The sequence below is a fragment of the Streptomyces sp. NPDC012794 genome (assembly GCF_042901085.1).
In the GTDB taxonomy this organism is placed as follows: domain Bacteria; phylum Actinomycetota; class Actinomycetes; order Streptomycetales; family Streptomycetaceae; genus Streptomyces.
Genome location: NZ_JBIBCI010000015.1, coordinates 1 through 57,671 on the forward strand (window position 1 = coordinate 1; position 57,671 = coordinate 57,671).

A 57,671-nucleotide genomic window follows, 5' to 3' on the forward strand; every position below is an offset into this window, starting at 1 on the left:
GAAAGAGCGGGTCAGCCACGGTCGGAATAAGACCGACTGACCACAACGTCCTCGCTGTGTTTTGTTGCCTGCAAGCATCACCCGAAGGCGACCCCACAGGTCTTTTTCAAAGGAACCTCATCCACCGGAGTGGACGGGGTATCAACTTCTGGCGTTGATTTTTGGCACGCTGTTGAGTTCTCAAGGAACGGACGCTTCCTTTGTACTCACCCTCTCGGGCTTTCCTCCGGACTTTCGTTCTGTTCTTCGTTCTTGCGTTTCCGACTCTATCAGACTCTTTCGTGTCCGATTTCCTCGGCGCCTTCGAGGTTCTGCGCTTTCGCGCTTTCCCTTTCCGGCGGCTCCGACTCTATCAGATTCTTTTCCGTGTCGTTTCCGACCTGGTTTCGAATTCCGATGGCCTTCGGGGGGCCTTTCCCATTCGGGCGGATCAGACTTTATCAGGTCTCCCTGAGTGCTGATTGCCACCCTCTCGCGTGCGGCAACGGGCACACGTGTGAGCCCGGTCCTTGCGAGGTGGAGCCGTAAACGTACTGGAGCGGGGCCCCCGGATGCAAATCCGGTTGCCCCGCTCCCGTGGGGTCGCTACGTATGCCGAGGTCAGACCTCGACCACGACCGGGAGGATCATCGGGCGGCGGCGGTAGCTGTCCGACACCCACTTGCCCATGGTCCGGCGGATGAGCTGCTGGATCTGGTGCGGCTCCGCGACGCCGTCGGCCGCGGCGCGGGCGATGGCTTCCTCGATCTTCGCGCTGACCGGCCCGAAGGCCGAGTCCTCGATACCGGAACCGCGGGCCTGGATGTTCGGGCCGCTGACGACCTTGCCCGTGGTGCTGTCGACCACGACGTAGACCGAGACGATGCCCTCGTCGCCGAGGATGCGACGGTCCTTGAGGGAGGCCTCGGTGACGTCGCCGACCGAGAGGCCGTCCACGTACACGTAGCCGGCCTGGACCTTGCCGGAGATCCGGGCCTTGCCGTCGATCAGGTCGACGACCACGCCGTCCTCGGCGATGACGATGCGGTCCTTCGGGACGCCCGTCATGGCGCCGAGCTCGGCGTTGGCGCGCAGGTGGCGCCACTCGCCGTGGACCGGCATCAGGTTCCGCGGCTTGCAGATGTTGTAGAAGTACAGCAGCTCGCCGGCGGAGGCGTGGCCGGAGACGTGGACCTTGGCGTTGCCCTTGTGCACGACGTTGGCGCCCCAGCGGGTCAGGCCGTTGATCACACGGTAGACCGCGTTCTCGTTGCCCGGGATCAGGGACGACGCCAGGATCACGGTGTCGCCGGGGACGATCCGGATCTGGTGGTCGCGGTTCGCCATCCGGGACAGGGCCGCCATGGGCTCGCCCTGGGAGCCCGTGCAGACGAGCACGACCTCGTCGTCCGGCAGGTCGTCGAGGGTCTTGACGTCGACGACGAGGCCGGCCGGCACGCGCAGGTAGCCCAGGTCACGGGCGATGCCCATGTTGCGCACCATGGAGCGGCCGACGAAGGCGACGCGACGGCCGTACTCGTGGGCGGCGTCCAGGATCTGCTGGATGCGGTGCACGTGGCTCGCGAAGGAGGCCACGATGATCCGCTTCTGCGCGCCCGCGAACACTCCGCGGATCACGTTGGAGATGTCGCGCTCCGGCGGGACGAAGCCCGGGACCTCGGCGTTCGTCGAGTCCGAGAGGAGGAGGTCGATGCCCTCTTCGCTCAGACGCGCGAAGGCGTGCAGGTCGGTGAGGCGGTTGTCCATCGGGAGCTGGTCCATCTTGAAGTCGCCGGTGGCGACGACGAGACCCGCACCGGTGCGGATGGCGACGGCCAGGGCGTCCGGGATGGAGTGGTTGACGGCGATGAACTCGCAGTCGAAGGGGCCCAGGTTCTCGCGCTCGCCCTCCTTCACCTCGAGGGTGTAGGGGCGGATGCGGTGCTCCTGCAGCTTGGCCTCGATGAGCGCCAGCGTCAGCTTGGAGCCGATCAGCGGGATGTCCGGCTTCTCCCGGAGGAGGTACGGAACGGCGCCGATGTGGTCCTCGTGACCGTGGGTGAGGACGATGCCCTCGATGTCGTCGAGACGGTCCCGGATCGACGTGAAGTCCGGCAGGATCAGGTCGATGCCCGGCTGCTCCTCCTCGGGGAAGAGCACGCCGCAGTCGACGATCAGCAGGCGGCCGTCGAACTCGAAGACGGTCATGTTGCGGCCGATCTCGCCGAGGCCGCCCAGCGGGGTGACCCGGAGGCCGCCCTTGGGAAGCTTGGGCGGCGGGCCGAGTTCAGGGTGCGGATGGCTCAAAGGTTCTCCTTCACCACGCGCGCCACGTACCCCTCAGGCACGTGGCGCGCATGTCATTCGTGCACTTGCTCTTGTCTGTTTCGGTCTTGCTTATTCAGTTGTGAAGTCTGTTGTCAGAGCTGTACCCCGCCCGCGGCAAGATCGATCTTGAGCTGGGCCGTCTCTTCGTCGGTCAGGCCGATGAGGGGCAGGCGCAGCGGGCCCGCGGGCAGGCCCTGGAGGGACAGGGCGGCCTTGGTGGTCATGACGCCCTGGGTGCGGAACATACCCGTGAAGACCGGGAGCAGCTTCTGGTGGATCTCCGTGGCCTTCTGGACGTCGCCGCCGAGGTGGGCCTCGAGCATCGCGCGCAGCTCGGGGCTGACCACGTGGCTGACGACGGAGACGAAGCCGACGGCGCCGACCGACAGGAGCGGCAGGTTCAGCATGTCGTCGCCGGAGTACCAGGCCAGGCCGCTCTGGGCGATGGCCCAGCTGGCGCGCCCGAGGTCGCCCTTGGCGTCCTTGTTGGCCACGATCCGGGGGTGCTCGGCCAGCCTGACCAGCGTTTCCGTGTTGATCGGGACACCGCTGCGGCCGGGGATGTCGTAGAGCATGACCGGCAGGCCGGTGGCGTCGGCGATGGCCGTGAAGTGCTGGAAGAGGCCTTCCTGCGGTGGCTTGCTGTAGTACGGCGTCACGGCGAGGAGACCGTGGGCCCCGGTGCGCTCGGCCTGGCGGGCCAGCTCGAGGGTGTGGCGGGTGTCGTTGGTGCCGATGCCGGCCACGACGTGGGCGCGGTCGCCGACCGCCTCCAGTACGGCTCGTACGAGGTCGTTTTTCTCCGCGTCGGTGGTGGTGGGCGACTCACCGGTGGTGCCGTTGACGATCAGGCCGTCGTTGCCTGCGTCCACCAGGTGGACGGCGAGACGCTGCGCGCCGTCGAGGTCAAGTGCGCCATCAGCCGTGAACGGCGTGATCATGGCGGTGAGGACCCGCCCGAAGGGGGTCTGCGGAGTCGAGATCGGAGCCATGGGTAACACGCTACTCGCTGCCATGCTCGCGATGTCCCCTCGGGGGACGTCAACAGGCGGTGCCGCCCGGCGGGAGCCGGGTGGGTGTGGGATCCCGGCACTGCCTGCTCGGGGGTTCAAGCAGTGCCGGGTCCGTTTGATCAGCCTAGATGAACTTTACGAAACGCCGCAATACGGACACTTGGGACTTGTCCCAGCACATGTGTACGCCAGCCGTGCATCAGCCCTTACGGGGCAACGCGACCGTTGGCGTTGAAGGCCGCGTAGGTCAGCGGCATGAGCTTCGCCCAGTGCTGCTCCATCTTCTCGCCGACCATCTCGATCTCCCGCTGCGGGAAGGACGGGACCTTCGCCAGCTCGTGCTGGGTGCGCAGACCGAGGAAGTGCATGAGCGAGCGGGCGTTGCAGGTGGCGTACATCGAGGAGAAGAGTCCGACCGGCAGGACCGAACGGGCCACCTCGCGGGCCACGCCGGCCGCGAGCATCTCCTGGTACGCCTCGTAGGCCTGACGGTAGGAGTCCTCCATGACGCGGCCCGTGAGCTCCAGCTGCGCCTCGGTGCCCTCGACGAAGACGTACTTGCCCGGGCGGCCCTCCTGGACGAGCTTGCGCTCGGCGTCGGGGACGTAGAAGACCGGCTCCAGCTCCCTGTAGCGGCCGGACTCCTCGTTGTAGGACCAGCCCACGCGGTGGCGCATGAACTCCCGGAACACGAAGATCGGCGCGCTGATGAAGAAGGTCATCGAGTTGTGCTCGAAGGGGCTGCCGTGGCGGTCGCGCATCAGGTAGTTGATGAGGCCCTTGGAACGCTCCGGGTCCTTCTGGAGCTCCTCCAGGGACTGCTCGCCGGCCGTGGAGACGCGGGCGGCCCACAACACGTCGCTGTCGGTGGCGGCGTGCTTCACCAGCTCCACCGTCACGTCACTGCGGAAGCTAAGTTTCGGGTCTGAGGCGGCGGTGTCGCTCACACGGGGTCCTTCCGAACGGGTCTTTCGAGGGGCGCGCCCACTCTACGGCGGATCGGGCGGACGCCCCGACCGGCCACCGCCCGGGCCGCCAGGCGGGCGGTGAGCTGCGCGGGGCTGACGGGCAGCCACGAATTCTGCTCGATGTCCCGAAATCGGGCACCCATCGGGCCGTTCGTTCGTCTGACCGGGAGAAAGCACACCATCCGTCAAGACCGGGCCAAGAGCCCTCGACCCCGAGGAGAGCCGCCACCGTGTTCCGCCGGCGCGAACCCGTTCCCTTCGCCTTCGTCGCCGAGGCCGAGCGTTTCCGAAGCAATGTCACTCCGCCGCCGCGCGAGAGTCCGAGCGTCACCCAGATCACCGCCCGTAGTCTGGTCGGACTGACCGTGGTGGCGGGGCTCGTGGGCTCGCTGCTCTTCGGCATGCCCGCGCTGCGGCCGTACCAGGCGTCCGACCGGCCCGCGGGGACGGCGCAGCAATCCGAGGTGTCCGGAGGGCGGTAGCCTCTCGGGCACAGCCCAACCGAACGTGCATGTGAGTGAGGTCCTGCCGTGCCCCTGCCCTTCTTGACGGCCGACGGCGTCTTCGACGCACACGAGGACGAAGCCCTCCCCCATGTGGATCCCGAGCGCTGGCGCCGCCCCTACCGGCCCGGCCCCTGGCGGGTCGCCGGTGCGGCGGTGATGCTGCTGCTCTCGGCCTTCATGCTGCTGGCCACGGTGATCATCGCCTTCGCGGGCACCTGGACGGGTGCCGGCATCGCCGGGGCCGCCTCGCTGGCCGTGGTCGGCTCCGCGCTGCGGCTCCTGCGCGCGGGCGTGTGGGTGAGCCCCGCCGGGCTGCGCCGGGTCGGGTTCTTCGGGACCCGGTCCATCGCCTGGAGCGAGATCGAGAAGGTCCGCACGGTGCAGCAGCCGGTGCGCTGGCTGGGGCTGCCTCGGACCGTGCAGGGGCAGGCGCTGACGGTGGACGCGCGCGGCCGGGAGCTGACGGTGCTGCTGACCGACCACAGCGCCGACTTCCTGGCGCGGGGCGAGGCCTTCGACCGGGCCGCCGCACAGCTGGAGGCGTGGGCCGACGCGTACCGGGCGGTGCCCGCCTGACGGTCGGGAACGGCACGAGGGCCCGTACGGGGATCGTCCTGTACGGGCCCTTCCGTGTTCCGCGTCCGTGCGGCTACGCGCGCGCCTGGTGCAGGGCGATGGCCCGCTGCATGGCCTTGCGGGCCCGCGGGGTGTCGCGGGCGTCGTGGTAGGCGACGGCGAGGCGGAACCAGGTGCGCCAGTCCCCCGGGGCGTCCTCGGTCTCCGCCTTGCGGCGCGCGAAGACCTCGTCGGCGGAATCGCGCAGGATCCGGCCGTACTCGTCCCGTTCCAGTTCGTCGGCGGGCAGACCGCCCTCGGCTTCCAGCTCGGAGGCGAGCTGGTTGGCCCGGGTGACGAAGCGGGTGTTCATCCAGAGGAACCAGATGCCGATGACCGGCAGGACCAGCACGGCCGCACCGAACGTGACGGTGAGCCAGGTGCCCTGCTGGATCAGCAGCAGGCCCCGGCTGCCGACCAGGACGAAGTAGACGACCAGGACGGCGGCCGTGACGAGGTAGGTGATCTTCGCGCGCATGGGTGTCACTGCCTCATCAGCCGAGGTCGAGGAAGTTTTCCAGGCCGAAGGTGAGGCCCGGGGTCTGCGTCACGCGGCGGGCGCCGAGCAGGATGCCCGGCATGAAGCTGCTGTGGTGCAGGGAGTCGTGACGGATGGTCAGGGTCTCGCCCTCGCCGCCGAGCAGCACCTCCTGGTGGGCCAGCAGGCCGCGCAGGCGGATGGCGTGGACCGGGACGCCGTCGACGTCGGCGCCGCGGGCGCCGTCGAGGGCCGTGGCGGTGGCGTCGGGCTGGGCGCCGAGGCCGGCCTCGGCGCGCGCGGCCGCGATGAGCTGGGCCGTACGGGTCGCCGTGCCGGACGGAGCGTCGGCCTTCTTGGGATGGTGGAGCTCGACGACCTCGACGGACTCGAAGTAGCGGGCGGCCTGGGCGGCGAACTTCATGGTGAGCACGGCGCCGATGGAGAAGTTCGGGGCGATGAGCACACCGGTCTCCGGGGAGGCGGCCAGCCAGGTGTTCAGCCGGGCGAGGCGGTCCTCGTTCCAGCCGGTGGTGCCGACCACGGCGTGGATGCCGTGGCTGACGAGGAAGTCCAGGTTCCCCATCACCGAGTCGGGGGTGGTCAGCTCGACCGCGACCTGGGCTCCCGCCTCGGCCACCGTCTCCAGCTTGTCGCCCCGCCCCAGGGCCGCCACCAGCTCCATGTCCTCGGCGGCCTCCACGGCCCTGACCGCCTCGGAGCCGATGCGGCCCCGGGCGCCGAGGACTGCCACGCGCAGCTTGCTCATTGTTGCTTCCTTAGGGTGCGTGCGTACGGTTCTAGGCGACCGCTTCGTCGAGGCGGGCGGCCTGCTTCTCCTTGAGCGGGCCGATCACCGCCAGCGAGGGCCGCTGGGCCAGTACATCCCGGGCGACCGCGCGGACGTCGTCCGGGGTCACCTCGGAGATGCGGGCCAGCATGTCGTCGACGGACATCTGGTCGCCCCAGCACAGCTCGCTCTTGCCGATGCGGTTCATGATCGCGCCGGTGTCCTCCAGGCCGAGGACGGTGGAGCCGGAGAGCTGGCCGACGGCCCGCCGGATCTCCTCGTCGGTGAGGCCTTCGGAGGCGACGGTGTCGAGCTCCTGGCGGCAGATCCTCAGCACGTCGTGGACCTGGCTGGGCCGGCAGCCGGCGTAGACGCCGAAGAGGCCGGTGTCGGCGAAGCCCGAGGTGTACGAGTACACGCTGTAGGCCAGGCCGCGCTTCTCGCGGACCTCCTGGAAGAGCCGGGAGGACATGCCGCCGCCCAGGGCGGTGTTCAGTACGCCCATCGCCCAGCGGCGGTCGTCGGTGCGGGCGAGGCCGGGCATGCCGAGGACCACGTGGGCCTGCTCGGTCTTGCGGTTGACCAGGTCGACGCGGCCGGCGGTGCGGATCCGCTTGGTGCCGGTGCGCGGGCCTACGGGCCGGGCGTCGGTGTGCTTGAGGGCGCCGGCCTTCTCGAATGCCGCGCGGACCTGGCGTACGACCTTGTTGTGGTCGACGTTGCCGGCGGCGGCCACGACGAGGCGGGTCGGGTCGTAGTGCTTCTTCCAGAAGCGGCGGATCCGGTCGGCGCCGAGGGCGTTGATGGTGTCGACGGTGCCGAGGACGGGGCGGCCGAGCGGCGAGTCCCCGTACATGGTCTGGGCGAACAGGTCGTGGACCACGTCACCCGGGTCGTCCTCGGTCATCGCGATCTCTTCGAGGATGACGCCGCGCTCGGCGTCGACGTCCTCCTCGCGGATCAGCGAGCCGGTCAGCATGTCGCAGACCACGTCGATGGCGAGCGGCAGGTCCGTGTCGAGGACCCGGGCGTAGTAGCAGGTGTACTCCTTCGCCGTGAAGGCGTTCATCTCGCCGCCGACCGCGTCGATCGCGGAGGAGATGTCGAGGGCGCTGCGCTTGGCGGTGCCCTTGAAGAGGAGGTGCTCCAGGTAGTGGGTGGCGCCGTTGAGACTGGGCGTCTCGTCGCGCGAGCCCACGTTGGCCCAGATGCCGAAGGTGGCGGAGCGGACGGAGGGCAGCGTCTCGGTGACGACGCGCAGTCCGCCGGGCAGGACCGTGCGCCGGACGGTGCCGATGCCGCTGCGGCCCTTGAGGAGTGTTTGGGTACGGGCGACGGCCCGCCCCTCCGAAGAGGGGCGGGCCGTCACACGGGAACTACGCGACGTCACTTGTCGGAGTCGTCCTTGTCGGCCTCGGCGGTGTCGGCCTCGCCCTCGATCACGGGGACCAGGGAGAGCTTGCCGCGCTGGTCGATCTCGGCGATCTCGACCTGGACCTTGGTGCCGACCGCGAGCACGTCCTCGACGTTCTCCACGCGCTTGCCGCCGGCGAGCTTGCGGATCTGCGAGATGTGCAGCAGGCCGTCCTTGCCGGGCATGAGGGAGACGAAGGCACCGAAGGTGGTGGTCTTGACGACCGTACCCAGGTAGCGCTCGCCGACCTCCGGCATGGTCGGGTTGGCGATCGCGTTGATCGTGGCGCGGGCGGCCTCGGCGGCCGGGCCGTCGGAGGCACCGATGTAGATGGTGCCGTCGTCCTCGATCGTGATCTCGGCGCCGGTGTCCTCCTGGATCTGGTTGATCATCTTGCCCTTGGGGCCGATGACCTCGCCGATCTTGTCCACGGGGATCTTGACGGTGATGATCCGCGGGGCGTTCGGGGACATCTCGTCCGGCGTGTCGATCGCTTCCATCATCACGTCGAGGATGTGGAGGCGGGCGTCGCGGGCCTGGGTCAGGGCCGCGGCCAGGACGGAGGCCGGGATGCCGTCCAGCTTGGTGTCGAGCTGGAGGGCGGTGACGAACTCCTTGGTGCCGGCGACCTTGAAGTCCATGTCACCGAAGGCGTCCTCCGCACCGAGGATGTCGGTGAGGGCGACGTAGTGGGTCTTGCCGTCGATCTCCTGGGAGATCAGGCCCATGGCGATACCGGCGACGGGGGCCTTGAGGGGCACACCGGCGTTCAGCAGCGACATGGTCGAGGCGCAGACCGAGCCCATGGACGTCGAACCGTTGGAGCCGAGGGCCTCGGACACCTGGCGGATCGCGTAGGGGAACTCCTCGCGGGTCGGCAGGACCGGCACGATCGCGCGCTCGGCGAGCGCGCCGTGGCCGATCTCGCGGCGCTTGGGGGAGCCCACGCGGCCGGTCTCGCCGACGGAGTACGGCGGGAAGTTGTAGTTGTGCATGTAGCGCTTGCGGGTCACCGGGGAGAGGGTGTCCAGCTGCTGCTCCATGCGGAGCATGTTGAGGGTGGTGACGCCCAGGATCTGGGTCTCGCCACGCTCGAACAGCGCCGAACCGTGCACGCGCGGGATGGCCTCGACCTCGGCGGCGAGGGTGCGGATGTCCGTCAGGCCACGGCCGTCGATGCGGACCTTGTCCTTGATGACGCGCTCGCGCACCAGGGCCTTGGTCAGGCTGCGGTAGGCGGCGGAGATCTCCTTCTCGCGGCCCTCGAAGGCCGGGAGGAGCTTCTCGGCGGCGATCTCCTTGACGCGGTCCAGCTCGGCCTCGCGGTCCTGCTTGCCCGCGATGGTCAGCGCCTGGGAGAGCTCGCCCTTGACGGCGGCCGCGAGGGCCTCGTACACGTCGTCCTGGTAGTCCAGGAAGACCGGGAACTCGCCCTCGGGCTTGGCGGCCTTGGAGGCCAGGTCGGCCTGGGCCTTGCACAGGACCTTGATGAAGGGCTTCGAGGCGTCGAGGCCGGCGGCCACGACCTCCTCGGTGGGCGCCTCGGCGCCGCCCTTGACCAGGGCGATGGTCCGCTCGGTGGCCTCGGCCTCGACCATCATGATCGCGACGTCGCCGTCCTCCAGGACGCGGCCCGCGACGACCATGTCGAAGACGGCGTCCTCGAGCTCGGTGTGCGTCGGGAAGGCCACCCACTGGCCGCGGATCAGCGCGACGCGGACGCCGCCGATCGGGCCGGAGAAGGGCAGGCCGGCCAGCTGGGTGGACGCGGACGCGGCGTTGATCGCGATGACGTCGTACAGGTGGTCCGGGTTGAGCGCCATGATGGTGGCGACGACCTGGATCTCGTTGCGCAGGCCCTTCTTGAAGGAGGGGCGCAGCGGGCGGTCGATCAGGCGGCAGGTGAGGATCGCGTCCTCGGAGGGGCGGCCCTCGCGGCGGAAGAACGAGCCGGGGATCTTGCCGGCCGCGTACTGGCGCTCCTCGACGTCCACCGTCAGGGGGAAGAAGTCGAGCTGGTCCTTGGGCTTCTTCGACGCGGTGGTCGCGGACAGCACCATCGTGTCGTCGTCCAGGTAGGCAACGGCGGAGCCGGCGGCCTGGCGGGCGAGGCGGCCCGTCTCGAAGCGGATGGTGCGGGTGCCGAAGGAGCCGTTGTCAATGACGGCCTCGGCGTAGTGGGTCTCGTTCTCCACTAGCGTTTTCTCCATTTTCGTCGTCTCCGTCCGCCACCCGTGTGGTGGTGGACGGTTGCGGAGAAGCGCTCCTGGCGTGCGGGCCGGTCTTCGATCGAAGCACCCGGTCTCGGCCCCTCCGACGGGGCTTTCCGGATGCCACTACCGAGGACCGGCGGCGTGGGAGGGCGCTCCTCCTCTTCAGTTGTGCGCTGTGCTCCAGACTACAAAGCGTCCGGTACGTCGCGCACGTACGGCAAAGGGAGCGGCCCCATCGGTGTGGGAACCGCTCCCTTCACAGTGTGCTTACTTGGCGCCGGCCGCACCGCGGCGGATGCCGAGGCGCTCGACCAGCGTACGGAAGCGCTGGATGTCCTTCTTGGCCAGGTACTGCAGCAGGCGGCGGCGCTGGCCGACCAGGATCAGCAGACCACGACGGGAGTGGTGGTCGTGCTTGTGGGTCTTGAGGTGCTCGGTCAGGTCCGAGATGCGGCGGGAGAGCATCGCGACCTGGACCTCGGGAGAGCCGGTGTCGCCCTCCTTGGCACCGAACTCGGCGATGATCTGCTTCTTCGTAGCGGCGTCGAGCGGCACGCTTACTCCTCGTGTAGGTCTTCGTGGCCACCGAGTGCCCCAGGTCGAATTCTCTGGGGAGCTTCCGTAACTCGGGAGGCGGGGTCCGCTGAGCGCTGTCTCCAGAGGACTCCGGGGACGCGTACACAAACGGCCGTCACACAGCGTACCAGGCTGCCGGGACTCGACGTCTCAGCTGGTGAGAGAGCGGGCGCGGCCGTAAACGTCGAGCACGGCCAGGGCCAGCGGCACCAGGGCGAGCAGGACCGCGGCCTCGGTGAGGTCGAGCAGCCTTCCCCAGAAGGGTGACAGACCCCTGCGGGAGATGACAAGCGAGATTCCGGCGAGGAGGGCGGCGCCCGCGGCGACGGCGGCCGAGAGCCAGACCGTACGCAGGTCCAGGCCGCCGCGGTCGTGGTAGCGGGTGAGCTCGAACACGAGATCGGCCGGCGGGTGCAGGGCCAGGCCGAGGACCAGCAGCCCGACGGCGGCCAGGCCCGCGGCCAGGGCGCAGACCACCTGGGAGGTGTAGCGGAAGAGGCGGGCCCGCATCAGCATCGCCAGGCCGGTGGCCAGGGCCAGCAGCCGGCCCCAGGTGCCGTCGGAGAAGCCGAGGATCGCGCAGGCTCCCACGGCGACGGCCGCGCACCCCCCGACGAGGCCGAGCAGCATCTCGTGGCCGCGCCGCGCCTGGGCGGCGATGGCCTCGGCGTCGAGCGGGGCCGTCTGCTGGTCGTCCGCGCCCCGGTCGGCGTACGGGTCGGCGTCGTAGTGGTCCGGGGCCCCGTATCCCGGGGCGGCGCTCCGCGGGGCGGCGTACCCGATGGGCAGCCGGGCGAAGCGGGCGGAGAGGCCCGGCAGGAAGGCGACGAGCCCGATGGCGACGGGGGCGCACACGGCGGCGGCGGCCGTGGCGGAGGCATCGGCGGCGATGGCGCCGAAGGCGGCCAGGGTGCCGGTGGCGGCGAGGAAGGTGGCGGCGACGAAGGGGGCGTCCCCGTCCGGGGCGAGCGCGGTCAGCGCGACGGAGGCGATCAGGACGCAGGCGCAGCCGAGCAGGAACTGCAGCCGCCCGGGTCCCTGGCCGGCGCCGGCGGCGACGATGCCGGCGCCGGCGATCAGCAGGTGGGGCAGGGCGCCGAGGCCGAGCGCGACGGCGGAGCCGCGGTCCCGGTAGACGCGGGCGCGCACCCCGGCGGCGGCGGTGAGCAGGAGGCCGACGGCGCCGGCGATGATCCCGGGGAGGCCGTGCATGTCGTGCCGGACCGGGTCGGCGTACCAGAGGACGAAGCCGAGCAGGACGAGCAGCAGCGCGGCGCCGGCCAGGCCCGCGCCGCGCAGCATGTCGTCGCTCCAGCGGTGCCGGTCGCGGACGACGGCGGAGGCGACGGCGTCGGAGACGTCGTCGAAGACCGCCGGCGGCAGGGACTCGGCGAAGGGGCGCAGGATGAGCACCTCGCCGTCGAGGACCCGCTGGGCGGCGAGGGTGCGGGCGCCGTCGAGGACGGTACCGGAGCGGCGGACCAGGTGGAAGCCGGTGGGGGCGCCGACGGGCTGGGTCTGGCCGGTGAGGCGCAGCAGTTCGGGATAGACGTCGGCGACGGCGATGTCCTCCGGGAGGGCGACGTCGATGCGGCTGTCGGGTGCCACGACGGTGACCCTGCAGAATCCGGTCGCCTCGGCCGTACTCACCTCTGTGACCCTCCCGTTGGCGCCGCCCCGCCGCGGCGGGGGCCCGTTCGCGGATGCGCGTGACGCGGGCGTCACCCTACCGGGCGGCCGCCCGGTCCAAGGCAAGTAGGATCGCCGTCCGCGTCGGGCGCCGGGTGGCGGAGTGGCCCCGGACGTCCGGGACTTGGGGGCGCCGGCTGCGACGTCCCGCCTGTTTTTTCGAGGGATTGATGCTCCGGTGAGCCAGATCGTCGTCAAACGCCCGCCGCGGGCCCTGCCGCCCGAGGTCCCTTCGGACGAGCTGAGGCTGGAGGCGCCGCCGGAACTCCCCCGGGGGCAGCAGGAGGGCATGCTGATGCAGCTCCTGCCGATGCTGGGCATGGGTTCCTCGGTCGTCTTCTTCTTCATGCCGGGCGCCGCGCCTTTCATGCGCGTCATGGGCGTGCTGATGCTGGCGTCGACGGTGGGCATGGTCATCGCCCAGCTGGTGCGCCACCGGCGCGGTACGCAGGGGCAGATGGCCGATGTGCGGCGGGACTACCTCAAGTACCTCGCGCAGACACGCCGTCAGGTACGCCGCACCGCGCGGGCGCAGCGCGACGCGCAGCTGTACCTGCACCCGGCGCCCGAGCAGCTGTGGTCGGTGGTGGCGGAGGGCTCGCGGCTGTGGGAGCGGCGGGTCGGTGACGCTGACTTCGGGCAGGCCCGGCTGGGGCTGGGCGCGCAGCGGCTCGCTACCGCGCTGGTGGCTCCGGACACGGCCCCGGTGGACGAGCTGGAGCCGTTGGCGGCCGGGGCGATGCAGCGCTTCCTGAAGGTGCACTCCTCGCTGGAGGGGCTGCCGGTGGCGGTGTCGATCCGGGCGTTCCACCACTTGACGGTGGCCGGGGAGGCGGAGTCGGCGCGCGGCGTCGCGCGGGCGATGGTGGCGCAGCTGGTGACGCTGCACTCCCCCGAGGACCTGGTGGTGGCGGTGGTGGCCGCGCCGGGGGCGGTGCCGTCGTGGGACTGGGTGAAGTGGCTGCCGCACACGCAGGTGCCCGGGCGGCTCGACGGTGCCGGGACGAAGCGGCTGTTCGTCGACGACCTGGGGGAACTGGAGGGGCTGCTGGGGTCCCGGCTGGAGGGCCGGCCGCGGTTCAGCCGGGAGGTGTCGCCGGTGCTGGACCAGCCGCACCTGGTGGTGGTCCTCGACGGCGGCATGGTGCCGCCGGACTCGGTGTTAGCGGCGGCCGAGGGGCTCCAGGGCGTGACCGTCGTGGAGGTGGCCGCGGGTGAGCCGGACGAGTCCCCCCGCTTCGCCGGGGAGACCCCTCGGCGCGGGGGGCTGTCGGTCGTGGCGCGGCCGGGCCGGCTGCGGCTGGAGTCGGGCGCGGGGGTCGCGTACGAGGGGGTGCCGGACACCCTGTCGCTGCCCGCGGCGGAGGCCCTGGCCCGGCAGCTGGCGCCGCTGCGCACAGGCGGCGGGGACGACGACGAGCCGCTGCTGGCGAACCTGGACTTCACCGACCTGCTGAACCTGGGTGACGCGGCCCAGGTCGACGTGTCCCGCACCTGGCGGCCGAGGTCGGCCGGCGAGCGGCTGCGGGTGCCGATCGGGGTGGGCGAGGACGGTGCGCCGGTGATGCTGGACCTGAAGGAGGCCGCGCGGGAGGGCATGGGCCCGCACGGGCTGTGCGTGGGGGCGACCGGTTCGGGCAAGTCGGAGCTGCTGCGCACGCTGGTGCTGGGGCTGGCGGTCACGCACACCTCGGAGACGCTGAACTTCGTCCTCGCGGACTTCAAGGGCGGTGCCACCTTCACGGGCATGGGGCAGATGCCGCACGTCGCGGCCGTGATCACCAACCTGGCGGACGACCTGACGCTGGTCGACCGGATGGGCGACTCGATCCGCGGCGAGCTCCAGCGCCGGCAGGAGCTGCTGCGTTCGGCGGGCAACTACGCGAACATCCACGACTACGAGAAGGCCCGCGCGGCGGGTGCCCCGCTGGAGCCGCTGGCCACACTGGTGCTGGTCATCGACGAGTTCAGCGAGCTGCTGACCGCGAAGCCCGACTTCATCGACATGTTCATCCAGATCGGCAGGATCGGCCGCTCGCTGGGGGTGCACCTGCTGCTGGCGTCGCAGCGGCTGGAGGAGGGCAAGCTGCGCGGCCTGGACACGTACCTCTCCTACCGGATCGGTCTGCGCACCTTCTCGGCGGCGGAGTCGCGGACGGCGATCGGGGTGCCGGACGCGTACCACCTCCCGTCGGTGCCCGGATCGGGCTACCTGAAGTTCGGCACGGACGAGATGACCCGCTTCAAGGCGGCGTACGTCTCGGGGGTCTACCGCTCGGGCGGGCCGGACCCGGCGGTGGGGACGTTCCCGGTGGAGCGCCGTCCCGCGCTGTTCACGGCGGCTCCGGTGCCGGTGGTGTACGCGGCCCCGGACCCGGCGGACCCGGCGGAGCGGCCGGCGCGGGAGGACGACGCCCTCGCGGACACGGTGCTCGACGTGATCGTGGGCCGGCTGGAGGGGCAGGGCGTACCGGCGCACCAGGTGTGGCTGCCGCCGCTGGACCGGGCGCCGTCCCTGGACCAGCTGCTGCCGGCCCTGGCGCCTTCGGCGGAGCGCGGGCTGCACGCACAGGGGTACACGCGGCCGGGCGGGCTGGTGGTGCCGCTCGGGCTGATCGACAAGCCCTTCGAGCAGCGGCGCGAGGTGCTCTACCGGGACTTCTCGGGCGCCGCGGGGCACATGATGGTGGTGGGCGGTCCGCAGTCGGGCAAGTCGACGCTGATGCGGACGCTGATCTGCTCGTTCGCGCTCACGCACACCCCGCGCGAGGTGCAGTTCTACGGGCTGGACTTCGGCGGGGGCGCGATGTCCTCGGTGGCGGAGCTGCCGCACGTGGGCGGGATCGCCTCCCGGCTGGATCCGGAGCGGGTGCGGCGCACGGTCGCGGAGGTGGCGGGGATCCTGGCCCGCCGGGAGGAGTTCTTCCGGGCGCACGGCATCGACTCCATCGGCACCTACCGGCGCCGGCGCGCGGCGGGGGAGCTGCCCGGCGAGGCGTGGGGCGACGTGTTCCTGATCGTCGACGGCTGGGGCGGCTTCCGCGGCGAGTACGAGGGCCTGGAGGCGGTGGTCACGGACATCGCGGCCCGGGGTCTCGGCTACGGCATCCACGTGGTGGTGACGGCGGCCCGGTACATGGAGGTGCGGGCGGCGCTCAAGGACCAGATGCCGGGCCGGCTGGAGCTGCGGCTCGGCGACGTGATGGATTCCGAGTTCGACCGGCGGGTGGCGGCCAACGTGCCCGCGGGGATGCCGGGGCGCGGCCAGGTGCCGGAGAAGCTGCACTTCCTGGGGGCACTGCCGCGGATCGACGGCTCGCACGACGCGGAGACCCTCTCGCGGGGCACCGAGGAGTTCGTCGCGGCGGTGCGCGCGGGCTGGGCGGGCCCCTCCGCTCCCGGGGTGCGGCTGCTGCCGCGGCTGCTGCACGCGGACCGGCTGCCCAAGGGCGGGGAGTTCCCCGAGCGCGGGATCGCGATCGGCATCGACGAGACCGCCCTGGAGCCGGTGTTCGTCGACTTCGAGAGCGACCCCTTCTTCCTGGTGTTCGGCGAGAGCGAGTCGGGCAAGACGAACCTGCTGCGGCTGATCGCGCAGCAGATCGCCCAGCGCTACCGTCCGGACCAGGCCAAGCTGGTCGTCGGTGACTACCGGCGCGGGCTGCTGGGGGCGCTGCCGGAGGAGTACCTGCTGGAGTACGCGCCGATGGCGAACTCCCTGCGGACGCACATGGAGGCGCTGGTCGGGGTGTTCTCGCGCAGGCAGCCGCCGCCGGACGTCACCCCGCAGCAGCTGCGGGACCGCAGCTGGTGGACGGGCCCGGACGTGTTCATCGTGATCGACGACTACGACCTGGTCGCCACCAGCCAGGGCAATCCGCTGGCGCAGCTGGTGGAGTTCCTGCCGTTCGCCCGGGACACCGGGGTCCGGTTCGTGATCGCGCGCAGTTCGGCGGGGGCCTCGCGGGCGATGTACGAGCCCTTCATGCAGCGGATCAAGGAGCTGGGGGCACAGGGCGTGATCCTGTCGGGCGACCCCTCGGAGGGAGAGCTGCTCGGCAGTGTCCGCTCCCGCCCGATGCCCCCGGGCCGCGGCTACCGCGTATCGCGCCGGCGCGGTACCTCACTGGTCCAGCTGGGCCGGATGCCGGGGCTGTAGGGCCCGGCCCGCGGGAGCTCCCGGTGATCGGGCGGAAACGGCTCCCCACGGGGCCGCGTTGCGCCGATAATCGGCAGCGAAGACCGAGCAGCACCGCACGACCGACGGGAAGGGCCGCACATGGGCACCCAGCAGGAGAAGGACGAGCTGTACGCGCTCGACATCAGCGACGTCGAGTGGCAGGGGCCGCCCGGGACCAACCCGGACGAGGAGCGGGTGGAGATCGCCAAGCTGCCCGAGGGGGCGGTGGCGATGCGGTCCTCGCTGGACCGTGAGACGGTGCTGCGCTACACGGCGGCCGAGTGGGAGGCCTTCGTGCTCGGAGCCCGCGACGGGGAGTTCGACCTCACCTGAGGCCCCCGAGGCCCCGGAGGCCCTCGGGCCGGGTACGGCGAAGGGGGCGCGCCCCGTCCGGGGCGCGCCCCCTCGGCCTGCCGGGCGGGCTCAGAAGGCCTCGGTGAACAGGCGCGAGGCCTTCACGTCGGTGACGCGGTAGTCGCCCTTGCCGCGCTCGATGAGCTGGGCGACGGACTCCAGCTGCTTCTGCATGTGGTCGGCGCGGGCGTGGTACTTCTTCTGGAGGTCGAGGTAGGCGACGTGCGCCTCGCCGTCCCAGGTGTCGGTGACGGCCTTCACGGCCGACTCCATCTCCTCCAGGTCCTTGAGGATGTTCTTGGAGACGACGCGGATGCGGTCCGCCATCTGCTGGACGCTCTCGTACCGTACCCGGGTGTGGCCGTCTTCGTTGCCTGCCATGTCCTTCTCCTTCGGGCTTGGGGCGGGCGGGGGCGGGCGGGCGTCAGATGCTGTCGAGGCCCGAGCGGCCGCCGGTCCCGGCACGCGCGCCGGCGTTGATGGTGTGGAACGCCGCGCGGACGTCCTCGTCCTGTGCGTTGGTCAGGTTCTTCGTCTGCGCGACGGCGTCGTGGAGGACGGTGAGCAGCCGGCGGATCTCGTCGTGGTCGAGGTTGAGGTCCGACTGGGCCTTCCGGAAGCCGCCCGCGCCGACACCGGTCCAGCCGGCGTGCGCGGTGGCGAGGATGTCGGCCAGCTCACGGGCCTGCCTGGTCACGGCGTTGGCCGTCTCGGAGATCTTGTTGGCCGCCTTGACGACCGGATCGTCCGCGAGTCCGAAATTGTTCGTCATCCGAAGCTCCTCACTTGTCAATTCCCCGGCAGAACGGGCGGATTGCGTGGCGGAGCGGATGCCGGGAGCGCCAATCCACGGCGATCGCACCGGACTTACCCCTCCGCTTCACACGGATCCCCGATCACAGTCGTGAAGCCTGGCGTCACTCTAGTCAGTCCGGTTGACCCGCCCAACACCACTGGCCCGCTCGCGCGGCCGCCGGTGCGCCGTTCACTGCAAACGGTTCCGGCGGCCGCGTCGGGCATCGCGTACGACGGTCGCGGCGCCGGCGATGGCGGCGATGAGCACCCCCGCGGCCCCCAGGGCGTACGTACCGATCCGCTCCTCGCGCTCCTGCGGGGTCTCCGACGTCGCGAGGGCCGCCGCGCGCGGTGCGGCCGCCGGGGGCGGGCCGGGGTCCGGGACGGGGGGCCTGGGGGTCCCCCGATCGTGGGTGACGGCCCGCACGGGGTCCACCACCCCCCAACCGACGTAGTCATCGCGGCCGTTGACGGAGCGCTCGGCGGTGTTCTGGATCTGCCAGACCACCTCCTGCGGGGTCCACTGCGGGTGCTGGGCGCGCAGCAGGGCGGCGACCCCGGCGACGTAGGGGGCGGAGAAGCTGGTGCCGCTGTCGACGCACTGGCCGAAGCCGGGGACGGTGGAGACCATGTCGACGCCGGGGGCGGCGATGCCGATGAAGTCACCGGGCTGGGAGAAGGCGGCCCGTTCGTTGTTGCGGTCGGAGGAGGCCACGGCGAGGACTCCGGGGAAGGCCGCCGGGTAGGTCCTGCGCTTCTGCCCGTTCAGACCGTCGTTGCCCGCGGACGCGATGACCACGGCCTTGGCGGCGAGTGCCCGCTGGACGGCCTTGCCCAGTTCGGAGTCGGCGGTCAGCGGGGCGTCGGTGTCCTGGGAGATGTTGATGACGTCGGCGCCCTTGGCGACGGCGTGGTCGACGGCCTGCGCCAGGGTGGCCGCGTTGCCGTTGCCCTGACCGTCGTTCTGCCGGATGGGGATGACGGTGGCCTCGGGGGCGAGGCCGACGAAACCGGTGCCCTGCTGGGGGCGGGCCGCGATCAGCCCGGCCACCTTGGTGCCGTGCCCGACGGAGTCGTTCGTTCCGTCGCCGCCCTTGGTGTCGACGAAGTCGCGGCCCGCACCGGTGTCGAGGGCGCCGGACAGCTGCGGGTTGGCGCGGTCCACGCCGGTGTCGATGACCGCGACCCGTACCCCCTTGCCCTTGGTGCGCGCCCACAGGGCGTCCAGCATCACCCGCTGGAGGGCCCACGGCCGGTCGGCGATCTGCGTCTTCATCGGGAAGGTGCACTCGCCCGCGCCGTCCAGGGCGAGGCCGTACGGGGACCCCGGCGCGGACGCCGCGGCGCCGAGGGCGACCAGGACGAGGGCGGCGGCCGCCGCGGCGGCGCGGGAGGGCGGCGACATGGCGGGCTCCCTCACGAGCCCTGCGGCTGGCGGGCGGAGTTGGTGTCCAGGCGGGGCCCCTTGGAGAGGAACTCCGACCAGGCGATCGGCACCATGGCGGGCACGATCCCGCCGTAGCCGAGCCGGACCTGGGCCTGGATGGGCTCGGGCCGGCCGTCGCCGGTGCCGCCCTGCGCCCGCGGGGCCGGCGCCCCGATCCCCGGCTGCTCGGCGTCGCTGTCCCCGTTGGCCTGGACGGCGTACCGCAGGCCCGTGTCGGTGACCAGGAACAGGGCCCCGCCGGCGGTGGTCTGGCGGCCCCGGACCTGGGTGTAGAGCAGGCCCGTGCCGGGGGTGACGTACGAGCTGGTGCCACTGGCGGCGATGTCGACGGGGAAACCGGTGCCGGCCCAGGTGCTCAGCGTCTGGTCGCCCTGGCCGTCGACGGAGCGCAGGACGTTGCACACGGTGTCGCGCCGCTCGCCGCCCAGGGCGGCGCCGGGGGTGTCCGCGACCCGGTTGACCTGGGCGCCGCGGCGGCGGGGCCACTTGGCGTCGTTCTTGAAGGGGGGCGCGTCCGGGTTCAGGGACTGCAGGTCGGTCTGGCGGGCCTCGCCGTGCATGCCGAGGCCGCCGGCCGCGGGCGAGGAGATCAGCAGCCAGGCCACGAACTCCGAGACCGGGGCGATGCGGTCGGGCAGCACCACGTAGTACTGGGTGCCGGAGCCGGTCTGCGCGGTCAGCACCATGCCGACCCTGCCGGCGCCGTTGCCCGGCCCCGGGGCGGCGGAGGCCGCTCCGGGGGTGCCGGGGAGCTGCGGAAAGGCCAGGTCGTCACCGGGGTCGAGGGTGGCCAGCCACTCCTCGGTCACCGGCTGCGGGGTGGCGCCGGTGCCGACCAGGGCCGTCGTGAGGGTCGCGGAGTCCGGCCGGCCCTCGGGGAACTTGTACTTCCGGCCGGCGGAGTCGACGAGGTAGCGCTCCTTGGCCCCGCCGGTGCTCTGGACGTACAGCACCTGGGTGTCGGTGGTGCGGTTCGCGTCGTCCATCAGGCCCGCCTCCCGGTCGGCGAGGACGAAGGCCGCGGTCTGCACGCCGCGGTTGTTGCCGCCGGGCTGCTGGCACACGGCCCAGCGCTTGGGCCTGGCCGCGTCCGCCGCGGCGGGGAGCCGGTCGGGGGCGTAGGGGATGCCGATGACGGGGCCGCGCGGGGGCCTGCCCGCGTCCAGCACCTTGTCGTCGACGTGGACGACCTTGGACTTGCGGGGGTCGAGCAGCAGCCGCGCCGAGGCCAGGTTCAGCACGGGGTGCAGCCGGGCCTGGTCCTTGCCGTTCACCCTGGTGGTCAGCACCACGTACCGGGTCGTCGACTGCTTGCCGACGACGACCATGGCCCCGGGCTCGTTCCACCCCTTGGGGGCCTGCGGTCTGAACATGCCCCAGGCGCCGAAGCCCGCGACCAGGAGCGCACCGGTCACCACTCCGGGCAGGACCGCGCGCAGCGGGCGGGGGGCGCCCTCCTCGGTACCGGTGGCGGAGGGCTGGAGGAACGCGGCCACGGTGCGCCGCTTCGCAAAGGTGTACGCGTTGAGCTCATCACGCCGTGATGCCATGACCGCCTGCTTCTCCCCCGCGCGGCCCGGCCGGCGGGGCCGCTCCCCGCGCCGTGGTTGTCGGACCGGGGACCTACTATGCCTCTTGACGGAGGGTCAGCAGGTGCCGGTTGGGCCGGCCGCCCCTCCTGACCGGGGTTTCCAGGCTGTTGGGGTGGATGTGGGGAATCCGGTGCCGGGCGGCCACGCCCCCGCGGCACGGACTCCGTGGCTCCGCCCCCGAGTTGGGGAGGTGCGCGAGTGAGGCCCACCGCGACGGCGCCGCGGGCGGCCACGGCCGCACCCGGACACGGCGGGGTCACGCCGCGGCCGCGGTCGGGCCCGGGCCGCTTCGGGCCGTTCCGACTGCAACAGCTCGTACTTCTCCAACTGGCGGCCGCCGCGCTGCTCGTGGCCCGGGCGGTCGAACCGCTGCTGCTGGTGCCCGCCGGCATCCTGGCCGTGGTCCTCGCCCTGCTCGCCCTCGTACGCCGCCGCCGGCGCTCCCTGCCCGAATGGATCGGCGGCGCCCTCGCGCTGCGCGCCAGGCGGCGCAGGGCCGCCTCCTTCAGCGTGCCCGCGGGCACCGAGCCGGGACTGGCGCCGCTCGTCGAGGCCGATCCGGCACTGCGGACCACGGCCTTCGGGGACCGCGACCGACGCCCGGTCGGGCTGGTCGGCGACGGGACCTTCCTGACGGCCGTGGTCCAGGTGGACACGGACGCCACCGCGCTGCGGCCCGACCGCACGGAGCGGCCGCTGCCGCTGTCGCTGGTCCGGGACGTCCTGGAGGTGGACGGCATCCGCCTGGAGTCGGCGCAGCTGGTCCAGCACACCCAGCCCGCCCCGGCCCCGCACCTGCCGCCCCGGTCGATGGCGACGCTCAACTACGCGCCCCTGCAAGCCCGTACGGGCACCCCGGCGGTGCGGCTGACGTGGATCGCGCTCAAGCTCGACCCCGAGCTGTGCCCGGAGGCCGTCGCCGCGCGCGGCGGTGGGCTCGCGGGCGCGCAGCGCTGCGTGGTGCGGGCGGCCGACCAGCTGGCCAGCCGGCTGACCGGGGCCGGCTTCCGGGCCACCGTGCTGACGGAGCAGGAGCTGACGGGCGCGCTGGCGACCTCCTCGTGCGCCAACCCGATGGCGATCACCCAGGCGGGGCGTTCGGCGAGCACCGGCCGGCGCACGGAGGAGACCCCGCGGACCTGGCGCTGCGACGACCGGCGCCACACCACCTACTGGGTAGACCGCTGGCCGCAGCTGGGCGGCGCCGGGGCCGGGCTCCCCCAGTTCGTGGCGCTGCTCACCTCGCTGCCGGCCCTGGCGACCAACTTCAGCCTGACGATGGCCCCGGCCGGGCGGCGGGGCGTGACGCTCACCGGGCACGTACGGGTCACCGGACGCAGCGACGAGGAACTGGTCGCGGCCCGGCGGGAACTGGAGCGGACCGCGCGGGGCGTGCGGACCGGGCTGGTACGGCTCGACCGGGAACAGGTGCCGGGGCTGCTGGCCTCGCTGCCGCTGGGAGGAGCGCGATGAACGGCGCGGTACGCGGCGGGGTGCGGGGCGGCTTCGGGCTGATCGGCCCCCGCCGGGAGCGGCACGTGGTCCCCGCGGCGGACCTGGACGCGCTGGCGCTGCCCGTCGCGGACGACGGGGTCGTCATCGGCGTGGACGCCGGGGGACGGCCGGCGGTGCTCGGCGTGAACCGGCCCACGCCGTACGAGGTCACGCTGATCGGCGGGCTGTGGACCGCCCAGGTACTGGCCCTGCGCACGGCCGCGACCGGGGCCCGGGTCGCGGTGGAGACCGGGCGGGCGCCCGTGTGGTCCGCGCTGGCCCGGGCGGCCGGCGGCGGACAGCCGTGCGTGACCCTGCACGACGTGGGCCGGGTCCCGCCGCAGGGCGCCTCGGCGGGGAGCCCGGTGCTGGTGGTCCGGGACTGCGGGATGCGGCCGCCGAGGGGACGGGTGGCGGCGGGGCCCTGGCAGTCGGTGCTGACGCTGCTGCCGTACCTGAGCCCGGCCGCGCCCCGGCTGCTGCGGAACGCGTCACTGGCCGGGGTGCAGCGGGTGTCGCCGGAGGAGGCGGCGCGGATCGGGGTGCTGATGCGGCTGCCGGGGACGGTGGTGGAGTCGCTGCCCACCCTGGGGGACGGGGTGACGCTGTGGTGCACGCCGGGGGACCGGAAGTTCGTGATGACGCAGGGCACGGAAGCGGAGACCGGGCTGCTCGGTGCGGCGCGGCGCATCGACTGACGCGGTGCGTGATGACGGTTGCCCCGGGCCTGAGCGGCCTGTAGGCAGGAGTACGGGGGCGCGACCTCCGGGGCTTTCGGGCGCGGGGCGCGATTAGGCTGGGCGCGGGCGCGGCGTCGAGGTGGGCGCCGACCGGTGTTCGACAGACCAGGAGGACCAGTGAGCGGCGATCGGAACGAGAGGCGCGGCGGGACGTGGGACGTCCCGACGGACGATCAGTCCGACGCGGAGCCCGAAATGACGGGCGAGTTCACCATCGACTACACCCCGCCGGCCTGGTACACCCAGGGCGCTCCCGCGCCGGCCGCGCCGGTGGCGGGGCCGCCCGGGCTGCCCGAGGGCAGTGGCTTCGAACCCCACCGCCCGGCGGACGTGGTCTCGGCGCCGACGATGCGGATCGCGCCGGCGTCGCAGCGCCCGGCCGACGCCGGCGCGCCGTCGGCGCCCTCGGCTTCATCGGTGCCGTCCGCGTCGGCCGACCCGTTGGCCGCCTTCCCGGCACAGGGCGGGGACCCGTCGGGGGCGCCCGCGTTCCCCGCGCAGGGGACCCCGGAGCAGGGTCCCGCGTTCCCCGCGCAGGGGGCCGGGGCCCCGGGCCCGCATGCCGAGGAGGCGGGGCGTCCCGACGCGGCTGCGGCTCCGTACACCACCCCGGCCGGGGCCCCGGCGGCGGGCACGGCCGGGCCGGCCGGCGCGCCGGATCCGGAGGCGCTCGCCGCCGCGGGCGAAGCGGGACCCGCGGAGCCGTCCGCCGCCCGGCAGGACGCGGGCGCCGCCGAGGCGCCCCGGGGACCGGCGCCGCTGCCCGCGCTGCCCGCGGACACCCCGGCGGGCTTCCCCGCCGCGCCCGCGCAGGCGGAACCCCCGGCGCCGTTCGCGGTGCCCACCGTGGCCCCCATCGCCGTGCCGGCCCCGTTCGCCGAGGAGGAGCCCCCGGCCGGGGACGCGGCGGCGCCCGCGCTGCCCGAAGCCCCGGCGGGGCCGGCCGCACCGGTCGCCGCGTCCGGACCGGCCGGGCCGGACGGGGCCGCGGCCCGGGCGGAGGCGGCGCCCGCCGCCGCGCCCGCTCCGGTGGACGCCGTACCGCCGGGGTTCGCGGCCGCCGCCGGGGAAGCGGCGCCCGCGCCCGTGCGGATGCCCACCCCGGCCGAGGGAACTCCGGTCCCCGGTCCCGCGGATACTCCGTTCGGGGGACCCGGCACCGAACTGCCGCCGCTGCCGCCCGCATTCGCCTCCTCGGGCGCGCCCCAGGGCTACGGCTTCCCGCCCTCCGCCCCGGAACAGCAGCCCCCGGCGCAGCCCGAGGCGCCCCAGGGCTACGGCTTCCCGCCCGTCTCCCCCGAACTCCAGCCGCAGGCACCGGCACCGCAGCCCCCGCAGGGCTACGGCCTCCCGCAGCAGCCCCAGCCGCCGCAGGCGCGGCCCGAGGCGCCCCAGGGCTACGGCTTCCCGCCCGTCTCCCCCGAAGCCCAGCCGCAGCCACCGGCACCGGCACCGGCACCGCAGCCCCCGCAGGGCTACGGCCTCCCGCAGCAGCCCCAGCCGCCGCAGGCGCAGGCGCAGTGGCAGCAGGGTTCCTACCAGCAGCAGCCCCACCCCGGCCAGGGCCCCGGCGCTCCGCTCGGTTACACCGCCGCCGTGGAGCTCTCCTCCGACCGCCTGCTCCGGGCCAAGCAGAAGCCCAAGCCCGCCCGCTCCGGCTTCCGCTTCGGCGGCAAGGCGGCCGAGGCCGACCGCCAGCGCAAGCTGGAGCTCATCCGGACCCCGGTGATGTCCTGTTACCGCATCGCCGTCATCAGCCTCAAGGGCGGCGTCGGCAAGACCACGACGACCACCGCCCTCGGCGCCACCCTCGCGACCGAGCGCCAGGACAAGATCCTGGCCATCGACGCGAACCCGGACGCCGGCACCCTCGGCCGCCGCGTCCGCCGCGAGACCGGCGCGACCATCCGCGACCTGGTCCAGGCGATCCCGTACCTCAACTCGTACATGGACATCCGGCGGTTCACCTCGCAGGCCCCCTCGGGCCTGGAGATCATCGCCAACGACGTGGACCCGGCGGTCTCGACGACCTTCAACGACGAGGACTACCGCCGCGTCATAGACACACTGGGCCGCCAGTACCCGATCATCCTGACCGACTCCGGCACCGGACTGCTCTACTCCGCCATGCGCGGCGTCCTGGACCTGGCCGATCAGCTGATCATCATCTCCACGCCGTCCGTGGACGGCGCGAGCAGCGCGAGCACGACGCTCGACTGGCTCTCGGCCCACGGCTACGCCGATCTCGTCTCGCGTTCGATCACCGTCATCTCCGGGGTCCGCGAGACCGCCAAGATGATCAAGGTCGAGGACATCGTCCAGCACTTCGAGACCCGCTGCCGCGGCGTCGTCGTGGTCCCGTTCGACGAGCACCTCGCGGCCGGCGCCGAGGTGGACCTCGACCTGATGCGGCCCAAGACGCGCGAGGCGTACTTCAACCTGTCCGCCCTGGTCGCGGAGGACTTCGTACGCGCCCAGCAGCAGGCCGCGCAGGCCCACTGGGGCGCGCCGCAGGGCCACCAGCCGGTGCCGCACCCCCAGCAGCAGCCGCCTCACGCACAGCCGCAGGACCCGTACCAGCAGCCCCCCGGTCAGCAGCCGCAGGGCCAGCCCCCGTACGGGCAGCAGCCGTACCCGCAGCCCGGCCAGCCCTGGCAGCAGCCCCCGGCCGGGCAGCAGCCGCCGGCCGCCCAGCCGCAGCAGTACCCCGGGCAGCCCCCGCGCGACCCGCGCCTCGGCTAGGGGACCCGGACACGCGGAAGGGCCCCTGCCGTCCCGAGGACGGCAGGGGCCCTTCGCCGTAGGTCAGAAGCGCTGTCAGCGCCGCGCGGCGTCGAAGGCGTCCGTCAGGACCCGCGCCCGCTTCACGTCGTCCGCGATGGCCTCCAACAGCCCGTCGAGCGACTCGAACTTCGCCATCCCCCGCACGTACGACAGGAAGTCGACGGACACCTGCTTGCCGTACAGGTCCAGCCCGACACGGTCGATCGCGTACGCCTCCACGGTCCGCTCGGTGGCGTCGAACTGCACGTTCGTACCGACCGAGATCGCCGCGGGCATCCGCTCGCCGTCCGCCGTCAGCCAGCCCGCGTACACCCCGTCCGCCGGGATCGCGGTGTGCGGCTGCGTCTCCACGTTGGCCGTCGGGTAGCCGAGCTCGCGCCCGCGCTGCGCGCCGCGCACCACGATGCCCTCGACCCGGTGCGGGCGGCCCAGGATCTCGGCGGCGCCCTCCATGTCCCCCTCGGCGACGAGCCTGCGGGCCAGGGTGGAGGAGAACGGCACGCCGCCGCCCGCCTCGCCGCGCTCGACCAGGTCCACGACCTCGACGTCGTAGTCGTAGGTGGAGCCCAGCTCGCTCAGGAAGTCGACGTTCCCGGCGGCCCGGTGGCCGAAGCGGAAGTTCGGGCCCTCGATCACGGCGCGCGCGTGCAGCTTGTCGACCAGCACCTTCACGATGAAGTCGGCCGGGGACAGCTGCGAGAACTCCGCCGTGAACGGCAGGATCAGCAGCGCGTCGACACCGAGACCGGCCATCAGTTCGGCCCGCCGGTCGTACGGGGCCAGGATCGGCGGGTGGCTGCCGGGGCGCACGACCTCGCTCGGGTGCGGGCTGAAGGTGACGACGACGGCCGGGAGGCCCAGCTCGTGGGCCTTCGCCACGGCGCGTCCGATGATCAGCTGGTGTCCCCGGTGCACACCGTCGTAGGAGCCGATGGTGACGACGCTGCGTCCCCAGTCCTGGGGGATGTCCTCCAAGCCACGCCAGCGCTGCACTGTGACCGCTCCTCGCCCGAACCCGTGTAGTCCCTGTACCGATTGCCGATTGCAGGTCTAAGACTGCCATGCCGTCGGCCGGTGCCCCGCATCGGCTCTGGCCGGAATCCCTCCCCGCCTCACGTAATGTCCGGCGCGGCCCTACGAAGAGTCTCCACGGTACGCCGGGCGCCCGGCCCGAGCAGCGCCGCCGCCTCCGTCGCGGCCTCGGTGAGCCAGCGGGACACCAGTGCCCCGAACACCGGATCGGCCCGGGCCAGCTCCACCGTGCGGTGCTCGAAGACCGCCGGCCCGCCCGGTGCCCGCAGCAGCTGCCGGCCGGTGCGCCGCAGCAGCTCGCGGGTACGGACCTCCGGGCGCCGGTCGCTCCCGGCGGCGAGCCCCGCCAGGAAGGCGCCGAGCACCTGCGGATCGGTCTCCTCGCGCAGCAGTACGTCGGCCAGCTCGGCCCGCAGCGGGTACGAGGACTGTGCCCCGGGCGCTGCCAGTACGCCGGCCAGCGCGGCCCGCACCGGCTGCGGGCCGCCCCGCAGCAGGCCGAGGACCAGGGGCCGAAGCACCGGGCCGGCCGCCGGGCCCTGGTCCAGACGCCGGTCCACGAAGGCGGCGGCGTGCGGGGCGTCCTCGGGGCGCCGGGCGAGGTGGTCCCGTACGAGGTCGCCCGCGCGGCGGGCCAGGCCCGGAGTGGTGAGCGCGGCCAGGGCGCGGATCACCTCCCCGTCGGCCCGGTCCCGCAGCGCGGCGAACACCGCGTCCTGGTCGGGCAGTACGGGCAGTGCCGCGACCAGTGCCGAAGCCGGCAGCCGGGACCCGCCCGCGGGGTCGCGGAAGCAGGCGAGGGCGTCGGGCAGGCAGCGGGCCCGCGCCTGCGGGTCGCGGAGCAGGATCGCGAGGGCGCTGCCGTGGAGACCCGTGTCGCCGGGGCGGTCGAGGAGCGTCTCGGCGGCGCGACGCAGCAGCTCCCGGTCGGCGGGGGTGCGGACGTGCGGGGCGGTGGCGGCTCCGTACGCGGCGGCGGCCACCCGCCGTTCGGGCCGCTCGTCCCGCGCCCAGCGGGCGACGGCCCGGCACAGGGCGGACGGCTCGTCCTCCGCGAGGACGGCGAGGAGTTCGTCGGCCCGCGGGTGCGCGGCGCCGACCAGGGCCTCGGTGAGGTCGTCCACCGCGAGGCGGCGGTGGGTGTGCAGCAGGGCCTGCGCCGCGGTGGCGACGGTGGCCCCGGGCCGGCCGCGCAGCCGGCGCTCGTCGGTGAACCAGGCGCAGACCAGGGGCAGGACGAGCCGCGGGGCGCGGGTGAGGCGGCGGGCGGCGGCCCCGAGGTAGTGGTGGTCGGAGGGCAGCAGGCGGCGCAGCAGGTCGAGGCGGTCGGACTCGGGCAGCCGGAGCCTGCTCCAGAACCGGCCGCCGAACTCGCCGGAGCCGGCCCGGGCCACGTGCTCGGCGAGGGCGTGCAGGACGGGCAGGTGCGCGGTGGCGTCGGCGGCGCCGAGCAGGGTGCCGCGCAGCAGCCGGGAGGCCCACCAGACCCGGTCGGGGTGGACGGGGTCCGGGGACCCGGCGGCGCGTTGTTCGGCGAAGGTGTTCAGGGCGCCCACCAGGGCGTCCAGCCTGCCGCGTACCTCGTCGGGCGGCAGCCTGCGCAGGGCTTCCAGCACGGGGCCGATGCGGTGCCTGGGCACGGGCGGCCCCGCCGCGGCCGGGCCGTGGTGCACGAGGTGGTCCAGGGCGCTCGGGACGTCGAGGTGCGCGGACTGGAGCCAGTCGGACAGCTCCTCGTGGGCGAAGCGGTAACCGGGGCCCGCCGGGACCAGCAGCCCCTCGGCGAGGACGGCGGAGGCCCAGCCGGTGCGCCAGGGGAACAGCTCCTCGAAGGCGGCCCGGTCCAGCTGGCCCTGCCCGGGGCCGAGGCACCGGCGGGCGGCCTCGTGCACCCGCCCCGCCACCCGGGCGGCCAGCCGCCGCACCCCGGGGCCGTGCACCCCGGGCCCGCGCCCCGCGCCGGCCGCCGCCGCGATACGGACGGCGACGCGCAGGGCCACCAGGTCCAGGTGCGCCGAGAAGACCTCGTCACGGCCCGGGCGGCCCGCCGTGACCTCGGCGGCGCGGATCCCCGCGAGCAGGCGCAGGGTGAGCGGATGCCCGGCGTCGGCCTCCCGCACCGCGTCGTCCGGGATCCCCAGCCGGGCGCGGGCCGTGCGCGCCTCCTCGGGGGTCAGGTCGCCGACGGGCAGCGCGGGGGGCAGCCGCCGGGCGGCGCGGTCCGGGGTGTGCAGCAGCTCCGGCGGGTAGAGGCCGCCGGCCCGCTCCCAGTACTCGGGCCGGGCCGCGACCACCAGCCGGGCGCCGGTGCGGCGCAGCCAGTCGGCGGTGGCCGCGGTCCACGGCTCCAGGCGGTGGGAGAGCCCGGGCGGCATTTCCTCGGGGGTGTCCAGCACCACCAGCAGGGCCCGTCCGGCGGCGGCCGCGAGCCGGGCCACGCGCTCGGCGGTGCCACCGGGGGGCGCGGCCGCCGGCGGGTCGAAGCCGGCCGGGGTCCCGGGGAAGGCGAAGCCGCCGGCCGCGAAGCCGGAGGGGCCGGCCGGTCGCGGTCCGGCGTCCGCGGCGGAGACGATGCGGCCGGCCGCCGCCAGCGCCCGGGCCGCGGCGTCGGCCAGCGAGCCGTCGCCGTCGCGCAGGTCGGCTCCACGCAGCCACAGCGTCGGCGCGGGGCGGGGGCCGCGGGCCCGGTCGGCGGCCAGGGCCGCGAGGGCGGTGGTGCGGCCGGTGCCGGGCATCCCGACCACGCCGAGCACGGGGGCCTCCCCGGCGGTGAAGGCGGCCAGGGCGGCGGCGATCCGGGGGCGCGGCACGGGGTCCGGCGCGGGCTCGGCGGCGCCGGCCGGGGGGTACGCGGTGCCGAGGGTGGTGGCGGTCAGCTCCAGGGCGCCGGCCAGGTTGAGGTCGTCGCCGTAGCCCGGCACGGTGGCGGAGTTGCGCTCCAGCAGCGCCGCCAGGGGGCTCCCGGGGGCGGCCGCGGCGGTCGCGCGCAGGGCGACGGCGAAGCTTCCGGAGCGGTGCTCCGCTCGCAGAGCGGTGCCCAGTACCGCGAGCACCGCTCCGGTCGCCGCGTCGAGGACCGGTCCCCCGCGGACCTCGCCGCCGAGCCGCAGGGCGTCCCGGCCGGCCGTTCCGATGGCCAGCTCGACGGTGGCGGGCAGCGGGCGGGAGCCGTCCGCCGAGGTGTAGGTGACCTCCGCGCCGACCGCGAGGACCCGCGCCTGGCGCCAGCCCCGCGCGGGGAGGCGTACGTACGTCCCCGGAGAGATCGCCTCGCGCATGGCCACGGGCAGCGGCCGCACGCCCAGTCCGTCGCTGCGTACGAGGGCCAGCCCGAGCTCCGGCAGGGCGGTCACGTCATCGGCCCCGGCCACCCAGGTCCGCTCCCCGGCGCCGGACGCGCGCAGCACCACCCGTGCCAGTCCGTCGACGGCCTCGTGGCTGGTGATCACCGTGCCGCGGTCGTCGGCCACGAAGCCGGTGCCGCGCGGCCGTCCGGCCGGGTCCCGGACCGTCACGAGTCCCGCGGCACCCGCGAAGGCGCCGGAGCGGGCACCCCTCGAACCGCCTGTGACCTCGTCCCTCATCGCCGCACCACTCCCCCGCCGCGGGACCCGTGTGCACGACGGTAGGCAAGTGAAGATCAGCGCCGGAAGGACGCAGGAGGAAAGCGCCCCCGTACGCTCCCCGCCTTCACTCCGAGCGCCTGCTCGAAGGGGTGAATCCGGGGCCGCGGGTGGATAGAAACCTATCCGAGGGGGGTCGTGGAGCGGTGAGCACGGTCCGTGCGCGCTCACCGCTCCACGTCAAGCCCACCGCTCCAGGCCGGGAGCGCGGGTGAGCGCGGGTGTCAGACGAAGACCGCGAGGGACTTCGCCTTGCCGCCCTTGCTCTCCACGAGCCCGAGCAGCTTGCCCTCAGGCCCGTAGACGGCGACGGTCCGGCCGTCCTGGTACGCGTCCGGCATCTCGATCCGCACGCCGTTGGCGAGCAGCGAGGCCCGCCGGGCGTCCAGGTCCCAGCGCGCGAACGCGGCGGCGGCCGCCTCGCCGATCGGCATGACGGTCAGCTCCTCCTGGAGCTGGTCCAGCGTGCGCGCCCGGTCGAGCTTGTACGGGCCCACCCGCGTGCGCCGCAGCGCCGTGAGGTGGCCGCCCACGCCCAGGTCGGCGCCCAGGTCGCGGGCGAGGGCGCGAATGTACGTACCGCTGGAGCAGACGACGGAGACGACGAGGTCGACGACCTTGGTGCCGTCCTCGGCCTCGCCCTCGCGCATGTCGTACACCTGGAACGACGAGATGGTGACCGGCCGGGCCGGGATCTCGAAGTCCTCGCCGTCACGGGCGCGCTTGTAGGAGCGCACGCCCTTGATCTTGATGGCGCTGACCTTGGACGGGACCTGCATGATGTCGCCGGTCAGCTTGGCGATGCCGGCGTCCACGGCCTCGCGGGTCACCCCGGAGGCGTCGGCGGACGAGATGATCTCGCCCTCGGCGTCGTCCGTGAGGGTGTTCTGCCCGAGCCGGATGGTGCCGAGGTACTCCTTCTCGGTCAGCGCGAGGTGGCCGAGGAGCTTGGTGGCCTTCTCGACGCCGAGGACGAGGACGCCCGTCGCCATCGGGTCGAGGGTGCCGGCGTGGCCGACGCGTCGGGTCTTGGCGATCCCGCGCATCTTGGCGACCACGTCGTGCGAAGTGAAGCCGGACGGCTTGTCGACGATGACAAGGCCGTCCGGAGTCTTCCCTGCGTTGGTGCTCATTCCGCGGCTGCGTCCTCGTCGTCCTCGTCGCCCGGCTTCTTGTACGGGTCGGCGTCGCCGGCGTACTTCGCGCCGGAGGACACCTCGCGCACCTGGGCGTCGGAGGCCCGCGCCTTGTCGAGGAGGTCCTCGATGGTCTTGGCGTTCTCCGGGAGGGCGTCCGCGACGAAGGTCAGGGTGGGCGTGAACTTGGTTCCCGCCGCCCGGCCGACCGCGGAGCGCAGTACGCCCTTGGCGCTCTCCAGGCCCGCTGCCGCGCTGGCCCGGTCCTCGTCGTCGCCGTAGACCGTGTAGAAGACCGTGGCCTCCCGCAGATCGCCGGTGACCCGGGTGTCCGTGATGGTCACGTGCGTACCGAGGCGGGGGTCCTTGACTCCGCGCTGCAGCTTCTCGGCCACCACCTCCCGGATGAGGTCCGCCAGCTTCTTCGCCCGCGCATTGTCGGCCACTGGTCCGTCTCCTTCTTTGTTGCAGACAAGCAATCAGTCTTCATCACCGTGGTACCGCCGTCTCACCGACAGCAGCTCCACTTCCGGACGCGCCGCGACCAGCCGCTCACAGCGGTCGAGCACGTCCGATACGAATGCCGCGTCCCCGCTCACCAGGGCGACCCCCAGACGGGCCCTGCGGTGCAGGTCCTGGTCTCCCACCTCGGCCGCGCTCACCGCGAACTTGCGCTGGAGCTCGGCGACGATGGGCCGGACGACGGAGCGTTTCTCCTTCAGCGAGTGGACGTCGCCGAGGAGCAGATCGAAGGACAGAGTCCCCACGTACATGCAGTTCCGGATATCCCGCCGGTGCGGGTTCGGTGGCCTGCCGGCCGACGCTCGGCAGGGTCACCAGAACCGTACACGCAACGGCCGGGGCCGATCGACGGATATTCCGCCGACCGGCCCCGGGTTACGACACGGTGCGATGTGCCTCGCGCTTACGCGCGGGGCTTCTCGCGCATCTCGTACGTCGCGATGACGTCGTCGATCTTGATGTCGTTGAAGGAACCGAGGTTGATACCGCCCTCGAAGCCTTCGCGGATCTCGGTGACGTCGTCCTTGAAGCGGCGCAGACCGGAGATGGTGAGGTTCTCGGCGATGACCTTGCCATCGCGCAGGAGCCGCGCCTTGGTGTTGCGCTTGACCTCGCCCGAGCGGACCAGGACACCGGCGATGTTGCCCAGCTTGGACGAGCGGAAGATCTCGCGGATCTCCGCCGTACCGAGCTCGACCTCTTCGTACTCCGGCTTGAGCAGACCCTTGAGGGCCGCCTCGATCTCCTCGATGGCCTGGTAGATCACCGAGTAGTACCGGACGTCGACGCCCTCGCGGTCCGCCATCTGCGCGGCACGGCCGGCCGCACGGACGTTGTAACCGATGACGATGGCGTCGGAGCCCATCGCCAGCGAGATGTCGGACTCGGTGACCGCACCCACACCGCGGTGCAGGACCCGGATGTCGACCTCTTCACCGACGTCGAGCTGGAGCAGCGAGGACTCGAGAGCCTCGACCGCACCGGACGCGTCGCCCTTGATGATGAGGTTGAGTTCCTGGACCAGACCGGCCTTGAGCACGGAGTCGAGGTCCTCGAGGGACACGCGACGGACGCGCTTGGCGAAGTTGGCGTTGCGCTCGCGCGCCGCCCGCTTCTCGGCGATCTGGCGGGCCGTGCGGTCCTCGTCGACGACGAGGAAGTTGTCGCCGGCGCCGGGGACGTTGGTGAGACCCAGGACCAGGACGGGGGTCGACGGACCCGCTTCCTCGACGTTGTTGCCCTTGTCGTCGAGCATGGCGCGCACTCGGCCGTAGGCGTCGCCCACGACCATCGTGTCGCCGACGCGGAGGGTACCGCGCTGGACGAGGACGGTGGCGACGGCACCGCGGCCGCGGTCGAGGTGGGACTCGATCGCAATACCCTGAGCGTCCTGCTCGGGGTTGGCGCGCAGGTCGAGGGAGGCGTCGGCGGTGAGGACGACGGCCTCGAGCAGGGAGTCGATGTGCAGACCCTGCTTGGCGGAGATGTCGACGAACATCGTGTCGCCGCCGTACTCCTCGGCGACCAGACCGAACTCGGTGAGCTGACCGCGCACCTTGGTCGGGTCGGCACCCTCGACGTCGATCTTGTTGACCGCGACGACGATCGGGACGCCGGCGGCCTTGGCGTGGTTGAGCGCCTCGATCGTCTGCGGCATGACGCCGTCGTTGGCCGCGACCACGAGGATCGCGATGTCGGTCGACTTGGCACCACGGGCACGCATGGCGGTGAACGCCTCGTGACCGGGGGTGTCGATGAAGGTGATGCGACGCTCTTCGTCGTTGACCTCGGTGGAGACCTGGTACGCACCGATGTGCTGCGTGATGCCACCGGCCTCGCCCGCGACGACGTTCGTCTTGCGGATGGCGTCGAGCAGTCGGGTCTTACCGTGGTCGACGTGACCCATGACGGTGACGACCGGCGGACGCGGGAGCAGGAACTCCTCGCCGCCCTCGTCCTCGCCGAACTCGATGTCGAAGCCCTCGAGGAGCTCGCGGTCCTCCTCCTCCGGGCTGACGATCTGAACGGTGTAGTTCATCTCGCCCGCGAGGAGCTGCAGGGTCTCGTCGGAGACGGACTGCGTGGCGGTGACCATCTCGCCGAGGTTCATCATCACGGCGACGAGCGACGCCGGGTTGGCGTTGATCTTCTCCGCGAAGTCGGTGAGGGAGGCACCGCGCGACAGGCGCACGGTCTCGCCGCCACCGCGCGGCAGCATCACGCCGCCGACCGACGGGGCCTGCATGGCCTCGTACTCCTGGCGACGCTGGCGCTTGGACTTGCGGCCGCGACGGGCCGGACCGCCGGGACGGCCGAAGGCGCCCTGCGTGCCACCACGGGCACCGGGACCGCCGGGACGGCCACCGAAGCCGGGACGACCGCCGCCACCGGCACCGGCCGGGCCGCCGCCGAAGCCGCCGCCACCCGGACGCGGGCCGCCGAAGCCGCCGCCCGCCGGGCGGGAGCCCGGACCGGCCGGACGGCCGGCGAAGCCGCCGCCGGGACGACCGGCGCCACCACCGGGACGCGGGCCACCGGCACCGGGACCACGGCCACCGGGGCCGCCGCCGGGACGGGGACCGGGACCACCGGCAGCGGGACGCTGCGGCATCATGCCCGGGTTCGGACGGTTACCACCGGGAGCACCACCCGGACGCGGAGCGCCGCCCTGGGGACGGGGCATGCCGCCCGGGGTGGGACGGGCGCCGCCGGGACCCTGCGGACGCGGGGCGCCGCCGGGGCCGGCCTGCGGACGCGGGGCACCCTGGCCGCCGGTGCCGGGGGCACCGGGACGGGGAGCGCCGGCCGGACGGGGCGCCTGCGGGCGCGCCATGCCGGTCGAGCCGCCGGAGGTGAAGGGGTTGTTGCCCGGACGGGGACCGGCCGGACGGGCGCCGCCGGGACGCGGGGCCTGGGAACCGCCGGCCGGGCGCTGGCCCTGGCCGCCGGGGGTGGAGCCGGCCGGACGCGGGGCGCCGGGACGGGCACCCTGACCCGGGGCGGCCGGGCGCTGCTGCGCCGGACGCGGGCCGGGGGCCGCGGCGGGACGCGCCGGGGCGGCGGGAGCCGCCGGGGGCGCGGAGAACTCGGTCGCCACGGGAGCCGCCGGAGCGGGCTTCGGGGCGGGAGCCTTGGGACCGGGACGCGGGCCGGGGGCGGCCGGAGTCACCGGGGTGGCCGCGGGGGCCTCGGCGGCGGCGGGCTTGGGGGCCACCGGTGCGCCGGGCTTGGGGGCGGCGGGACGTGCCGCGGCGGCCGGGGAGGGCGCCGCGGGCTTGGCGGGCGCGGCCTTGCGGGGCGCGCCGGGCTTCGCAGCGGACTTGCCGGCGTTGCCGCCGGGCCCCTGCAGTGCGTCAGTCAACTTGCGTACAACCGGCGCCTCGATCGTCGAGGACGCCGAACGGACGAATTCACCGAGTTCTTGGAGCTTGGCCATGACGACCTTGCTCTCGACTCCGAACTCCTTGGCGAGTTCGTATACCCGGACCTTAGCCACTTCGCTCCTTTTAGGTCCGGGTTACGCCGGACCGTCGCTACTTCATGGGCGTACTCATCGCGTACTCATCGAGTGCTCATCGCAATCTCGACCTACTTCCAACTCGCGAGGTACCTGACCGCACGGGGTTTCCGTGCCGTACTACTTCTTACGGTGTCGCCTCGGCCGTTGCCGCCAGGGCTTTGCGCAGTTCCTCCGTGTCGAGCGCTCCGGCGGACCTGAGGGCCCGGGGGAACGCCCGGCGGCGGACCGCCTGGTCGAGGCAGACCACGGCGGGGTGCACGTAGGCACCCCGGCCGGGCAGCGTACCGCGAGGATCGGGGACGCATTCGTCCCCGATCGCCACGATCCGCAGCAGATCGCTCTTGGCCGCTCGCTCCCGGCACCCCACACAGGTGCGTTCGGGGCATGCGCGGGCTTGCGTCCGGCCAGACACGCCTAAGTCTACCTCCCCGTACCGACCTCACCCCTTCAGGCGAAAAATCGAACGGATGTCGTCGTGATCCACTCGGTGCTCCGGGACTCCCGGAGTACCTGTCTACCCGCCGGGAACCTCCGGCGGGTAGCGGTTTATTCCCGGTCAGGCACGGGCGTCCGCGTCGGCGGGTACCTCGGTGTCGGGCCGGATGTCGATGCGCCAGCCGGTGAGCCGGGCGGCCAGGCGGGCGTTCTGGCCCTCCTTGCCGATCGCCAGCGACAGCTGGTAGTCGGGCACGGTCACCCGGGCGGACCGGGTGTCCCAGTCGACGACCTCGACCTTGCTCACCCGGGCGGGTGAGAGGGCGTTCGCCACCATCTCCGCCGGGTCGTCCGACCAGTCGACGATGTCGATCTTCTCGCCGTGCAGCTCGGCCATCACGTTGCGCACGCGGGCGCCCATCGGGCCGATGCAGGCGCCCTTCGGGTTGAGGCCCGAGCGGGTGGACCGGACGGCGATCTTGGTGCGGTGACCGGCCTCGCGGGCGATCGCGGAGATCTCGACGCTGCCGTCGGCGATCTCCGGGACCTCCAGCGCGAAGAGCTTCTTCACCAGGTTGGGGTGGGTGCGCGACAGGGTCACGGACGGACCGCGGACACCCTTCGCCACGCGCACGACGTACGCCTTGAGGCGGAGGCCGTGCGTGTACTCCTCGCCCGGGACCTGCTCCTGCACCGGCAGGATGGCCTCCAGCTTGCCGATGTCGACGAGGACGTTCTTGGGGTCCTTGCCCTGCTGGACCACGCCGGTGATGACGTCGCCCTCGCGGCCGGCGAACTCGCCGAAGGTCAGGTCGTCCTCGGCGTCGCGCAGACGCTGGAGGATCACCTGCTTGGCGGTCGTCGCGGCGATCCGCCCGAAGTCCGACGGGGTGTCGTCGAACTCCTTGGGCTCCTGCCCCTCTTCGAGGTCCCTCGGGTCCTCCGTCGCCCACACGACCACGTGACCGTTGGTGCGGTCGAGCACGACACGGGCGCGCCGGAAGCTGCCCTCGGTGCGGTGGTACGCGATGAGGAGGGCCGACTCGATCGCCTCGACGAGCAGGTCGAAGGAGATCTCCTTCTCCCGGACCAGACCCCGCAGGGCACTCATGTCGATGTCCACGGCTACGCCTCCTCTTCCTTCTTGTCCTTGCGGCTGAACTCGATCTCGACTCGCGCCTTGGCGATGTCGGTGAAAGCGATACGACGGGCGGTCGCCTTGCGGCCCTTCACACCCGGGATTTCGAGGTCCATACCCTCGTCGTCGACGCCGAGGATGCGGGCGACCAGTTCGCCGGCATCCTTTCCACCTTCGGCGGACAGCTGGAACTTCACGAGGCGGCCGATCGCCCGAACGTAGTGACGGTGCTCGCTGAGCGGGCGGTCCGCGCCCGGGGAGCTGACTTCGAGGTTGTACTCGTCCTCGCCCATCACATCGGACTCGTCGAGCCGGTCGGAGATCTCACGGCTCAGCTCGGCGCATTCGTCCAGGTCGACACCCTCATCGGAATCCACGATGATGCGCAGCATCCGGCGCTTGCCCGCCTTGGAAAGCTCGATGTCCTCGAGGTCCAGGCCCTTGGCGGCGACGAGTGGCTCCAGCAGTCCGCGCAGCCTGTCGCTCTGGGTCGTGCTCATCCGGGTGACTCCTCGGCCGCGTGTGCTGTTGTGGTTTTCCGTCGTGTCAGGTCAAAGGGTATCCGGTCGCGGAGGGTGTTGCCGTCCGCGCTCCGGACGGGACCCCCGGGTACCGTGATCACACCTGCCCCGCCGTCACCCCCCGAGGACGCCGCCGTGCCCTGGACCACGCCTTTGAGGCCCTCGCCCTCACGAAGGAGCCTGCTCGCCGGAGCCGCCGGTGCGGCCGGGGCCGTGCTGCTCACCGGGTGCACCGGTGGCGGTGACGCCTCCGGTGCCGACGGCGGGATTCCGCTCGAACGGCGGATGCGGGAGGACGCCGTTCGTGACAGCGAGCGACTGCTGGAACGTTACGACGCCACCGCGGCGGCCCATCCCGGGCTCGCGGGGCGGCTCGCGCCGCTGCGCGCCGCCGTCGCGGCGCACACCGCGGCCCTGGCCTTCGCGGACCCGGCGGCCCGTGAGCCGGCCGCCCGGCCGGGTCCGCCCTCCGCCGCCGCGTCCGGGGCCGCGGCGCCCGCTCCCGGCGCTCCCGGTGCGCCGGCCGCGGGCGGCGAACCGGTTCCGCAGCAGCCGGCCGAGGCCCTGAGCGCGCTCGCGGACGCCGAACGGAGCCTGTCCGAGGCCCGGACCATCGCCCTGGCCGGCGCCCCCGGGGAACTGGCCCGGATGCTCGCCTCGGTGGCGGCCTGCGGGGCCGTCCACGCCTATCTGCTGACCTCCACCCCGGGAGCCGCCTCGTGAAGCCCTCGCCCACCCCCTCCCCCGGCGGGGCCCTGCGGGCCGCCCAGGCCGCGCTGGCCGCCGAGCACGCGGCCGCGTACGGGTACGGAGTGATCGGGGCGCGGGTCGCGCCCGCCCGGGCGACCGAGGCCCGGGAGGCGTACGCCGGCCACCTGGCCCGCCGCGACCGGCTGACCCGGACCGTGCGGGAGCTGGGCGGCGCGCCGCAGCCCGCCGAGGCCGCGTACGCCCTGCCCTTCGAGCTGCGCACCCCTGCCGACACGGAGCGGCTGGCCGCCGTGATCGAGGACCGGGTGGCGGGCGCGTACTCGGACCTGGTGCGGTCGGCGGGCGGCCAGTTGCGCCGCGAGGCGGCTGACGCGCTGAGCGCCGCGGCCGTGCGCGCGGCGCGCTGGCGCGGTGTCGGCGTAGCCTTCCCTGGGCTCACGGAACGCTCGTAGGGGGCCCGTACCGGCTGAAAGGGACCACGCACGCATGGCTTTCGAACCGCCGCAGCGGCTCGTACGGGCGCTCGGCGAGCTGCCGCCGACCGAGCGGGACACGGAGTGGCTGGAGCGCGTGCCCGAGCTCGCCGAGGAGGCGCTGAAGCGGCGGGACGTGACGGCGCAGCGGGTCCAGACCCCGGGCGGGCGCAGCAGCGTGGTGCTGCTGGTCCGCTACCCGGACGGCACCCCGGCCGTCCTGAAGCTGGCGCCGCCGGGGGCCGCTCCCGGCCGGGAGCTGGCCGCGCTCGCCCACTGGGGCGGCTTCGGGGCCGTACGGGTCCTCGACTCGCGCCACCACGAGGAGGACGGGGCGCTGCTGCTGGAACGGCTGCACCCGGACGTGTCGCTGCGTTCGCTGCCGGAGGCCAAGGCCCTGCTGGAGGCCTGCGGCACGCTGCGCCGGCTGTGGGTGGCCCCGCCGCAGGGCCATCCGTTCGAGACGGTGGCGGAGCGCACCGCCGCTCAGTGCGCGCCGCTGCGGTCGGCGCCGCCGGAGGCGCGGGCGCTGGCGGACTCGGCGGTGGCGCTGCGGGAGGAGCTGACCGGGACGCCCGGCGAGGAGCTGCTGCTGCACGGGAACTTCCGGCAGGGCAAGGTGCTGGCCGGCGAGCGGGCGCCGTGGCTGACGGTGGGCCCGGACCCGCTGGTCGGCGAGCGGGCCTACGACCTGGCCCGGCTGGTCCGGGACCGGCTGGAGGACCAGGTCGCCGCCTCGGCGGGGGCGGCGGGGGCGCGGCGGCGGGTGAACAAGCTCGCCGACTCGCTGGAGGTGGACCGGGAGCGGCTGCGGGGCTGGACGGTGTTCCGGGCGGTGGAGTCGGGCTGCCGGGCGCTTGCGGCGGGCCGGCGGAGGGACGCGGAGCTGCTGCTGGAGTTCGCGGCCTGGTTGTAGGGCGGATCGCAGGGCATACCGTGAATAGGTAGGTATGTCCTGTACGTCCCGTCAGGCGGGGGGCCGTCATGGTCGAGGAACTGCTGACAGCGGGAATCGCCGCCGCCACCGGCGTCGCGGCCTATCTGGGCGCGGCCGCGCGGGTGGTGAAGCAGTACGAGCGGGGCGTGGTCTTCCGCTTCGGCCGGCTGCGCGAGGGCATCCGGCCGCCCGGATTCACGGTGATCGTGCCGGTCGTGGACCGGCTGCGGAAGGTGAACCTGCAGATCGTGACGTTGCCGGTGCCGGCGCAGGAGGGCATCACCCGGGACAACGTCACGGTGCGGGTGGACGCGGTGGTGTACTTCAAGGTCGTCGATCCCGCGAGCGCGATCATCGCGGTGGAGGACTACCGGTTCGCCGTCTCCCAGATGGCGCAGACCTCGCTGCGGTCGATCATCGGCAAGAGCGACCTGGACGACCTGCTGTCGAACCGCGAGAAGCTCAACCAGGGGCTGGAGCTGATGATCGACAGTCCGGCGATGGGCTGGGGCGTGCAGATCGACCGGGTGGAGATCAAGGACGTGTCGCTGCCGGAGACGATGAAGCGGTCGATGGCGCGGCAGGCGGAGGCGGACCGGGAGCGGCGGGCGCGGGTCATCAACGCGGACGCGGAGCTCCAGGCCTCGCACAAGCTGGCGGAGGCGGCTGCGGTGATGTCCGACCAGCCGGCCGCGCTCCAGCTGCGGCTGCTGCAGACGGTGATCGCGGTGGCGGCGGAGAAGAACTCCACCCTGGTCCTCCCCTTCCCGGTGGAGCTGCTGCGCTTCCTGGAGCGCGCGGCCCCCGTCCCTCCCGGGGCCCCTGCCCCTCCCGCCGTTCCCGAGGCTTCCGCCCCTCCCGCCGTTCCCGAGGCTTCCGTGCCTCCCGCCGTTCCCGAGGCTTCCGTGCCTCCCGGGGCTTCCGCCCCTCCCGCGGCCCGGAACCCCGCCGGGCCCGCCGTCCCGCCGTCGCAGACCACGCCCCCCGAACCGCCGGCGCCTTCCTGACGGGCCCGGCCGCGGGTCAGGTCAGCCGGGAGAGGGCCTCGGCGAGGGGGAGTTCCTCGCGGGTGCCGGCGGCGCGGTCCTGGAGCTCGACGACGCCCTCGGCGGAGCGCCTGCCCGCCACCAGGATCCACGGCACGCCGATCAGCTCCGCGTCCGTCAGCTTGACCCCGGGCGACAGCCCCGGCCGGTCGTCCAAGAGGACCCGCAGCCCCGCCGCGGCCAGCGCCCCGGCCGCCTCCTCCGCCAGCGCGAGCGGACCCGCCTTGCCCGCCGCCACCACGTGGACGTCGGCCGGCGCCACCGAGGCGGGCCAGCACAGGCCCCGCTCGTCGGCCGTCTGCTCGGCCAGCGCGGCCACCGCCCGGGAGACGCCGATGCCGTAGGAGCCCATCGTCACCCGGACCGGCTTGCCCTCCTTGCCGAGGACGTCCAGCCCGAAGGCGTCGGCGTACTTGCGGCCCAGCTGGAAGATGTGCCCGATCTCGATGGCCCGGGCCGGCTTCAGCCCCGCCCCGCAGGACGGGCAGGGGTCGCCGGGCTCGACGACGACCACGTCCAGGTAGCGGTCCACCTCGAAGTCCCGGCCGCAGACCACGTTGAGGGCGTGGGTACCGGGCTTGTTGGCCCCCGTCACCCAGGCGGTGCCGGGTGCGACGCGGGGGTCGGCGAGGTAGCGGACCCCGTCAAGGCCCTGCGGGCCCACGTAGCCGCGTACCAGGTCGGGCCGGTCCGCGAAGTCCTCCGCCGTCACCAGCTCCACCACCGCCGGGGCCAGGTGCTCGCCCAGCTTGCCGAGGTCCACCTCGCGGTCCCCCGGCACGCCGACGGCGGTGATCTCGCCGTCCACCTTGACCAGGAGGTTCTTCAGGGTCGCGGAGGCGGGGACGCCGAGGTGCGCGGCCAGGGTCTCGATGGTGGGGGTGTCGGGGGTGGGGATCTCCTCCAGCGGGGCGTGGCCGGCGTCCGCGGCGGCGGGCGCCGGGGCGAAGGTGACCGCCTCCGTGTTCGCCGCGTAGTCGCAGGAGGGGCAGTCCACGAACGTGTCCTCGCCCGCGCCGGCCGGTGCCAGGAACTCCTCCGACGCCGAGCCGCCCATCGCGCCCGAGACCGCCGACACGATGCGGTGGTCCAGGCCGAGGCGCTCGAAGATGCGTACGTAGGCCTCGCGGTGGAGCCGGTACGACTCTTCCAGGCCCTCCTGGGACACGTCGAAGGAGTACGAGTCCTTCATCTGGAACTCGCGGCCGCGCAGGACGCCGGACCGCGGCCGGGCCTCGTCCCGGTACTTGGTCTGGATCTGGTACAGCATGACCGGCAGGTCCTTGTAGGACGTGCACTGGTCCTTCACCACGAGCGTGAAGATCTCCTCGTGGGTCGGACCGAGGAGGTAGTCGGCGCCCTTGCGGTCCTTCAGCCGGAACAGCAGGTCCCCGTACTCCGACCAGCGGCCGCTGACCTCGTACGGCTCCTTCGGCAGCAGCGCCGGCAGCAGCACCTCCTGCGCGCCGATCGCGTCCATCTCCTCGCGGACGATGCGCGCGACGTTGTCCAGGACCTTCTTGCCGAGCGGCAGCCAGGTCCACACCCCGGCGGAGCTGCGCCGGACGTAGCCGGCCCGGACCAGGAGGCGGTGGCTGAGGGTCTCGGCGTCGGCCGGGTCCTCGCGGAGGGTCTTGGCCATGAGGCGGGACATGCGCTGCACGTGGTGAGTGGACATGCCGGGAGGCTATCGGGGGCGGCCCGGAGCCCCGAAACGAATTCAGCGCGCCCGCGGGGGCCTCAGGAGGGGCAGCGGGGCGCCCATGACGGCGTAGGGCAGGCCCGCGCTCGGGAAGTGGACCTTGCGGGCCAGGTCCCGGTAGCCGAGGGACGCGTACAGCCCGCGCGCCGGGCTGTCGGTGTCGATGGCGGAGAGGATCGAGCGGGGTTCGGCGGCGCTGTCGGTGATCCGGGTGATGAGGGCGCGGCCGACGCCGCGGCCCTGGAAGCCGGGGTGGACGTGCAGCTCGGTGATGACGAAGGAGTCGTCGAGCCAGGAGTCGCTGCCGCCCGCCCGCAGATAGGGCTCGACGATCGTGGACCACCAGTGGCCGCGGTCGTTGGGCATGCCGTACACGAAACCGGCCAGCGCCCCGTCGTCGGTGAACGCGCCGAGCGCGCGGGCACCGGGGCAGGTCATGTGGCGCTGGACGATGTAGCGCCGGATGCCGACCTCTTCCTCGCTGAGCCCGAAGGCGACGGCCTGGACGCGCAGGGCCTCGTCCACCCGGCCTGCCAGGTCGAGGTGCCCGATGCGGAGACCGGCGGGCCGTGCGGGGTCGTCGCCCGGGGAAGTAGGCAGCATGCGGCGACCTTACTTCGGAGGTAGGGCGCCGCGGTACGGCTTCCGGGACGAAACCGGCCGCCCCGGCCGCGGTCAGAACAGGACGCTCATGAACGCGCCGACCTCTCGGAAGCCGACCCGGCGGTAGGCGGCGCGGGCGGCGGTGTTGAAGTCGTTGACGTAGAGGCTGACCAGGGGCGCCACGTCGCGCAGCGCGTACTCGACGACCGCTGCCATGCCGGTCTCGGAGTGCCCCCGGCCGCGGAACTCCGGGGCCACCCAGACGCCCTGGATCTGGCAGGCGGCGGCGGTGGCGGCGCCGATCTCGGCCTTGAAGACGACCTTGCCGTTCTCGACGCGGGCGAAGGAGCGGCCGCTGCCGACGAGCTCGGCGACGCGGGCCTGGTAGAGCAGCCCGCCGTCGCCGGCCATGGGCGAGATGCCGACCTCCTCGGTGAACATGGCCACGCAGGCGGGCATGATCAGGTCCATCTCGTCCTTGCGGATCCGGCGGACCATCGGGTCGGGGGCGATCTCGGCGGACGGCCGCTCGGTGACCATCAGCGGCTGGTGGGCGCGGACGTCGCGGGCCGGTCCCCAGCTGGGCTCCAGGAGCTGCCACAGCAGCCGGGTGGGTTCGGCGGGGCCCACGATGGAGGAGCAGCGGCGGCCGGTGCGGCGGGCCCGGTCGGCGAAGGCGCGTACGGCGTCGGGTCCGGCGCAGACGGGGACCAGGTTGGCTCCCGCGTAGCACAGGGAGCGGAGCTCGCCGTCGGCGTACCAGCCCCACATCTCGCCGCCCAGGCGCCACGGATCGAGGCCGGCGACCTGGACCCGGGAGGTGACGAAGGCGTTCTCGACGGGCTCGCGTCCGAGGATGCCGAGCGCGGCGTCGAGATCACTGGGTTCAAGGACCCTGGTCGTGGTCTGCGTCAACACCGGTGCCTCACCATGCAAGTCTGCTGATCTCCGCACTGTACCCGCCGCGACCTGCGCCCGCCCGGTCGCACAGGTCACGAAAAGGCCCGGCCTCGCCCCGCGAGCTGCGGGGACGGGGCCGGGCCGGGACGGGTCGTGGCGGTGCGGATCAGACGCCGATGGCGACGCTGGGCTCGCCCGAGGTGACGCCGTCCTTCTCCATCTGCTCGGCGATCTTCAGCGCCTCTTCGATGAGGGTCTCCACGATCTTGGACTCGGGGACGGTCTTGATGACCTCGCCCTTGACGAAGATCTGGCCCTTGCCGTTGCCGGAGGCGACGCCGAGGTCGGCCTCGCGGGCCTCGCCGGGGCCGTTGACGACGCAGCCCATGACCGCGACGCGCAGCGGGACGGTCATGCCCTCCAGGCCGGCCGTGACCTCCTCGGCCAGCTTGTAGACGTCGACCTGGGCGCGGCCGCAGGAGGGGCAGGAGACGATCTCCAGGCGGCGCGGCTTGAGGTTGAGCGACTCCAGGATCTGGTTGCCGACCTTGACCTCCTCGACCGGCGGCGCGGAGAGGGAGACGCGGATGGTGTCGCCGATGCCCTCGGAGAGCAGCGCGCCGAAGGCGACGGCGGACTTGATGGTGCCCTGGAAGGCGGGGCCGGCCTCGGTCACGCCGAGGTGCAGCGGGTAGTCGCACTGGGCGGCGAGCTGGCGGTAGGCGTTGACCATGACGACCGGGTCGTTGTGCTTGACCGAGATCTTGATGTCGCCGAAGCCGTGCTCCTCGAAGAGGGAGGCCTCCCACAGCGCGGACTCGACGAGCGCCTCGGGGGTGGCCTTGCCGTACTTCTTCAGCAGGCGGGCGTCGAGGGAGCCGGCGTTGACGCCGATGCGGATCGGCGTGCCCGCCTCCTTGGCGGCGTACGCGATCTCCTTGACCTTGTCGTCGAACTGCTTGATGTTGCCCGGGTTGACGCGGACGGCGGCGCAGCCGGCGTCGATCGCCGCGAAGACGTACTTGGGCTGGAAGTGGATGTCGGCGATGACCGGGATCTGCGACTTCTTCGCGATGACGGCCAGCGCGTCGGCGTCGTCCTGCGTCGGGCAGGCGACGCGGACGATCTGGCAGCCGGACGCGGTCAGCTCGGCGATCTGCTGGAGCGTGGCACCGATGTCGGAGGTGCGGGTCGTGGTCATCGACTGCACCGAGATCGGCGCGTCGCCGCCGACGGCCACGGAACCGACCTGGATCTTGCGGCTGACCCGGCGGTCGGCAAGCTTCGTCGGCACGGACGGCATTCCGAGAGAGATGGCGGTCATCTGCTGTGCAACCCCAAGGTGTGGATCGAGGTCCCGAGATCGGCGGGCTCCAGCCTTCGAGGTTACGCCAAGCCGCGCGTGCCCCGTGCATCCGAGGGGCCTCACCACCCGAACGCGGGGAGCCGGGCACGATGCGTGCCCGGCTCCGGTGGCGCCGTGGTGCGGGGGCCGTACGGCTAGGTGATCTTGATGGGGTTGACCACGTCCGCGACGAGCACCAGCAGGGTGAAGCAGACGAAGACGCCGGCGACCACGTACGCGGCGGGCATCAGCTTCGCCACGTCGAAGGGGCCGGGGTCGGCGCGCCGGAAGACCTTCGCCACGGTGCGGCGCAGGGACTCCCACAGGGCGCCGGCGATGTGCCCGCCGTCCAGGGGAAGCAGGGGCAGCATGTTGAACAGGAAGAGCGAGAGGTTGAACATGCCCAGCACGTTGAGCAGGATCGACATCCTCTGCTCGCTGGGCAGGTCCAGCGCGGCGATGTCCCCGCTGATCCGGGCCGCTCCGACGATGCCCATCGGGGAGTCGGCCTCGCGCTCGCCTCCGCTGAAGGCCGCGTTCCACAGGGCGGGGATCTTGGCGGGGAGGTTGAGCAGGCCCTGGACGCTGCCGTCGACGACCTCGGCCATGTGGTCGACGGACTCGCCGAAGGACAGCGCGGCGATCTCGCTCTTCGGGCTGAAGCCGAGCCAGCCGGCGGTGATGTACTCGCCCTTGACGTAGCCGCCGTGGCCGTCGGTCTTGGCGACCTGGTTCGCGATCAGGGTGACGGGGACGCTGAGCTGCTGCCCGTCGCGCACGACCGTGACGGTGGCGGGGCCGACGGTGTCGCGGATCCGCTTCTGGAGGGCGGCCCAGTCGGCCACCTTCTTGCCGTTGAAGGCGACGATGCGGTCGTCGGCCCGCAGTCCGGCCTTCTTCGCGGGGGCCACCGGGTCGCCGTCCTTGCAGACGTCGCGCTTCTCGCTCTGCTGGATGACGCAGGGCGAGACGGTCGCGATCTGCGTGGTCGTCCGGTTGATGCCGAAGGTCATCCAGACGCCGAAGAAGATCGCGAGGGCGAGCACCAGGTTCATGAAGGGGCCCGCGAACATCACGATCACGCGCTTCCAGGGCTTGCGCGTGTAGAAGAGCCGCGTCTCGTCCCCGGGCCGGAGCTCCTCGTAGGCCGCCGAGCGGGCGTCCTCGATCATCGACCGGAACGGCGAGGTGGAGCGGGCGGTGACCTTGCCGTCCTCGCCGGGCGGGAACATCCCGATCATGCGGATGTAGCCGCCCATCGGGATGGCCTTGATCCCGTACTCGGTCTCGCCCTTCTGGCGGGACCAGATGGTCCTGCCGAAGCCGACCATGTACTGGGGCACGCGGATGCCGAAGAGCTTGGCCGTGGAGAGGTGGCCGAGCTCGTGCCAGGCGATGGAGAACAGCAGCCCGATCACGAAGACGAGGATGCCGATCACCGTCAGCAGTACCGTCATGCGCCCGCCTCCACGGCGGCCCGCGCCGCCATCTCCCGTGCCCGGGCCCTGGCCCAGGTCTCCGCTTCGAGGACGTCCGCCACCGTCAGGGAAGTTCCCGACGCGGGCGATCCGTGCTCGTCGACCACTGCTGAGACGGTATCCATGATTGCCGTGAACGGCAGCCGACCGGCCAGGAAGGCGTCCACGCACTCCTCGTTCGCCGCATTGAAGACGGCGGGGGCGGTGCCGCCCAGGGAACCGACGTGCCGGGCGAGGCCGACCGCCGGGAAGGCCTCGGTGTCGAGCGGGAAGAACTCCCAGGTGGAGGCCTTGGTCCAGTCGAAGGAGCGGGAGGCGTCCGGGACCCGCTGGGGCCAGCCGAGGCCGATCGCGATGGGGCCGCGCATGTCCGGCGGGGTGGCCTGGGCGAGGGTGGAGCCGTCCGTGAACTCGACCATGGAGTGCACGTAGGACTGCGGGTGGACCACGACCTCGATGCGGTCGAAGGGGATGTCGTAGAGCAGGTGCGCCTCGATGACCTCCAGCCCCTTGTTGACCAGGGTCGCCGAGTTCACGGTGATGACCGGGCCCATGGCCCAGGTGGGGTGCGCGAGGGCGTCCTCGACGGTCACCGAGGCCAGCTCCGCGCGGGTGCGGCCGCGGAAGGGGCCGCCGGAGGCGGTGACCACGAGCTTGCGGACATCGGCGCGGGTGCCGGCGGCGAGGGCCTGGAAGAGGGCCGCGTGCTCGGAGTCCACGGGGATGATCTGGCCGGGGGCGGCGAGGGCCTTGACCAGCGGGCCGCCGACGATCAGCGACTCCTTGTTGGCCAGGGCGAGGGTGCGGCCCGCGCGCAGCGCCGCGAGGGTGGGCGCGAGGCCGATGGAGCCGGTGATGCCGTTGAGGACGGTGTGGCAGGGCGAGGCGGCGAGTTCGGTCGCGGCGTCGGGCCCGGCCAGGATCTCGGGCAGCGGCTCGGCGGCGCCGTACTGCTCGCCCAGCGCCTCCTTCAGGGCCGGTACGGCGTCCTCGCGGGCGACGGCCACGGCCTGGACCCGCAGCTTCCGTGCCTGCTCGGCCAGCAGCCCGACGCGCCCGCCCGCGGCGGACAGCGCGGTGACCGGGAACCGGTCCGGGTGGCGCAGGGCGAGGTCGATGGCCTGGGTGCCGATGGAGCCGGTCGACCCGAGGATCACGATGTCCCGGCGGCCGGCCGCGGCGTCGAAGAGGAGGTGCGGATCGGCGAGGGGGGCTGGACTGTCGCTCATGCCCCCCATTGTTGCCGCAACTCAGGGGCGCTTGGACACGGAGTCCCCGTCCGTGACGCGCGCCAGGAGTTCGGGCAGGGTGCCGGCGAAGTCGGGGAGCGCCCGGGCGGCGCGCCACCAGGCCCCGGTGTCGTTCCCGAGGGCCGCGTCGAAGAGCCGGTCGGCCTCCGCGCGGGCGGCGAGCACGGCGGCCGGGCGGTCGTGGCGGTCGGGGTGGCCTATGTCCCCGAGCCACTGGTCCTCGTCGAGCGCCCAGCAGGCGGGGACCTTGTGCCGGACCACGTCGGCGCCGGTGAGCAGGCCCCGGTCCAGGCAGTCCCGGACCCAGCGGACGTCCTCGGCGGCCGTCTCCATCGGCACGGCCAGGCTGACCAGGGCCAGCTCGCGTTCCCACGCGCCGGCCGGCTCGGCGGGAACCGGGTCCGGGGCGAGGTGGCGGACGGCGCGGGCCAGCGCCGGGTCGTGGCGTACGTCTCCGGGCGCGGTCGGGGTGCCCGCGGCCAGCGCGGCCGCCAGTTCGGGCAGGGTGCCGCGGAAGGCGGGGGCCCGGCGGCCCAGTTCGGCCCACAGCCGGGGGTCGTCGCCGAGGGCGGGGCGCAGGGCGCGGTGCACGGCCGACTGCATCTCGGCCTGTTCGGGCAGGCTCCAGCGCAGCCCGCGGGCGACGGGGAGGTGGCCGAGCAGCAGGGTGCGGGGCGCGGGGGCCACGTACGCGACGAGCTCGTCGCAGGTCAGCAGGCCCATCCGGACGGCGCGGACGGCGGGCCGGTACCAGTGGCGGCCGTACGGATCCCCCGTGCGCGCGTCGAGCAGCGCCCGGCACGCCGCCCGGGGCAGTCCGCCCGCCAGCAGCAGCGCCTCGACCGCGCCGGCCGGCAGCGGGGCGCGGGCGTGGGCGCGCAGCAGCGGTCCGGGGTCGTGGAGGTCGAGCAGGTGCGGCATGCGGAGCAGGGTGAGCGGGATCCGGGGGCGGCGGCCGTGCCTGCGCAGCAGGCGGATCAGCTCGTCGGGGGCGAGGGGGCCGGGGCCGGTCTCGGCGAGCAGTTCGGGCGAGGGCCCCGGCCGGGCGGCGTACCGCGCGGGGCCGGGCAGGCCGGGCAGCGGGCGGCCGACGACGTGCGGGTTGCGGGCGATGTAGTGCCGGTCGGTGTCGGTGCCGTGGCGCAGCAGCAGGGTGACGGCGGCGGCGGGCAGCCACTGGTCGCGGCACAGGTACGTGCGGGTGGGCCCGTCGAGCCGGTCGACCAGGCCGGCCACCACGGCGTGCGGTGCGTGGCGCAGCAGGTGCGCCACGCACCAGGCCAGCCGTCGGCGGGCCCGGTCCTCCTCGGCCGTCGCCATCGTCCTCGCCGCCTCGTGCTCGTGCCGGTACCGGTGCTCTGCCCGTACGCCCGTACTCGTACATCCGTCCGGTCTGCTGCCGATGATGGCAGGTCAGCGCAGGGGACGGTGAACGTTTTCCCGGGTGGAGGGGCCGGGAGCGGCGTCCGCGATCCACGGGCCGTCGCCGGAAGGGTCGAGGACGCCCTCCTCCAGCCAGGTGTAGGCGCCGCCGAGGACCCCTTCGACGACCTTGCGGTCGAGGTCGTCGGTGTTGGACCACAGACGGCCGAAGAGCTCCTCGACGCGCAGCCGGGACTGGCGGCAGAAGGCGTCGGCGAGCTGGTAGGCCTCGCGGCCGTGGTCGCCGCTCTCGCGCAGGTGCTCGGCGCGCACGCAGGCCGCGCTCATCGCGAAGAGCTCGGCGCCGATGTCGACGATCCGGCCGAGGAAGCCCTGCTTGGTCTCCATGCGGCCCTGCCAGCGCGCCATGGCCATGAACATCGCACGGGCCAGCTTGCGGGCGCCGCGCTCGACGTAGCGCAGGTGGGTGGCGAGGTCGGGGTGGCCGGCCGGGTGGAACTCCCGGTAGGTGCCGGGCACCTGGCCGGGGCCGGTGGCGAGCTTGGGCAGCCAGCGGGCGTAGAAGCCGGCGGCACGGGCGCCGGCCTTCGCCTTGTCCCCGAGGTTCTTCTCGGGGTCGATCAGGTCCCCGGCGACGGAGAGGTGGGCGTCGACGGCCTCGCGGGCGATCAGCAGGTGCATGATCTCGGTGGAGCCCTCGAAGATCCGGTTGATGCGCAGGTCGCGCAGGAGCTGTTCGGCGGGCACGGCGCGTTCGCCGCGGGCGGCGAGGGACTCGGCCGTCTCGAAGCCGCGCCCGCCGCGGATCTGGACCAGTTCGTCGGCCATCAGGCAGGCCATCTCGGAGCCGTAGAGCTTGGCGAGGGCGGCCTCGATGCGGATGTCGTTGCGGTCCTCGTCGGCCATCTGGGAGGCGAGGTCGACCACGGCCTCCAGGGCGAAGGTGGTGGCGGCGATGAAGGAGATCTTCGCCCCGACGGCCTCGTGCCGGGCGACGGGGCGGCCCCACTGCTCGCGCACGCCGGACCATTCCCGGGCGATCTTCAGGCACCACTTGCCGGCGCCGACGCACATGGCGGGCAGGGACAGCCGGCCGGTGTTGAGGGTGGTCAGCGCGATCTTGAGGCCGGCTCCCTCGGCGCCGATCCGCTGGGCGGCGGGCACCCGGACGCGGTGGAAGCGGGTGACGCCGTTCTCCAGGCCGCGCAGGCCCATGAAGGCGTTGCGGTGCTCGACGGTGATGCCCGGCGAGTCGGCCTCCACGACGAAGGCGGTGATGCCGCCGCGGTGGTTCTCGCTCCGGGGGACGCGGGCCATGACCACGAGCAGGTCGGCCACCACCCCGTTGGTGGTCCAGAGCTTCACCCCGTCGAGGACGTAGGTGTCGTCGTCCTCCGGGTCGGGCACGGCGGTGGTGGCCAGCCGCGCCGGGTCGGAGCCCACGTCCGGCTCGGTGAGCAGGAAGGCGCTGATCGCGGAGGTGGCGCAGCGCGGCAGGTAGGCGTCCTTCTGCTCCTTGGTGCCGAACATCTTCAGGGGCTGCGGCACGCCGATCGACTGGTGCGCGGAGAGCAGGGCACCGATGGCCGGGCTGACGGAGCCGACGAGGGCGAGCGCCTTGTTGTAGTAGACCTGGGTGAGACCGAGGCCGCCGTACTCGGTTCCGATCTTCATGCCGAGCGCGCCGAGCTCCTTGAGCCCGCGCACCGTCTCGTCGGGGATCCGCGCCTCGCGCTCGATGCGCCGCCCGTCGATCTCGTTCTCGCAGAAGTCCCGCAGCCGGGCCAGGAAGGCCTCGCCGCGCCGGACGTCCTCGTCGGCGGGCGACGGGTGGGGGTGGATCAGGTCGAGCCGGAAGCGGCCGAGGAAGAGTTCCTTGGCGAAGCTGGGTTTGCGCCAGTCCTGCTCGCGGGCCGCTTCCGCGACCTGCCGCGCCTCGCGCTCGGTCACCTTGGGCTGTACGGGCCGTGTTGCCGACATCCGGGTACTCACCTCGCCGCATCGGGGGGCCTACCGATCGGTGCTACCTGTCAGTCGTACCCGCTCCGGACGCCGGGGAAAATACGGGCGCCTGCAAAAGGGGGATCCCGTGCCGGAGGGCGGGGGTGGAAAGGGGGACGGCCGGAGCCCCCGCACAGTAGGCTCCGGCCGTCGGTCTGGGACCGTACGAGTCGGTCAGATGTCGAGGCCCGTGAGGACCAGGACGCGCTCGTACGTGTAGTCGTCCATCGCGTAGCGGACGCCCTCGCGGCCCACGCCGGACTGCTTGACGCCGCCGTACGGCATCTGGTCGGCGCGGTAGGAGGGGGCGTCGCCGATGATCACGCCGCCGACCTCGAGCTCGCGGTGCGCGCGGAAGGCGATCTGGACGTCGCGGGTGAAGACGCCGGTCTGCAGGCCGAACTTCGAGTCGTTGACGGCGGCGAAGGCCTCGTCGGTGTTCTCGACCTTCGTCAGGGTCAGGACCGGGCCGAAGACCTCCTCGGTGGCGAGCTTCACGCCGGCCGGGACGTCCGCGAGGACGGTCGGCTCGACCGTGGCGCCGTCGCGCTTGCCGCCCGTGAGCAGCTTGGCGCCGGCGGAGACGGCCTCGTCCACCCAGGACTCGACGCGCTTGGCGGCGTCCTCGGAGACCAGCGGGCCGACGTCGGTGGCGTCGTCGGAGGGGTCGCCGGTGACCTGGGCCCGGACCTTCTCGACGACCTTCTCGACGAGGCGGTCGTAGACGGAGGCGTCGGCGATCACGCGCTGCACGGAGATGCAGGACTGGCCGGCCTGGTAGTTCGAGAAGGTCGCGATGCGGGTCGCGGCCCAGTCGAGGTCGGCGTCGGAGGACCAGTCGGCGAGGACGACGGCCGCGGCGTTGCCGCCCAGCTCCAGGGTGCAGTGCTTGTGGGGCACCGACTGCTGGATGGCGTAGCCGACGGTGTCGGAGCCGGTGAAGGAGATGACCGGGAGGCGGTCGTCCTTGACCAGGGCCGGCATCTTGTCGTTGGCGACGGGCAGCACGGACCACGAGCCGGCCGGCAGGTCGGTCTCGGCGAGCAGCTCGCCGAGGATCAGGCCGGAGAGCGGGGTGGCCGGGGCCGGCTTCAGGATGATCGGCGCGCCGACGGCGATGGCCGGGGCCACCTTGTGGGCGCACAGGTTCAGCGGGAAGTTGAACGGCGCGATGCCGAGGACCGGGCCCTTGACGAAGCGGCGGGTCAGGGCCAGGCGGCCGACGCCGCCGGCGTCGGTGTCCAGGCGCTGGGCCTCTCCGCCGTTGAAGCGGCGGGCCTCTTCGGCGGCGAAACGGAACACGGACACCGCACGGCCGACCTCACCGCGGGCCCACTTGACGGGCTTGCCGTTCTCGGCGGAGATCAGCTGGGCGATCTCCTCGGTGCGCTCCGCGAGCCGCTTGGACACGTGGTCCAGGGCGGCGGCGCGTACGTGGGCGGGGGTCGCGGAGAACTCCGCCGTCACGGCGTACGCCGCGGCCACGGCCTCTTCGACCTGGGCGTCGGTGGGCACGCTGACCGTGCCGACCAGGCGTCCGTCCCACGGGTTGTGGACGTCGAAGCTGTCCTGGCCGGTGGCCTGGCGGCCGGCGAGCCAGAAGGCGTGGGTGGAAGTCATGCGAATCCCGGCCCTTCGGAGTGTGCGGTGGGTCGTTGTCCCCACCACGGTAGGACTCCGCCGGGCTTTCGTGTTTATCCGGCATGGAGCACCTTCCCGCGCTCCTGCTCCGCTTTGGCACTGTCCCTCCCCCGGCGCCCCGGTCACGGGCCGGTGCGGCGCGCGCCGGAAGGGGTGCGCGGGGAGGGGCGCGCGCGTCAGGAGGCCGGCGGGCCGGCCTTCAGGGCGAGCCACAGCTCCATGCGGACGTCCGGGTCGTCCAGGGAGCGGCCGAGGATCTCCTCGACGCGCTTCATGCGGTAGCGCAGGGTGTGGCGGTGGACGCCGAGGTCGGCGGCGGCGGCGTCCCACTGGCCGTGGCGGGAGAGCCACGCCTGGAGGGAGGCCACCAGGTCGCCGCGGCCGGTCGCGTCGTGCTCCCGCAGGGCCCGCAGGGTGCCGTCCGCGAAGGCGCGTACGGCGTCGTCGGCGAGCAGCGGCAGGACCGAGCCCGCCGCGAGGTCCTCGTGCTCGACCAGCGCCCTCCCCCGCCGCCGGGCCACCGCGAGGGACTGGTCGGCCTGCTTGAGGGCCGCCGCGACCCCCGCCGGGCCGGCCGGCGCCGACAGGCCGACCACCAGTTCGTCGGGCTCCGGCCCGGCCGCGTCCCGGCCGCGCCGGGACTCCTGGGCCTCCGCGTGGTCGGCGCACGCCTGTGCCGCCGAGCCCCCGTCGGCGGCCAGTACCACCAGCCGGCCCGGTTCCGGGACCACCAGCAGCGTCTCTCCGGTCCGCGCCGCCGCCGACTCCACCGCGTCGGCCAGCAGCGCCAGCCCCTCCGGCTGGGCCGTCCCGGGCAGCGCCGGCTCGGCGACGATGATGCGGAACGGGGCTTCCAGCAGGGCCCCGTACAGGTCTCCGGCCACGGCCCGCGCGTGCTCCGGCTCCCCCTCCAGCAGCATCCGCAGCACGGCCGCGCCCAGCCGGGACTCCGCGTCGTGCAGCGACCGGGAGCGCTCGGTGGTCAGGGTCAGCAGCGCGACGGCGGAGTGCACCGCGTACCGCTCGGCGGTGCCCAGCGGGGCCGCCGTCCCGACGGCGAGGGCGCCCCGGGCCCGGCGCCCGGTGCCGAGGGACTGGAGCTCGACCCGGTCCTCGGCGCCGCCCACCACCGCGCTCGCCGGCGCGGGCCGCTCCCGCAGCCGCTCCACGTCGGGGGTGAGCCGGGCGGCCCGCCGCGCCGCCCAGTCGGGGGCGGCGGCGACGACGGCGCCGGAGGTGTCGTACAGCGCGGCCCAGCCGTGCACGTGGGCCGCCAGCTTCGCCAGCAGGTCGGCCGGGCCGTCGGGGGACAGCGCGGCCCGGGTCAGCTCCCGCTGCGCCTCGAAGCCGGCGGTCACGGCGCGGTACTGGTCGGCGGCCAGCGCGGCGGAGACGGCCTTGCTGATGGCGAGGAACGGGGTGCGCCTCGGCACCTCCAGCAGCGGCAGGTCCTCCTCGCGGGCGGCCTGGAGCAGCGCTTCGGGGATGGCCTCGTAGTTGACCCCGACCGCGAAGCCGATGCCGACGACCCCGGCGGCGGCCAGCCGCCGTACGTAGCGGCGCATCTCCTCGGGGTCGTCCGCGTCGAGCTTCATCGCGGTGACGAGCAGCAGCTCGCCGCCCTCCATGTACGGCACGGGGTCGGCGAGCTCGCTGACGTGGGCCCAGCGCACGGGGGTGTCGAGGCGGTTCTCCCCGGCCCGGACGGTGAGCTTGAGCGCCGAGTGCTGGACGAGCGAGGCGAGGGTGAGCGGCATCGGGTTCCAGACGGGGAGGGAGGGGACGGGGCCGCGGAGCGGGTCTTCGCCACGTCGTATGAACGACCCCTTTCGATTCTGCCACCCCGTACGGGTCCCCTCAGCCGGTCCCCGCCAGCCGGAGCAGCAGCGGAGCGGCTCGTTCCCCCTGTACGGAGGTCAGCGACAGCACCGCGCAGCCGGGCGGGACGGCGTGCGCCAGCTCGGAGGCGGACCAGCGTTCGCGCTCCACCTGGCGCACGGTCACCGCGTCGGTGGTCACGGCCTTCCCGGTGACCAGCTTGCGGAAGGCGTGGAGGGCCCGGGTCAGCGGCTGGTCGGCGAAGACCGTCCGGTGGGTGACGTCCCGGGTCTCGACCCACTCGGTGCCCCAGGCCTCGGCGAAACGCTGCCCGTCCCAGGTGGTGACCCCGGAGAAGGCCATCCGGCAGCCGACCGCGCCCAGCAGCGGCGTGCGCAGGGCCTCCGGCACGTCGTCCAGGGTGCGCAGGGTCAGCAGCACCCCGGCGTTGGCCGAGCGCAGCCGCTGTACGCCGCGGACGGTCTCCGGGGTCAGGGTGTGCGCGGCGTCGTCCAGGGCGAGGAAGGCGAACAGCGAGCGGTCGGCGCGGGCGGCGGCGGAGGCGTTGAACTGGGCGAGGAGCAGCCGGGCCAGCATCCGGGACGCGTCGGCGTGGCCCCGTTCGGGGAGGTCGACGCGGACCCGGACGGGGTGTTCGAGGGCGCGCAGGGAGAAGGGGCGGCCCCGCCGCTCGGAGCCGCCAGCGGCCGCCGCGGCGTCGTAGGCCCCGACGTCGAAGAAGCCGGCGAAGGCGGGCCGGTCGAGGAGGGCGGCCCGGTCGGCGAGCGCCGGGCCGGGGTCCCCGGGGGCCCCCTGCTGGCGCAGGCGCGCGTCGAGCTCGCGGAGCATGGCCTGCCGGCCGGTGCCCTCCAGTGCCTGGCGGAGCGCGGTGAGGGCGGAGGGCACCCCGTCGAGCAGTTCGCGCAGTTCGGGTACGGCGGGGAAGCGGCCGTACGCCTCCCGGAAGGGGCCGATCAGCTGGGCGAGGGTGGTCGCGGCCCGGCGTACGTCGATGCCGGGGACGTCTCCGACGAAGGCCTCGGCGAGGAGGCCGGCGGCTTCGTCGGGGTCGGCGGTGCCGCCGTAGAGGTCGAGGTCGTGGACGGAGGCGGGGTCGCCGACGCGCACGACGATGTCGTAGGCGCTGTCGGGGCCGAGCTGGGTACCGGCCGCGCCGACGGCGACGACGGCGGCCCGGCCGGCCAGCGCCTGGAGCGCGAGCGATTCGACGACGGGCCGGACGAGGCGGGCGGTCTTGCCGGTGCCGGAGGGGCCGACGGCCAGCAGGGAGGTGCCGAGCACGCCGGGATCGAGGGCGATCCCGGTGCCGCGGCGGGCGTAGGGGTTGCGCTCCCCGTCCTCGACGGTGCCGAGCAGCACCTGGCGGGCCAGCAGGTCGTGGCGAGCGGCCCGGACCGGCAGGTCGCGGTCGCCGGAGGGATGGACGCAGGCGGCGGCGCCCTTCTCCCGTACTGCGGTGTCGAAGGCCCGCAGCCGGCTGGGGTCGGCCCGTACGGACTCCCAGGCGCGCCGGATGCGGGTGTAGTCCACGTCGTTCATCCGCCCGGCCGCGGCTTCGGCGCCGAGGCGCTCGGCGGCCGCGGCGAGTCCGGCCGCGCGCAGCTCCGGCCAGTCGGCGGGGTCGGCGCCGGGGGCCGCCTCCACGGGTGCGGTCCCGGGCCCGGGGGTGGGGGCGGGCCGGCGGGCCAGCCGGGCGAAGAAGACCAGGACCGGTGCCAGGACCACCCCGTACACGAGGTAGGTGACCAGCTGCTGCACTCCCGGGCTCATCTCCGCGTAGGGCAGGTGGCCGCCGACGAGGCTGAGGAGTGGCACGGTCCGGGTCCAGATGATCACCACGACGAACAGGGCCAGCGCCGCCGCGCCGAGGACGCGCGCGCGGGGGCCGCGGGCCGCGACGAGCCGTTCGAAGGCCAGGCCCCACGAGCCGAGGCGGCTGAACCACACCACCAGCGCCCCCGTGACGAGCAGCATGTACACCTGGAGCGCGGCGACGCCGGGCCCGGGTCTGGGCGCGCCGCCGAGCTCCCACCAGTCGTGCGGGGTGAGCAGCTTGACCGGCAGGTCGGTGTACGGGATGTAGTTGTCGGTGATCAGCGACCACAGCAGGACGCAGGCGAGGAAGGAGATGACCACGCCGCTGAGCAGCGACCGGTCCGTGGCGGGGTCCTCCTCGCTCCCGGCGCGCGGGACGTGGCCGAAGCGCCAGACGCCCGGTTCGGCCCCCGGGCGGGGGGTGCGCAGCCAGTCGGTGAAGGGGCCGCCGACGGCGGGGGCGTGCCGGGGCTTCGGCGGGGCCCCGGGCGGCGGCTGCGGGCCCGCCGGCCGTGGGACGTGACCCTCGCGGGTCGCCGGTCCGTCGTGCGTGCCCTCGGTGTTCATGAAACCCCTGCCCCCTGCCCGTTCCCAACGCGCCGCGGCGCTCAATCTAGTGCCCGGCCGGGCCCTTGGCCCCGCACCCCGCGGTGATCCGCGGAACG

Annotated in this window: 44 protein-coding genes; 11 read left to right on the top strand and 33 right to left on the bottom strand. The window is 73.4% G+C overall.

The features are described 5' to 3' along the window. Window positions 1-600: 600 nt before the first annotated feature. The 3 genes from ACFY7H_RS24995 to thyX all read right to left on the bottom strand — a co-directional run bounded on the left by ACFY7H_RS24995 (window position 601) and on the right by thyX (window position 4,267). Window positions 601-2,286, bottom strand: coding sequence for a ribonuclease J (locus ACFY7H_RS24995; RefSeq protein WP_388941795.1), 1,686 nt, complete (start codon window positions 2,284-2,286; stop codon window positions 601-603). A gap of 113 nt (window positions 2,287-2,399) precedes the next feature. Beyond that, window positions 2,400-3,299 carry a 4-hydroxy-tetrahydrodipicolinate synthase gene (gene dapA / locus ACFY7H_RS25000; protein WP_388941797.1) on the bottom strand — a complete coding sequence of 300 codons (900 nt, stop codon included), beginning with the start codon at window positions 3,297-3,299 and terminating at the stop codon, window positions 2,400-2,402. A gap of 227 nt (window positions 3,300-3,526) precedes the next feature. Beyond that, entirely contained in the window at window positions 3,527-4,267 is a 741-nt protein-coding gene (thyX, locus tag ACFY7H_RS25005; protein ID WP_388941800.1) for an FAD-dependent thymidylate synthase, read from the bottom strand. Window positions 4,268-4,518: 251 nt separating this feature from the next. Between thyX and ACFY7H_RS25010 the strand changes: the two genes are divergently transcribed. Further along, window positions 4,519-4,770: a hypothetical protein gene (locus ACFY7H_RS25010; RefSeq protein ID WP_388941803.1), complete on the top strand. Its 252-nt coding sequence runs from the start codon at window positions 4,519-4,521 to the stop codon at window positions 4,768-4,770. A 48-nt stretch (window positions 4,771-4,818) separates the two neighbouring features. Then, on the top strand, window positions 4,819-5,370 hold the full coding sequence (locus tag ACFY7H_RS25015; RefSeq protein ID WP_388941805.1) for a PH domain-containing protein: 552 nt from the start codon (window positions 4,819-4,821) through the stop codon (window positions 5,368-5,370). A 73-nt stretch (window positions 5,371-5,443) separates the two neighbouring features. Here the strand turns inward: ACFY7H_RS25015 and ACFY7H_RS25020 are convergent, their stop codons facing one another. From ACFY7H_RS25020 to eccD, 6 genes are all read right to left on the bottom strand, one after another. Further along, a complete protein-coding gene (locus ACFY7H_RS25020; protein WP_388941808.1) occupies window positions 5,444-5,887 on the bottom strand; it encodes a hypothetical protein in 444 nt (147 codons plus the stop codon). A 16-nt stretch (window positions 5,888-5,903) separates the two neighbouring features. Continuing rightward, entirely contained in the window at window positions 5,904-6,656 is a 753-nt protein-coding gene (gene dapB / locus ACFY7H_RS25025; protein ID WP_388941811.1) for a 4-hydroxy-tetrahydrodipicolinate reductase, read from the bottom strand. 31 nt (window positions 6,657-6,687) lie between these two features. Next, window positions 6,688-8,067 carry a M16 family metallopeptidase gene (locus ACFY7H_RS25030; RefSeq protein WP_388941814.1) on the bottom strand — a complete coding sequence of 460 codons (1,380 nt, stop codon included), beginning with the start codon at window positions 8,065-8,067 and terminating at the stop codon, window positions 6,688-6,690. Beyond that, window positions 8,064-10,286, bottom strand: a complete 2,223-nt coding sequence (locus tag ACFY7H_RS25035; protein ID WP_388942153.1) for a polyribonucleotide nucleotidyltransferase — start codon at window positions 10,284-10,286, stop codon at window positions 8,064-8,066. Before ACFY7H_RS25035 ends, ACFY7H_RS25030 begins: the two co-directional genes overlap by 4 nt. A gap of 285 nt (window positions 10,287-10,571) precedes the next feature. After that, window positions 10,572-10,859, bottom strand: coding sequence for a 30S ribosomal protein S15 (gene rpsO / locus ACFY7H_RS25040; RefSeq protein WP_007266917.1), 288 nt, complete (start codon window positions 10,857-10,859; stop codon window positions 10,572-10,574). A gap of 171 nt (window positions 10,860-11,030) precedes the next feature. After that, window positions 11,031-12,530, bottom strand: a complete 1,500-nt coding sequence (gene eccD / locus ACFY7H_RS25045; protein WP_388941817.1) for a type VII secretion integral membrane protein EccD — start codon at window positions 12,528-12,530, stop codon at window positions 11,031-11,033. A gap of 217 nt (window positions 12,531-12,747) precedes the next feature. Here eccD and eccCa point away from each other — a divergent pair, with 217 nt between their 5' ends. Both eccCa and ACFY7H_RS25055 read left to right on the top strand, forming a co-directional pair. Next, on the top strand, window positions 12,748-16,728 hold the full coding sequence (eccCa, locus tag ACFY7H_RS25050; protein ID WP_388941820.1) for a type VII secretion protein EccCa: 3,981 nt from the start codon (window positions 12,748-12,750) through the stop codon (window positions 16,726-16,728). A gap of 120 nt (window positions 16,729-16,848) precedes the next feature. Further along, a complete protein-coding gene (locus tag ACFY7H_RS25055) occupies window positions 16,849-17,082 on the top strand; it encodes a DUF397 domain-containing protein (RefSeq protein WP_388941823.1) in 234 nt (77 codons plus the stop codon). Between the two features lie 90 nt (window positions 17,083-17,172). Here ACFY7H_RS25055 and ACFY7H_RS25060 read toward each other — a convergent pair whose 3' ends face one another. From ACFY7H_RS25060 to eccB, 4 genes are all read right to left on the bottom strand, one after another. After that, window positions 17,173-17,484: a WXG100 family type VII secretion target gene (locus tag ACFY7H_RS25060; RefSeq protein ID WP_388941825.1), complete on the bottom strand. Its 312-nt coding sequence runs from the start codon at window positions 17,482-17,484 to the stop codon at window positions 17,173-17,175. A gap of 43 nt (window positions 17,485-17,527) precedes the next feature. Then, window positions 17,528-17,875, bottom strand: a complete 348-nt coding sequence (locus tag ACFY7H_RS25065) for a hypothetical protein (protein WP_388941828.1) — start codon at window positions 17,873-17,875, stop codon at window positions 17,528-17,530. A 213-nt stretch (window positions 17,876-18,088) separates the two neighbouring features. Beyond that, entirely contained in the window at window positions 18,089-19,303 is a 1,215-nt protein-coding gene (gene mycP, locus ACFY7H_RS25070) for a type VII secretion-associated serine protease mycosin (RefSeq protein WP_388941831.1), read from the bottom strand. Window positions 19,304-19,314: 11 nt separating this feature from the next. Further along, the gene (eccB, locus tag ACFY7H_RS25075) at window positions 19,315-20,895 is read right to left on the bottom strand and encodes a type VII secretion protein EccB (protein ID WP_388941834.1); all 1,581 of its coding nucleotides are present in this window, start codon (window positions 20,893-20,895) and stop codon (window positions 19,315-19,317) included. Between the two features lie 240 nt (window positions 20,896-21,135). Here eccB and eccE point away from each other — a divergent pair, with 240 nt between their 5' ends. The 3 genes from eccE (at window position 21,136) to ACFY7H_RS25090 (ending at window position 25,913) form a co-directional block, all read left to right on the top strand. Next, a complete protein-coding gene (gene eccE, locus ACFY7H_RS25080) occupies window positions 21,136-22,410 on the top strand; it encodes a type VII secretion protein EccE (protein ID WP_388941837.1) in 1,275 nt (424 codons plus the stop codon). Further along, window positions 22,407-23,129 carry a hypothetical protein gene (locus ACFY7H_RS25085; RefSeq protein WP_388941840.1) on the top strand — a complete coding sequence of 241 codons (723 nt, stop codon included), beginning with the start codon at window positions 22,407-22,409 and terminating at the stop codon, window positions 23,127-23,129. The genes eccE and ACFY7H_RS25085 overlap by 4 nt, the downstream gene beginning before the upstream one ends. A gap of 159 nt (window positions 23,130-23,288) precedes the next feature. Beyond that, on the top strand, window positions 23,289-25,913 hold the full coding sequence (locus tag ACFY7H_RS25090) for an SCO5717 family growth-regulating ATPase (protein ID WP_388941843.1): 2,625 nt from the start codon (window positions 23,289-23,291) through the stop codon (window positions 25,911-25,913). Between the two features lie 75 nt (window positions 25,914-25,988). Here the strand turns inward: ACFY7H_RS25090 and ACFY7H_RS25095 are convergent, their stop codons facing one another. The 9 genes from ACFY7H_RS25095 to rimP all read right to left on the bottom strand — a co-directional run bounded on the left by ACFY7H_RS25095 (window position 25,989) and on the right by rimP (window position 37,861). Beyond that, window positions 25,989-26,948, bottom strand: a complete 960-nt coding sequence (locus ACFY7H_RS25095; RefSeq protein ID WP_388941846.1) for a bifunctional riboflavin kinase/FAD synthetase — start codon at window positions 26,946-26,948, stop codon at window positions 25,989-25,991. A gap of 119 nt (window positions 26,949-27,067) precedes the next feature. Beyond that, window positions 27,068-30,571: a serine protease gene (locus ACFY7H_RS25100; RefSeq protein WP_388941849.1), complete on the bottom strand. Its 3,504-nt coding sequence runs from the start codon at window positions 30,569-30,571 to the stop codon at window positions 27,068-27,070. 263 nt (window positions 30,572-30,834) lie between these two features. Beyond that, entirely contained in the window at window positions 30,835-31,743 is a 909-nt protein-coding gene (truB, locus tag ACFY7H_RS25105; protein WP_388941852.1) for a tRNA pseudouridine(55) synthase TruB, read from the bottom strand. After that, window positions 31,740-32,192 (bottom strand): 30S ribosome-binding factor RbfA, encoded by a 453-nt coding sequence (gene rbfA, locus ACFY7H_RS25110; RefSeq protein ID WP_362394283.1) that lies wholly within the window; start codon window positions 32,190-32,192, stop codon window positions 31,740-31,742. The genes truB and rbfA overlap by 4 nt, the downstream gene beginning before the upstream one ends. Before the next feature lie 33 nt (window positions 32,193-32,225). Further along, window positions 32,226-32,519, bottom strand: a complete 294-nt coding sequence (locus ACFY7H_RS25115) for a DUF503 domain-containing protein (RefSeq protein ID WP_388941856.1) — start codon at window positions 32,517-32,519, stop codon at window positions 32,226-32,228. A 152-nt stretch (window positions 32,520-32,671) separates the two neighbouring features. Then, window positions 32,672-35,764 carry a translation initiation factor IF-2 gene (gene infB, locus ACFY7H_RS25120; RefSeq protein WP_388941859.1) on the bottom strand — a complete coding sequence of 1,031 codons (3,093 nt, stop codon included), beginning with the start codon at window positions 35,762-35,764 and terminating at the stop codon, window positions 32,672-32,674. A gap of 148 nt (window positions 35,765-35,912) precedes the next feature. After that, complete coding sequence (locus ACFY7H_RS25125) at window positions 35,913-36,200, bottom strand: YlxR family protein (RefSeq protein WP_388941862.1); 288 nt, start codon at window positions 36,198-36,200, stop codon at window positions 35,913-35,915. Between the two features lie 144 nt (window positions 36,201-36,344). After that, a complete protein-coding gene (gene nusA, locus ACFY7H_RS25130; RefSeq protein WP_388941865.1) occupies window positions 36,345-37,346 on the bottom strand; it encodes a transcription termination factor NusA in 1,002 nt (333 codons plus the stop codon). 2 nt (window positions 37,347-37,348) lie between these two features. Further along, window positions 37,349-37,861 (bottom strand): ribosome maturation factor RimP, encoded by a 513-nt coding sequence (gene rimP, locus ACFY7H_RS25135; protein WP_388941868.1) that lies wholly within the window; start codon window positions 37,859-37,861, stop codon window positions 37,349-37,351. 156 nt (window positions 37,862-38,017) lie between these two features. Between rimP and ACFY7H_RS25140 the strand changes: the two genes are divergently transcribed. The 4 genes from ACFY7H_RS25140 to ACFY7H_RS25155 all read left to right on the top strand — a co-directional run bounded on the left by ACFY7H_RS25140 (window position 38,018) and on the right by ACFY7H_RS25155 (window position 41,010). Then, a complete protein-coding gene (locus ACFY7H_RS25140) occupies window positions 38,018-38,605 on the top strand; it encodes a hypothetical protein (RefSeq protein ID WP_388941871.1) in 588 nt (195 codons plus the stop codon). Next, on the top strand, window positions 38,602-39,045 hold the full coding sequence (locus ACFY7H_RS25145; protein ID WP_388941873.1) for a ferritin-like domain-containing protein: 444 nt from the start codon (window positions 38,602-38,604) through the stop codon (window positions 39,043-39,045). The genes ACFY7H_RS25140 and ACFY7H_RS25145 overlap by 4 nt, the downstream gene beginning before the upstream one ends. Window positions 39,046-39,079: 34 nt before the next feature. Then, complete coding sequence (locus ACFY7H_RS25150; protein ID WP_388941876.1) at window positions 39,080-39,982, top strand: aminoglycoside phosphotransferase family protein; 903 nt, start codon at window positions 39,080-39,082, stop codon at window positions 39,980-39,982. 68 nt (window positions 39,983-40,050) lie between these two features. Continuing rightward, a complete protein-coding gene (locus ACFY7H_RS25155; protein WP_388941878.1) occupies window positions 40,051-41,010 on the top strand; it encodes a slipin family protein in 960 nt (319 codons plus the stop codon). Between the two features lie 16 nt (window positions 41,011-41,026). On the opposite strand, the gene ACFY7H_RS25160 is transcribed toward ACFY7H_RS25155, so the two are convergent. The 11 genes from ACFY7H_RS25160 to ACFY7H_RS25210 all read right to left on the bottom strand — a co-directional run bounded on the left by ACFY7H_RS25160 (window position 41,027) and on the right by ACFY7H_RS25210 (window position 57,573). Next, window positions 41,027-42,727, bottom strand: a complete 1,701-nt coding sequence (locus ACFY7H_RS25160; protein ID WP_388941881.1) for a proline--tRNA ligase — start codon at window positions 42,725-42,727, stop codon at window positions 41,027-41,029. Between the two features lie 42 nt (window positions 42,728-42,769). After that, the gene (locus ACFY7H_RS25165; RefSeq protein WP_388941884.1) at window positions 42,770-43,354 is read right to left on the bottom strand and encodes a GNAT family N-acetyltransferase; all 585 of its coding nucleotides are present in this window, start codon (window positions 43,352-43,354) and stop codon (window positions 42,770-42,772) included. A 72-nt stretch (window positions 43,355-43,426) separates the two neighbouring features. After that, the gene (locus ACFY7H_RS25170; RefSeq protein WP_388941887.1) at window positions 43,427-44,269 is read right to left on the bottom strand and encodes a GNAT family N-acetyltransferase; all 843 of its coding nucleotides are present in this window, start codon (window positions 44,267-44,269) and stop codon (window positions 43,427-43,429) included. A 151-nt stretch (window positions 44,270-44,420) separates the two neighbouring features. Continuing rightward, complete coding sequence (gene ispG / locus ACFY7H_RS25175) at window positions 44,421-45,578, bottom strand: flavodoxin-dependent (E)-4-hydroxy-3-methylbut-2-enyl-diphosphate synthase (protein ID WP_388941890.1); 1,158 nt, start codon at window positions 45,576-45,578, stop codon at window positions 44,421-44,423. 176 nt (window positions 45,579-45,754) lie between these two features. Beyond that, entirely contained in the window at window positions 45,755-47,056 is a 1,302-nt protein-coding gene (locus tag ACFY7H_RS25180) for a M50 family metallopeptidase (RefSeq protein WP_388941893.1), read from the bottom strand. Then, complete coding sequence (gene dxr / locus ACFY7H_RS25185) at window positions 47,053-48,315, bottom strand: 1-deoxy-D-xylulose-5-phosphate reductoisomerase (RefSeq protein WP_388941896.1); 1,263 nt, start codon at window positions 48,313-48,315, stop codon at window positions 47,053-47,055. Before dxr ends, ACFY7H_RS25180 begins: the two co-directional genes overlap by 4 nt. Window positions 48,316-48,327: 12 nt before the next feature. After that, the gene (locus ACFY7H_RS25190) at window positions 48,328-49,647 is read right to left on the bottom strand and encodes a hypothetical protein (protein WP_388941898.1); all 1,320 of its coding nucleotides are present in this window, start codon (window positions 49,645-49,647) and stop codon (window positions 48,328-48,330) included. A 93-nt stretch (window positions 49,648-49,740) separates the two neighbouring features. Continuing rightward, entirely contained in the window at window positions 49,741-51,690 is a 1,950-nt protein-coding gene (locus ACFY7H_RS25195; RefSeq protein ID WP_388941902.1) for an acyl-CoA dehydrogenase family protein, read from the bottom strand. A 195-nt stretch (window positions 51,691-51,885) separates the two neighbouring features. Then, entirely contained in the window at window positions 51,886-53,331 is a 1,446-nt protein-coding gene (locus ACFY7H_RS25200) for an aldehyde dehydrogenase family protein (RefSeq protein ID WP_388941905.1), read from the bottom strand. Window positions 53,332-53,528: 197 nt separating this feature from the next. Beyond that, entirely contained in the window at window positions 53,529-55,109 is a 1,581-nt protein-coding gene (locus ACFY7H_RS25205) for a PucR family transcriptional regulator (protein WP_388941907.1), read from the bottom strand. Window positions 55,110-55,209: 100 nt separating this feature from the next. Then, window positions 55,210-57,573 (bottom strand): ATP/GTP-binding protein, encoded by a 2,364-nt coding sequence (locus ACFY7H_RS25210; RefSeq protein WP_388941910.1) that lies wholly within the window; start codon window positions 57,571-57,573, stop codon window positions 55,210-55,212. Window positions 57,574-57,671 lie beyond the last annotated feature (98 nt).

Bases quoted from the DNA above. Each gene is read 5' to 3' on its own strand.
- ACFY7H_RS25205 (WP_388941907.1), bottom strand. From the start codon at position 55,109: ATGCCGCTCACCCTCGCCTCGCTCGTCCAGCACTCGGCGCTCAAGCTC.
- truB (WP_388941852.1), bottom strand. From the start codon at position 31,743: ATGAGCACCAACGCAGGGAAGACTCCGGACGGCCTTGTCATCGTCGAC.
- dapB (WP_388941811.1), bottom strand. From the start codon at position 6,656: ATGAGCAAGCTGCGCGTGGCAGTCCTCGGCGCCCGGGGCCGCATCGGC.
- ispG (WP_388941890.1), bottom strand. From the start codon at position 45,578: ATGACCGCCATCTCTCTCGGAATGCCGTCCGTGCCGACGAAGCTTGCC.
- ACFY7H_RS25115 (WP_388941856.1), bottom strand. From the start codon at position 32,519: ATGTACGTGGGGACTCTGTCCTTCGATCTGCTCCTCGGCGACGTCCAC.
- ACFY7H_RS25195 (WP_388941902.1), bottom strand. From the start codon at position 51,690: ATGTCGGCAACACGGCCCGTACAGCCCAAGGTGACCGAGCGCGAGGCG.
- ACFY7H_RS25180 (WP_388941893.1), bottom strand. From the start codon at position 47,056: ATGACGGTACTGCTGACGGTGATCGGCATCCTCGTCTTCGTGATCGGG.
- ACFY7H_RS25210 (WP_388941910.1), bottom strand. From the start codon at position 57,573: ATGAACACCGAGGGCACGCACGACGGACCGGCGACCCGCGAGGGTCAC.
- ACFY7H_RS25165 (WP_388941884.1), bottom strand. From the start codon at position 43,354: ATGCTGCCTACTTCCCCGGGCGACGACCCCGCACGGCCCGCCGGTCTC.
- dxr (WP_388941896.1), bottom strand. From the start codon at position 48,315: ATGGGGGGCATGAGCGACAGTCCAGCCCCCCTCGCCGATCCGCACCTC.
- ACFY7H_RS25100 (WP_388941849.1), bottom strand. From the start codon at position 30,571: ATGAGGGACGAGGTCACAGGCGGTTCGAGGGGTGCCCGCTCCGGCGCC.
- ACFY7H_RS25190 (WP_388941898.1), bottom strand. From the start codon at position 49,647: ATGGCGACGGCCGAGGAGGACCGGGCCCGCCGACGGCTGGCCTGGTGC.
- ACFY7H_RS25065 (WP_388941828.1), bottom strand. From the start codon at position 17,875: ATGACGAACAATTTCGGACTCGCGGACGATCCGGTCGTCAAGGCGGCC.
- ACFY7H_RS25060 (WP_388941825.1), bottom strand. From the start codon at position 17,484: ATGGCAGGCAACGAAGACGGCCACACCCGGGTACGGTACGAGAGCGTC.
- ACFY7H_RS25150 (WP_388941876.1), top strand. From the start codon at position 39,080: ATGGCTTTCGAACCGCCGCAGCGGCTCGTACGGGCGCTCGGCGAGCTG.
- ACFY7H_RS25020 (WP_388941808.1), bottom strand. From the start codon at position 5,887: ATGCGCGCGAAGATCACCTACCTCGTCACGGCCGCCGTCCTGGTCGTC.
- eccB (WP_388941834.1), bottom strand. From the start codon at position 20,895: ATGGCATCACGGCGTGATGAGCTCAACGCGTACACCTTTGCGAAGCGG.
- rimP (WP_388941868.1), bottom strand. From the start codon at position 37,861: ATGAGCACGACCCAGAGCGACAGGCTGCGCGGACTGCTGGAGCCACTC.
- ACFY7H_RS25200 (WP_388941905.1), bottom strand. From the start codon at position 53,331: ATGACTTCCACCCACGCCTTCTGGCTCGCCGGCCGCCAGGCCACCGGC.
- ACFY7H_RS25160 (WP_388941881.1), bottom strand. From the start codon at position 42,727: ATGTCCACTCACCACGTGCAGCGCATGTCCCGCCTCATGGCCAAGACC.
- ACFY7H_RS25085 (WP_388941840.1), top strand. From the start codon at position 22,407: ATGAACGGCGCGGTACGCGGCGGGGTGCGGGGCGGCTTCGGGCTGATC.
- mycP (WP_388941831.1), bottom strand. From the start codon at position 19,303: ATGTCGCCGCCCTCCCGCGCCGCCGCGGCGGCCGCCGCCCTCGTCCTG.
- ACFY7H_RS25155 (WP_388941878.1), top strand. From the start codon at position 40,051: ATGGTCGAGGAACTGCTGACAGCGGGAATCGCCGCCGCCACCGGCGTC.
- dapA (WP_388941797.1), bottom strand. From the start codon at position 3,299: ATGGCTCCGATCTCGACTCCGCAGACCCCCTTCGGGCGGGTCCTCACC.
- ACFY7H_RS25055 (WP_388941823.1), top strand. From the start codon at position 16,849: ATGGGCACCCAGCAGGAGAAGGACGAGCTGTACGCGCTCGACATCAGC.